53 protein-coding genes (2 of these 53 only partly in view) are annotated in these 56608 nt (G+C 68.8%); 25 read left to right on the top strand and 28 right to left on the bottom strand.

All coding sequences use genetic code 11. The features are described 5' to 3' along the window. The 3 genes in view from zwf to BST17_RS07100 are tightly spaced (at most 30 nt apart) and all read right to left on the bottom strand, a layout consistent with a single transcriptional unit that may run on beyond the window. Positions 1-548 carry the 5' end (the start) of a glucose-6-phosphate dehydrogenase gene (gene zwf / locus BST17_RS07110; RefSeq protein ID WP_234807566.1) on the bottom strand. Its footprint begins 832 nt before the window's first position, so 548 of the gene's 1380 nt are visible here — the first part of the coding sequence; its start codon is at positions 546-548; its stop codon lies off the left edge, out of view. A 30-nt stretch (positions 549-578) separates the two neighbouring features. Beyond that, positions 579-1982 carry an APC family permease gene (locus BST17_RS07105; protein WP_083056524.1) on the bottom strand — a complete coding sequence of 468 codons (1404 nt, stop codon included), beginning with the start codon at positions 1980-1982 and terminating at the stop codon, positions 579-581. After that, positions 1979-3037 carry a DmpA family aminopeptidase gene (locus BST17_RS07100; protein ID WP_083056522.1) on the bottom strand — a complete coding sequence of 353 codons (1059 nt, stop codon included), beginning with the start codon at positions 3035-3037 and terminating at the stop codon, positions 1979-1981. Before BST17_RS07100 ends, BST17_RS07105 begins: the two co-directional genes overlap by 4 nt. A gap of 122 nt (positions 3038-3159) precedes the next feature. On the opposite strand from BST17_RS07100, the gene BST17_RS07095 reads away from it, so the two are divergent. The 3 genes from BST17_RS07095 to BST17_RS07085 all read left to right on the top strand — a co-directional run bounded on the left by BST17_RS07095 (position 3160) and on the right by BST17_RS07085 (position 7007). Then, positions 3160-3771: a TetR/AcrR family transcriptional regulator gene (locus BST17_RS07095; protein ID WP_083056520.1), complete on the top strand. Its 612-nt coding sequence runs from the start codon at positions 3160-3162 to the stop codon at positions 3769-3771. 40 nt (positions 3772-3811) lie between these two features. Then, positions 3812-4729, top strand: coding sequence for a helix-turn-helix domain-containing protein (locus BST17_RS07090; RefSeq protein ID WP_083056518.1), 918 nt, complete (start codon positions 3812-3814; stop codon positions 4727-4729). Positions 4730-4790: 61 nt separating this feature from the next. Continuing rightward, entirely contained in the window at positions 4791-7007 is a 2217-nt protein-coding gene (locus BST17_RS07085; RefSeq protein WP_083056619.1) for a molybdopterin-dependent oxidoreductase, read from the top strand. On the opposite strand, the gene BST17_RS07080 is transcribed toward BST17_RS07085, so the two are convergent. Genes BST17_RS07080 through BST17_RS07065 form a run of 4 tightly spaced genes read right to left on the bottom strand, consistent with a single transcriptional unit; the run spans position 6986 to position 10581 of the window. After that, positions 6986-7642, bottom strand: coding sequence for a phosphodiesterase (locus tag BST17_RS07080; protein ID WP_083056516.1), 657 nt, complete (start codon positions 7640-7642; stop codon positions 6986-6988). The two genes, BST17_RS07085 and BST17_RS07080, sit on opposite strands and share 22 nt — an antisense overlap. After that, positions 7639-8511, bottom strand: coding sequence for a glycosyltransferase family 2 protein (locus BST17_RS07075; RefSeq protein ID WP_083056617.1), 873 nt, complete (start codon positions 8509-8511; stop codon positions 7639-7641). Before BST17_RS07075 ends, BST17_RS07080 begins: the two co-directional genes overlap by 4 nt. Next, on the bottom strand, positions 8508-9443 hold the full coding sequence (locus tag BST17_RS07070; RefSeq protein ID WP_234807565.1) for a glycosyltransferase: 936 nt from the start codon (positions 9441-9443) through the stop codon (positions 8508-8510). Before BST17_RS07070 ends, BST17_RS07075 begins: the two co-directional genes overlap by 4 nt. Next, positions 9343-10581: a glycosyltransferase gene (locus tag BST17_RS07065; protein ID WP_083056512.1), complete on the bottom strand. Its 1239-nt coding sequence runs from the start codon at positions 10579-10581 to the stop codon at positions 9343-9345. Before BST17_RS07065 ends, BST17_RS07070 begins: the two co-directional genes overlap by 101 nt. Before the next feature lie 358 nt (positions 10582-10939). On the opposite strand from BST17_RS07065, the gene BST17_RS07060 reads away from it, so the two are divergent. From BST17_RS07060 to BST17_RS07035, 6 genes are read left to right on the top strand one after another with little or no spacing between them, the layout of a single operon-like run. Then, entirely contained in the window at positions 10940-11344 is a 405-nt protein-coding gene (locus tag BST17_RS07060; RefSeq protein ID WP_083056615.1) for a phage holin family protein, read from the top strand. Next, a complete protein-coding gene (locus BST17_RS07055; RefSeq protein ID WP_083056510.1) occupies positions 11341-11598 on the top strand; it encodes a DUF3618 domain-containing protein in 258 nt (85 codons plus the stop codon). Before BST17_RS07060 ends, BST17_RS07055 begins: the two co-directional genes overlap by 4 nt. 15 nt (positions 11599-11613) lie before the next feature. Beyond that, a complete protein-coding gene (locus BST17_RS07050; protein WP_083056508.1) occupies positions 11614-11907 on the top strand; it encodes a DUF4235 domain-containing protein in 294 nt (97 codons plus the stop codon). Positions 11908-11911: 4 nt separating this feature from the next. After that, positions 11912-13246 (top strand): cytochrome P450, encoded by a 1335-nt coding sequence (locus tag BST17_RS07045; RefSeq protein ID WP_083056506.1) that lies wholly within the window; start codon positions 11912-11914, stop codon positions 13244-13246. Further along, positions 13239-14303: a M42 family metallopeptidase gene (locus BST17_RS07040; RefSeq protein ID WP_083056504.1), complete on the top strand. Its 1065-nt coding sequence runs from the start codon at positions 13239-13241 to the stop codon at positions 14301-14303. Before BST17_RS07045 ends, BST17_RS07040 begins: the two co-directional genes overlap by 8 nt. A 30-nt stretch (positions 14304-14333) precedes the next feature. Next, entirely contained in the window at positions 14334-15353 is a 1020-nt protein-coding gene (locus tag BST17_RS07035) for an iron-containing redox enzyme family protein (protein ID WP_083056502.1), read from the top strand. Positions 15354-15413: 60 nt separating this feature from the next. Here the strand turns inward: BST17_RS07035 and BST17_RS07030 are convergent, their stop codons facing one another. Further along, entirely contained in the window at positions 15414-15656 is a 243-nt protein-coding gene (locus BST17_RS07030) for a CDGSH iron-sulfur domain-containing protein (RefSeq protein WP_083056500.1), read from the bottom strand. Next, complete coding sequence (locus BST17_RS07025; protein ID WP_083056498.1) at positions 15653-16351, bottom strand: HemK2/MTQ2 family protein methyltransferase; 699 nt, start codon at positions 16349-16351, stop codon at positions 15653-15655. Before BST17_RS07025 ends, BST17_RS07030 begins: the two co-directional genes overlap by 4 nt. Before the next feature lie 192 nt (positions 16352-16543). Between BST17_RS07025 and BST17_RS07020 the strand changes: the two genes are divergently transcribed. From BST17_RS07020 to BST17_RS07010, 3 genes are all read left to right on the top strand, one after another. Next, positions 16544-17185, top strand: a complete 642-nt coding sequence (locus BST17_RS07020) for a GNAT family N-acetyltransferase (protein ID WP_165762227.1) — start codon at positions 16544-16546, stop codon at positions 17183-17185. 518 nt (positions 17186-17703) lie between these two features. Further along, complete coding sequence (locus BST17_RS07015) at positions 17704-19476, top strand: cellulase family glycosylhydrolase (RefSeq protein ID WP_165762226.1); 1773 nt, start codon at positions 17704-17706, stop codon at positions 19474-19476. A gap of 292 nt (positions 19477-19768) precedes the next feature. Then, a complete protein-coding gene (locus BST17_RS07010) occupies positions 19769-21682 on the top strand; it encodes a cellulase family glycosylhydrolase (RefSeq protein WP_083056494.1) in 1914 nt (637 codons plus the stop codon). A gap of 6 nt (positions 21683-21688) precedes the next feature. On the opposite strand, the gene BST17_RS07005 is transcribed toward BST17_RS07010, so the two are convergent. Then, the gene (locus tag BST17_RS07005) at positions 21689-22522 is read right to left on the bottom strand and encodes a glycoside hydrolase family 16 protein (protein WP_083056492.1); all 834 of its coding nucleotides are present in this window, start codon (positions 22520-22522) and stop codon (positions 21689-21691) included. Positions 22523-22718: 196 nt separating this feature from the next. Between BST17_RS07005 and BST17_RS07000 the strand changes: the two genes are divergently transcribed. Then, positions 22719-23948, top strand: a complete 1230-nt coding sequence (locus BST17_RS07000; protein ID WP_083056490.1) for a hypothetical protein — start codon at positions 22719-22721, stop codon at positions 23946-23948. Positions 23949-24022: 74 nt separating this feature from the next. On the opposite strand, the gene BST17_RS06995 is transcribed toward BST17_RS07000, so the two are convergent. Further along, positions 24023-24709, bottom strand: a complete 687-nt coding sequence (locus BST17_RS06995) for a VldE C-terminal domain-containing protein (RefSeq protein ID WP_083056488.1) — start codon at positions 24707-24709, stop codon at positions 24023-24025. Positions 24710-24868: 159 nt separating this feature from the next. Then, positions 24869-26689, bottom strand: a complete 1821-nt coding sequence (locus BST17_RS06990) for an Hsp70 family protein (RefSeq protein WP_083056486.1) — start codon at positions 26687-26689, stop codon at positions 24869-24871. Between the two features lie 92 nt (positions 26690-26781). Here BST17_RS06990 and BST17_RS06985 point away from each other — a divergent pair, with 92 nt between their 5' ends. Then, complete coding sequence (locus BST17_RS06985; protein ID WP_109750026.1) at positions 26782-27264, top strand: nuclear transport factor 2 family protein; 483 nt, start codon at positions 26782-26784, stop codon at positions 27262-27264. 17 nt (positions 27265-27281) lie between these two features. On the opposite strand, the gene BST17_RS06980 is transcribed toward BST17_RS06985, so the two are convergent. Further along, complete coding sequence (locus BST17_RS06980; RefSeq protein WP_083056482.1) at positions 27282-27944, bottom strand: L,D-transpeptidase family protein; 663 nt, start codon at positions 27942-27944, stop codon at positions 27282-27284. Between the two features lie 77 nt (positions 27945-28021). Between BST17_RS06980 and BST17_RS06975 the strand changes: the two genes are divergently transcribed. Continuing rightward, positions 28022-29473, top strand: coding sequence for a bifunctional phosphatase PAP2/diacylglycerol kinase family protein (locus BST17_RS06975; RefSeq protein ID WP_083056480.1), 1452 nt, complete (start codon positions 28022-28024; stop codon positions 29471-29473). Here the strand turns inward: BST17_RS06975 and BST17_RS06970 are convergent. Beyond that, complete coding sequence (locus BST17_RS06970) at positions 29418-30071, bottom strand: phosphatase PAP2 family protein (RefSeq protein WP_083056478.1); 654 nt, start codon at positions 30069-30071, stop codon at positions 29418-29420. The genes BST17_RS06975 and BST17_RS06970 overlap by 56 nt on opposite strands. Before the next feature lie 56 nt (positions 30072-30127). Here BST17_RS06970 and BST17_RS06965 point away from each other — a divergent pair, with 56 nt between their 5' ends. From BST17_RS06965 to cysC, 6 genes are all read left to right on the top strand, one after another. Further along, a complete protein-coding gene (locus tag BST17_RS06965; RefSeq protein WP_083056476.1) occupies positions 30128-30610 on the top strand; it encodes a hypothetical protein in 483 nt (160 codons plus the stop codon). Positions 30611-30619: 9 nt separating this feature from the next. Continuing rightward, positions 30620-31336, top strand: coding sequence for an NUDIX hydrolase (locus BST17_RS06960; RefSeq protein WP_083056474.1), 717 nt, complete (start codon positions 30620-30622; stop codon positions 31334-31336). 122 nt (positions 31337-31458) lie between these two features. After that, positions 31459-32829 carry a sulfatase family protein gene (locus BST17_RS06955; RefSeq protein ID WP_083056611.1) on the top strand — a complete coding sequence of 457 codons (1371 nt, stop codon included), beginning with the start codon at positions 31459-31461 and terminating at the stop codon, positions 32827-32829. Positions 32830-32894: 65 nt separating this feature from the next. Further along, positions 32895-33695 carry a trehalose 2-sulfotransferase gene (gene stf0, locus BST17_RS06950; RefSeq protein WP_083056472.1) on the top strand — a complete coding sequence of 267 codons (801 nt, stop codon included), beginning with the start codon at positions 32895-32897 and terminating at the stop codon, positions 33693-33695. Between the two features lie 31 nt (positions 33696-33726). Next, complete coding sequence (gene cysD / locus BST17_RS06945; protein WP_083056470.1) at positions 33727-34635, top strand: sulfate adenylyltransferase subunit CysD; 909 nt, start codon at positions 33727-33729, stop codon at positions 34633-34635. A gap of 75 nt (positions 34636-34710) precedes the next feature. Then, positions 34711-36561, top strand: coding sequence for a sulfate adenylyltransferase subunit CysN (gene cysC / locus BST17_RS06940; RefSeq protein WP_083056468.1), 1851 nt, complete (start codon positions 34711-34713; stop codon positions 36559-36561). Between the two features lie 51 nt (positions 36562-36612). On the opposite strand, the gene BST17_RS06935 is transcribed toward cysC, so the two are convergent. Continuing rightward, positions 36613-37377, bottom strand: coding sequence for a trans-aconitate 2-methyltransferase (locus tag BST17_RS06935; RefSeq protein WP_083056466.1), 765 nt, complete (start codon positions 37375-37377; stop codon positions 36613-36615). Positions 37378-37421: 44 nt separating this feature from the next. Between BST17_RS06935 and BST17_RS06930 the strand changes: the two genes are divergently transcribed. Together BST17_RS06930 and BST17_RS06925 are read left to right on the top strand one after the other, a co-directional pair. Beyond that, positions 37422-38309 (top strand): amidohydrolase family protein, encoded by an 888-nt coding sequence (locus BST17_RS06930; protein ID WP_083056464.1) that lies wholly within the window; start codon positions 37422-37424, stop codon positions 38307-38309. 64 nt (positions 38310-38373) lie between these two features. After that, the gene (locus tag BST17_RS06925; RefSeq protein WP_083056462.1) at positions 38374-39564 is read left to right on the top strand and encodes an alpha/beta hydrolase family protein; all 1191 of its coding nucleotides are present in this window, start codon (positions 38374-38376) and stop codon (positions 39562-39564) included. 8 nt (positions 39565-39572) lie between these two features. On the opposite strand, the gene eccE is transcribed toward BST17_RS06925, so the two are convergent. From eccE to BST17_RS06865, 12 genes are all read right to left on the bottom strand, one after another. Then, on the bottom strand, positions 39573-40457 hold the full coding sequence (gene eccE, locus BST17_RS06920) for a type VII secretion protein EccE (RefSeq protein WP_083056460.1): 885 nt from the start codon (positions 40455-40457) through the stop codon (positions 39573-39575). After that, positions 40454-41854 (bottom strand): type VII secretion-associated serine protease mycosin, encoded by a 1401-nt coding sequence (gene mycP / locus BST17_RS06915; protein ID WP_083056458.1) that lies wholly within the window; start codon positions 41852-41854, stop codon positions 40454-40456. The genes eccE and mycP overlap by 4 nt, the downstream gene beginning before the upstream one ends. A 29-nt stretch (positions 41855-41883) precedes the next feature. Next, on the bottom strand, positions 41884-43302 hold the full coding sequence (gene eccD / locus BST17_RS06910; protein WP_083056456.1) for a type VII secretion integral membrane protein EccD: 1419 nt from the start codon (positions 43300-43302) through the stop codon (positions 41884-41886). Further along, positions 43284-44144, bottom strand: a complete 861-nt coding sequence (locus BST17_RS06905; protein WP_083056454.1) for an ESX secretion-associated protein EspG — start codon at positions 44142-44144, stop codon at positions 43284-43286. Before BST17_RS06905 ends, eccD begins: the two co-directional genes overlap by 19 nt. After that, the gene (locus BST17_RS06900; RefSeq protein ID WP_083056452.1) at positions 44145-44432 is read right to left on the bottom strand and encodes a WXG100 family type VII secretion target; all 288 of its coding nucleotides are present in this window, start codon (positions 44430-44432) and stop codon (positions 44145-44147) included. 27 nt (positions 44433-44459) lie between these two features. After that, positions 44460-44753: a type VII secretion protein EsxS gene (locus BST17_RS06895; protein WP_083056450.1), complete on the bottom strand. Its 294-nt coding sequence runs from the start codon at positions 44751-44753 to the stop codon at positions 44460-44462. A gap of 71 nt (positions 44754-44824) precedes the next feature. Next, complete coding sequence (locus tag BST17_RS06890; protein ID WP_083056448.1) at positions 44825-46375, bottom strand: PPE family protein; 1551 nt, start codon at positions 46373-46375, stop codon at positions 44825-44827. Between the two features lies 1 nt (position 46376). Further along, complete coding sequence (locus BST17_RS06885; protein ID WP_083056446.1) at positions 46377-46688, bottom strand: PE family protein; 312 nt, start codon at positions 46686-46688, stop codon at positions 46377-46379. Continuing rightward, complete coding sequence (gene eccCa / locus BST17_RS06880) at positions 46688-50659, bottom strand: type VII secretion protein EccCa (RefSeq protein WP_083056444.1); 3972 nt, start codon at positions 50657-50659, stop codon at positions 46688-46690. Before eccCa ends, BST17_RS06885 begins: the two co-directional genes overlap by 1 nt. Before the next feature lie 2 nt (positions 50660-50661). After that, on the bottom strand, positions 50662-52206 hold the full coding sequence (gene eccB / locus BST17_RS06875; protein ID WP_083056442.1) for a type VII secretion protein EccB: 1545 nt from the start codon (positions 52204-52206) through the stop codon (positions 50662-50664). Next, entirely contained in the window at positions 52203-54053 is a 1851-nt protein-coding gene (gene eccA, locus BST17_RS06870) for a type VII secretion AAA-ATPase EccA (protein WP_083056440.1), read from the bottom strand. Before eccA ends, eccB begins: the two co-directional genes overlap by 4 nt. 229 nt (positions 54054-54282) lie before the next feature. Then, complete coding sequence (locus tag BST17_RS06865) at positions 54283-55173, bottom strand: oxygenase MpaB family protein (RefSeq protein ID WP_083056438.1); 891 nt, start codon at positions 55171-55173, stop codon at positions 54283-54285. Between the two features lie 89 nt (positions 55174-55262). On the opposite strand from BST17_RS06865, the gene BST17_RS06860 reads away from it, so the two are divergent. After that, entirely contained in the window at positions 55263-55868 is a 606-nt protein-coding gene (locus BST17_RS06860; RefSeq protein WP_083056436.1) for a TetR/AcrR family transcriptional regulator, read from the top strand. Here the strand turns inward: BST17_RS06860 and BST17_RS06855 are convergent. Beyond that, positions 55865-56440 carry a VOC family protein gene (locus BST17_RS06855; protein WP_083056434.1) on the bottom strand — a complete coding sequence of 192 codons (576 nt, stop codon included), beginning with the start codon at positions 56438-56440 and terminating at the stop codon, positions 55865-55867. The two genes, BST17_RS06860 and BST17_RS06855, sit on opposite strands and share 4 nt — an antisense overlap. A gap of 119 nt (positions 56441-56559) precedes the next feature. Between BST17_RS06855 and BST17_RS06850 the strand changes: the two genes are divergently transcribed. Further along, a protein-coding gene (locus tag BST17_RS06850; RefSeq protein ID WP_083056433.1) for a TetR/AcrR family transcriptional regulator crosses the window boundary here: on the top strand, positions 56560-56608 show its 5' end (the start). The gene runs 575 nt beyond the window's last position; 49 of the gene's 624 nt are visible here — the first part of the coding sequence; the start codon lies at positions 56560-56562; its stop codon lies off the right edge, out of view.

Genomic DNA, 56608 nt, shown 5'->3' with positions numbered 1-56608 from the left:
TGTACCGCCTCCTTGCCCAGGAAGTGGTCGACGCGGTAGACCTGCCGCTCATCGACGATCTCCTTGAGGGCGGCGTCGAGTTCGCGGGAGGATTGCAGATCGGTGCCGAACGGCTTCTCCACGACGATCCGGGCGTCTGCGGCCAGCCCCTCGCGGCCCAGCATGCCGATCATCGGCTGCATCGCCTCCGGCGGCACCGACAGGTAGATCAGGACCTGGGCGTCGGGTCCGAGGTCATCGCGCGCCCCGCGCACCGCTTCGGCCAGGTCGGAGCCATCGTCGGCGTCCGAGGGGACGAAGTCCAGCCGTGACACCAGATCCGACAGCACGTCGGCGTCGACATCGTCGACCGCGTCCCGCAGCGCCGTCGCGATCGTGTCGGCGAAGTCGTCCGGCGCGTGCCGGCCCGATCCGATGACGGCGTAGTCCGCGGGTAGCCGGCCCGAGGCGGCCAACTGGTAGAAGCCGGGAAAGAGCATTCGGGCGGCCAGGTCGCCGGTGGCGCCGAACACCACGAAGACATGTGGGCTCGGATCGGGGCGGGGCACCCAGGGGTAGTGCCCGTTGCAGGGTGGCTGCTAAACACCGCTGCGCGTCGGGCGCCACAGCAGCGCGCCGAGCACCAGACCGACGAACGGCACGGCGGCCAGGATGGTGCTGACGGTGACGCTGCCGCCGGTGACCAGGGTGAAGTTCGACAGCACCAGCCACAGGCTGGCCAGCAGGCCCAGGACGGCCAGTACCGGGGCCAACCGGGTCTGCCACAGTTTGCCGCCACCGAGGTCGCGGTGGCGCAGGAAGAACACCAGTACCGCCACCGAGGTGGTCAGCATCAGCAGCACCATGCCGACGGTGGCCACCCCGGCCATCGACCCGAACACACCGACCAGCGGATCGATTCCGAGCAGGGCCAGCACGGCCACGATGACGGCCGCGGTCACGGTCTGCACCACCGAGGAAAAGGCCGGCGACTCATGGTTGTCGTGCACCGTGCCCAGCCGCGCGGGCAGCAGTCCCTTGCGGGACAGCACGAACTGGTAACGGGCGATCACGTTGTGGAAGGACAGCACGCAGGCGAAAAGACTTGTCAGCAGCAGGATGTTGACGATATCGCGACCGATGCGACCTAGCGCGGCGTCGGTGGTGTCCAGCAGCATGTTCGCCTCGCCGTCGAGGGTCTGCTGCGCGGTGGCGGCCACCTGGTCGGGGCCGATCGCGACGACGAACGCCCACACCGTCAGCGTGTAGAAGGCGCCGATGAGGATCACCGCGGCGTAGGTGGCGCGCGGGATGGTGCGCTCGGGATCACGCGCCTCGTCACGGAACACCGCGGTGGCCTCGAAACCGATGAACCCGGTGAGCGCGAACAGGATCGCGATCCCGATGGCGCCTTGGGTGAACACGCCGGGGGTGAACGAGGCGAACGTGATACCGGCCGGGCCGGGATCGGTGACGATGGCCAGGTCCAGGATGACCACGATGCCGATCTCCAGGGCCAGCGCCACGCCGAGCACCTTCGCGCTCAGGTCGATGTGCCGGTAGCCGAGCACCGCGACGACCGCCAGGATCACGAAAGAGTAGACAGGCCAAGGGATCACCGGACCGTCGTAGAACGCAACGGTATCGCCGATCGCCCAGCCGATGTAGCCGTAGATGCCGACCTGGATGGCCGTGTAGGCGATCAGCGCGACCACGGCGATGCCCTTGCCCATCCGCTGCCCGAGACCCACCGTGACGTACGAGAAGAAGGCGCCGGCCTCGGGAACGTGCGGTGTCATGGTGACGAACCCGACGCTGAAGACCAGCAGCACCAGGGAGGCGATCAGGAATCCGACCGGTGCGCCGGCGCCGTTGCCCAGCCCCATCGCCAGCGGCATGTTGCCGCCGATGACGGTGAGCGGGGCCGCCGCGGCGACGACCATGAAGACGATGCCGATCGGGCCGAGCCTGCCGCTCAGCCGCCGACTTTCGGTGCTGGTCATGAGTTCTCCTTGAACGCCGAGATGAGCTGGTTGTGGTCGATGGCGTGAACGGTGTAGCCGCGGTATCCGGTCACCGTCTCGGCGGCCACCATGGCGTTGACGATGGCCTCTTCGGTGGCCTCGATGGTCAGGTCGAACAGCAGGTCCATCAGCTGGGGGCCGACCATCCGCAACGGGATCTCGGGCCGTACCGCGGCGGGGTCCTCGACCACGCCATACGGCGGAATGCCGCGGTTGCCGGTCGAGAACGCCAGCATCAGGTCACCGCTGTACTGTTCGCCGGTGCCACCGAGCCGGCCGACGGCCAGTGCGGCGCGTTGCGCGAGGCGCTGGCACTGGTGTGGCAGCAGCGGGGCATCGGTGGCGACGATGACGATGATCGATCCCGACCCTGGGGCGTAGCCCGGGGGCAGCGAAGGCAGTGGGACGTCGGGCTGGGTGATCGGCACCCCGTTGATCCGGAGGCGCTCGCGGCGGCCGTGATTGGCCTGCACCAGCACGCCGACGGTGTAGCCCTGTACCCGCGACGCCGTCCCGGTGCCGCCCTTGAACTGGTGGCAGATCATGCCGGTGCCGCCGCCGGTGTTGCCCTCGGCCACCGGCCCGTCCGACGCGGATTCCAGGGCCGCCCGCACGTGCTCGGCCCGGACGTGGAATCCATTGATGTCGTTGAGGAATCCGTCGTAGGTTTCCCCGACCACCGGCAGCGACCAGTAGACCCCGTCGCCGCGCACCCGGACCTGCTCGGCCACCAGCGCGTCACGGACGACCCCGACACTGTGGGTATTGGTCAGGCCGATGGCGGTGGTCAGCTCGCCGGACTCGCGGATCCACTCCAGCCCGGTCAGTTCGCCGCTGCCGTTGAGCACATGCGAGCCGGCGAACACCGGCTCGGTCCAGATGTCGTCATGCGGGATGACGACGGTGACGCCGGTGTTCACCCCGTCGCCCTGCAGGGTGGTTTGACCGACGCGCACTCCGGGGACATCGGTGATGGCGTTGTGCGGCCCGGTGGGGTGTTCCCCGATGACCACGCCGAGATCTCTGGCACGCATTCTTCCGGCCCCGTTCACGAGTTTTTTTCCTGTTTGGAAAAGAACTATGCGCCCGCCGTGTGCGCTGCGCAACACAAACGGCAAAATAGATGGCACCGACCTTCGTGAGGAGCACCGCGTCGATGGCCCGACCCAACCGGCAACAGGAGCGCCGCACCGAGATCCTGGACGCCGCGATCGCCGTCATCGAACGCCACGACCTGGCCTCCCTGCGACTCGCCGATGTGGCCGCCGAGCTGGACCTGACCACCAACGCGCTGCGCTACTACTTCAGGGACATGACCGACCTGCTCTCCCAGCTGGCCCTGCGCTCCGACGTCCGGTTCTACGAGGAGCGCCTGGAGATCGGGTCCCGTACCGAGGATCTGCGCACCCGACTGGCCCTGACCATCGCGGCCGGGTTGCCGTCCGGGCCCGAGGATGCGGAGTGGCGCGCGATCTGGCGGGCGGTGCTGGCCGCGGGTTTCGAACTCGACCAGCGCTCCGATGTGCAGGCCATCTACCACCGTCAGGTCGGTCTCTATGCCGACCTGTTGACGGTCGGTGCCGAGACCGGCGTGTTCACCCTGAGCTCCCCCGCCCGCGATATCGGCATGACGCTGATGTCGATGGAGGACTATTTCGGCTACCGCATCGTGGCCCGGGACCCCCAACTCGACCGGCAGGTGGCGTTGCGGTTGATGCGCGATTACGCCCGGCTGGCCACCGGGGTCACGCTCCCCCAGACGGTGTGATTCGCCGGTCCCCGACCGCCGAAGATGCGATGTTGAACCGATGGCCCGCCGCTCCCCACAGACCGAACGCCTGGTCGAGATCGTCGAGATCCTGGCCGCGGCGCCGCAGCGCGAATACCGACTGACCGAACTGGCCCGCCTCGTCGGACTCGACGCCGCGACCTGCCACCCCATGCTCACCGAACTGACCCGGGTCGGGTGGCTGATCAAAGATCGCTCCCGCAAGACCTACCGGCTCGGCCCCCGGTTGGTCGCCGTCGGCGCGGCCGCGCAGGCCGCCCTGCCCATCGCGTCCTATGCGCAGCCCGGTATGCACCAGCTGAGCCTGGACACCGGACTGCCGGCCTGCCTGTTCGTTCCGTCATCGAACGATCTGGTGATCGCCGAGCTCACCTACCCCGAAGGCGTTCACGCCCAACAACTCCCACTGCAGCCCGGTGACCACATCGAGTTCGGCCCGCCGCTGGGCACGGTCATGATGGCGTGGGCCAACCAGTACGCCGTCGACACCTGGCTGCACCGCGTCGACACCAGCACCGTCGAGCCGGGCTGGATCTGGCAGGTGCTGCGCACGATCCGTGAGCGACGGTTCTCCGTCGAGCTGTCCCCGCTACCGCAACACGAGATGCGACAGCTCACCGATTTCGCGATCGGTGAGGTACACGGCTCGCGCCGGGCCGAGCGGCTGATCGGCGGTCAGCAGCCGGTGATGACGCCCGAGCTCATGCTCGGCGATATCGATGCCGACGCCATCTACACGCCGCTGTCGGTCAGCGCGGCCTGCTTCGACGCCGGCGGCGCCGTCGTCGCCGCGCTATCAGTGCTGACGATGGCCGAACCCCGGACAGGACGGGAACTGACCGTGCTCGGCGGACAGGTCAGCACCGCCGCGGAGGCCCTCAGCGACCGGCTACGACCTGCCGGTTTTGCACTATGCAAACGCTTGCCGGATCGCTGAGACCGCGCCTACTGTGACGGCCACCACGTCGGAGCGACAGCCCGCGAACGAGGAGGACCGCGTGACCGCCGAACACAAAGTCACCTACTGCCGGATCTGCGAACCGCTGTGCGGCCTCATCGCCACTGTCGAGGACGGCCGACTGCTCGCCCTGCGCCCCGACAAGGACCATCCGCTCTCGCAGGGCCGCGCCTGCCCCAAGGGCATCGCGTTCAGCGATGTCCAGAACGATCCCGACCGGGTGCTGCACCCGTTGCGCCGCCGGCCCGACGGCAGCTTCGCCGAGGTCAGCTGGGACGAGGCGCTCGGGGACATCGCCGCCCGGCTGCGCGGTGTGCTCGACGAGCACGGCGGCGGTGCGGTCGGCGAGTACCTCGGCAATCCCTCCGCTTTCGGCTATGCCGCCAGCCTGTGGTCCGGACTGTTCATGAAGCGGATCGGGGCCGGGCATCTGTATTCGGCGGGCTCGCAGGACATCAACAGCCGCTACGTCGCCAGCAAGCTGCTCTACGGTGCGGCCACCCAGATCCCGTTCCCCGATCTTCCACGCACCGACTTCCTGTTCATGCTGGGCGCCAATCCCCTTGTCTCGCACGGCAGCGCACTGCGGGTGCCCCGCGTCAGGGACGACCTGGCCGGCATCGTCAAGCGCGGCGGCCGCGTCATCGTGGTCGACCCGCGCCGCACCGAGACGGCGGCCGCCTACGAACATGTGCCGGTACGTCCGGATTCGGATGCCTGGTTGATGCTGTCCCTGCTGCACGTGGTGTTCGCCGAGAACCTGGAGGACACCGCGGCGATCGCCGCAACCAGCACCGGTATCGACGATTTGCGGGCGATGTGCGCCGGGTTCCCGCCCGAGGAGACCGCCGCCCGCACCGGTGTCCCGGCGGCCACGGTCCGGGAACTGGCCCGCGATTTCGCCTCCGCCCGCACCGCGGTGGCCTACGGGCGCACCGGCGCCTGCCTGGGCCACCACGGCACCCTGGTCAGCTTCCTGATCGACGCGCTGAACACCGTGACCGGCAACCTGGACCGCCCCGGTGGCGCGCTGATGTCACATCAGGTGATTCCCGTGGAACAGTTCGGGGAGAAGTCGGGAGCGTTCAGCTACAACACCAAAAAGTCGCGCATCGGCGGCTTCCCGGACGTGTTCGGGTCGTTCCCCGCGGCGCTGATCGCCGAGGAGATCACCACCGGTGGGCCCGGGCAGCTGCGCGCCCTGTTCGTCTTCGCCGGCAACCCGGTGCTGTCGGTGCCCAATAGCGTGGCCCTGGAATCCGCTCTGGGACAACTGGATCTGTTGGTATCCCTGGATCTCTACGTCAACGAGACCAACCGGCACGCCGACTACATCCTGCCCGGCACCACGTTCCTGGAACGCGATGACCTACCGATGGCGTATGCGGCGTGCTGCCCGACGGTGTTCCTGCAAGCCGCCGAACCCGTGGTGCCCGCCTACGGTCAGGCCCGGCCCGAGTGGGAGGTGTTCGAGGAGCTGGCCGCGCGAATGGGGTTGTCGCTGTTCGCGACCGGCGCCCTGGCTCCGCTGAACCCGGTGCTGCGCCTGCTGGAGCGGCGCGGCCTGCGCATCACGCCGCAACGGATGATGCACGCGCTGTTGCGCATCGGGCCCTACGGCGACCGGTTCGGATTGCGCCGGGGCGGGCTCAACCCGGCGCGGCTGCGCGCGCACCCGCACGGCATCGTGCTGGCCGAACACGCCCCGCACGGCGTGCTGTCCGAGGTGGTCACCCACCCGGGTGGCAAAGTGGCGCTGGCACCGGCCGAGATCGTCGGCGAGGTGGCCCGGCTGGGACGGGCACCCGGCATCACCGATGATTTCCCGTTGCTGGCCATCGGGATCCGCGAGTTGCGCTCACAGAACAGCTGGATGCACAACAGCCCGATCCTGATGAAGGGCAACCGCACCCAGCGCGCCCGGGTCAACCCGTCGGATGCGGCCGCGGCCGGGCTGCTCGACGGGGCTGCCGTACGGGTTGTCTCGGCCACCGGTGCCATCGAGCTCGAGGTGCTGATCACCGACGAAGTGGGCCCTGGCACCGTGGCCATCCCGCAGGGGTGGGGCCATCGCGGTGGTGGCTGGCGACTGGCGAACGCCCACCCGGGCGCCAACGTCAACGAACTGACCTCCAGTCGTCCCGAGGACCTGGAGGCACTGGCCGGCATGTCGGTGCTCAACGGCGTCGCGGTGCGGTTGGAGGCCGTCCGCCGACCGTCGCAGAGTCCGGCCCGCTATTCCGCGTCGCGGCCCTGACGGCTGCCGCGATACGCGCGGCGGCGCAACGCGGTCAACCATTCGGGCAGCAGCTTCACCCCGTCGGCGTGGTTGAGCGTGGGGTCGAAGGCGATGTCCTCGGGCCAGGCGTCCTCGAGGTCACGGTCGAACTGCAGCACCGCCAGGGGCCCGAATCGCCCGGTCCCCTCGGCCTGTTCGATGCTGATCACGATGGGCTGGTCGTGCAGGCGCTCCCGGATCTGCCCGACGTCCAGGCCGGTGAAATCGGTCGGCGAGGTCAGCTCGGCGCGCAGCCAGTACACCTTGTCCCGGTAGCCGAAGGGCATCAGGGTGGAGAACTGGGCCGCCGACCAGGATGTGCTGGGCACCAACACGACCCGGGCGACCGATGACACCATCAGCACATCCCAGGGCCGGCCCTCCGAACGGGACCGAAAGGCCAGGCCGGCGAAATCCGGCAAACCATCCGGCGTACCGGCGCCCTTGGAGATGCGCCCGATCACCTGTCCGTCGCTGATCGGCAGGCCCTTCTCCGGGTCGGCGGTCCGGGTGATCCGCCCCTGACACAGCACCCCGACCGGGTGAAACAGCCGCGCGTCACGCAGCGCCGCGCCGGCCCGGAACGGCGCGGTGGTCAGCTCCGAAGCTCTCATGCCACCGGGGTGCCCGTCTCCGATCGACCCAAACGGGCGTCGTCGTCGATCAGCTGCGGCCGTCCCGCGGCGTCCCGGGTGATCAGGCCGCCGGCCTCGAACTCATCCAGCCACCCGGCCATCGGCACCCACCCCCAGCGGCGTTGGAAGATCCGGGCGTTGCGGACGATGTCGTGCAGGTGCTCGACGGGTGGGACGCTGACCGGGTGGTGCTGGTGGAACGCCTCGGCGCCGCCGACCCAGCGCAGCGGAATGCGCCGCTCGGCGGCGGTCTGCGCGAAGTCGGTGTCCTCCCCGCCATAGCCGACGTATTCCTCGCAGAAGCCGCCGATATCGCACCAGGTGAGCGGCGTGACCGCAAAGGAAAGCGACCAGAACAACTCGTAGTCACCGCCGGGCAGGACCACATCCGCCGGTGGTGCGGGCCGCGCCGGGTGTGGCTGCGCCAGCCGATCCAGCCCTTCGGAGGGATACCCCGTCGGCCCCGGAGGAGGCAGGTAGGACACCGGCCCGCAGAGCAGCGCACCGGTGTGCTCGGGTTGCCCGGCGACCACCCGGTACCGCTGCACCAGCGATGCGCCGGGGATGCAGTCCACGTCGAGGAAGATCAGCAGGCCGGCACCGTCGGCCAAAGCCGTTGCGGCACCGATGTTACGGGCCCGGGCCAGCGGAAGCGCGCCGGGCTCGGTCGGACATTCGACCACCGTGGTGGGCAGCGTGACATCTCCGAGGTCGGCGGATACATCCGGGTCATCCATGGCGACGATGACGTGCAGGTCAGGTCGCGCCGTCGCGCCGGCCAGTCCGGCCCGCTGCCGCCGCAGGTGCGCTCCCCGTCCGTGCACCGTGGTGATCACTGCGGTTCTCATGCGTCCACCCTGCCCCGGCACGACCGCGCCGTTTCCTCGATCGCGGTGGCCGCCCGGTCGGCCGCCCCGCGGACGCGCCAGCGCCGCCATCGGTCGGTGTCGATGTCCCGGGCGCGCCGCAGCAGTGCGGGCCAGCGATCTTCGGCCGGCCAGTCGGGTGCGACGACCGCCAGACCGTGGGCGTCCAGAACGGTTGCGGTGGTGCGCTGCTCGTCGTAGGGGCGGCGCTGTGGGATCACGATGGCCGGGCGTCGCGCGGCGGCGACATCGGCGATGCTGTTCTGCCCGGCATGGGTGATGACGACCTCGGCGTCGGCCAGCTGCGGCCACGGGTCCGCCGTCCACTGCCCGCGCCGTCCACCCAGCCAGGTCCACTCGGCCGATCCCGCGCCGCTCACCGCCACCTCGTCGGCACCGCCCGCCCCGGAGAGCACCACGACGTTTCCGGTCGCGCCGGGCGACGGTGCCGGGCGGCCGTCGAAGCGGCTGATGCCCCCGACGTAGACGGTCTTGTGGTCGTGCGGCCGTAGCCATTCCGGCTCCCGCAGCTCCCGGGGCCAGCCGGCGATGATGCGGTCGGCCAGGGTGTGCACGAGTTCGTGCGGGGCGTCGGTCCGGGTTCCGGGCAGCGCCACCACGACCACCGGTGTCCCGAGCAGACGCACGAAGGTCGCGACCTCGACCGACACGTCGACCACCATGACCTCCGGCCGGGCATCGCGCACCCAGTCAGCGATGGCCGCCATCCTCGCGGTGTAGCCGATATCGAAGTGCGGTGCCCAGTGCAGCGCCCCGTGGGCGGTGGGTTCGTGCACGGTCTCCGCATCGTCATCACGCGGAAGCGCGATCACATCCGTGAACGGGTTGGGCTCCGGCACCGGGCGACTGGTGAGCACCGTGACGGGCCTGGTCATGCGCTCGGTGATGCTCATCGCTCGGGCGAGGTGCCCGTAGCCGTGATGGTGCACGTAGTAGCCGATCATCGTCTGTGCCTCCGGCCTCGGTGATCATGTCGGTGTAGAGCGACAGGTAGGTCTGCACCATCGCCTCCTGGGAGCAGCACCGCAGTGCGTGTGCACGGACCTCATCCCTGGGCAGTGCGACGGCACCGGGGATCGCCGCCGCCATGGCGGCGACGTCACCGGGCGGTACCAGCCGGCCCGCGGCGGGATCGAGCATCTCGCCGATCCCGCCCCGGTCGAACGCGATGACGGGGGTGCCGCAGGACATCGACTCCGCGACCACCAGCCCGTATGGTTCGTCCCACATCGGGGTCACCAGCACCGCCGCCGCAGCGCCGACCAGGCGCGCCAGCCCGGCCCGATCCAGGTGCCCGACGTGGCGGATATCGCCGCCGAGCAGCGGGGCCACGGCGTGGGCGTAGTACTCCGGATCTGAAATCGGCCCGGCAATGGCCAACGGCAGATCGGCTTTTCGCGCGGCGGCAATGGCCAGATGGGTGCCCTTCTCCGGCGTGATGCGGCCGAACCAGACGAGGTCCTCACCCCCGGGTCCCAACCGCCATGCGGCGGTGTCCACCCCGTTGGGCACCACCTCGATATCGCCGACGACGTGCCGCCATGACGCGGCAGTGTGCCGGCTGACCGCCGCGATCCGGGTTCCGGCCCCCGCCCCGGCGGTCAGCGCGGATTCCAGCCACGGCGTCGGTGGCGTGTGCACGGTGGTCAGCATCGGGATGGGCAGCATCGGAGCCATGGCCACCGGCAGGTGATGCAGGCTGTGGTTGTGCACGACGTCGAAGTTCTCGGCGCCGTGGCGGGTGAGGTCGAGCATCAGCGACAGGTAGGCATGGTGATCATCCATGAAAGTTGTTGCGGGCATCGATATGTCGGACTGCGCCGCAGCTGACAGAGTGAGCTCGCGCACCTGTAGTGACCGACAGGCCAACCCGGCATCCGACCCGGTGCCCGCGAACAGCGACACGTGATGGCCGCGCTGCACCAAAGCTCGCGCGAGGTGCCACACGTGGGCCTCCAACCCGCCTGCGAACGGCTGCCGGATGGGATAGCGGTTGGACGCGATCAGCGCGACGCGCAACGCGTGGGTCATGCCGGCACCGCCCGGTACCCCCGCGCGTGCGCATCGGCGAGGTCGCCGTGCGCACGGCAGCGATCGGGGCGGGTATCACCAAGCCGGACAATGTAATCCGAGCCGCCCGGCTGCGGCATGTCACGCACGCACCCGTGCGACGTGAGCGCAGTGGCGACTTTCAGCATGGAACTCCTCGCAGGCGGGGATGGTCGGCAGGGCAGGCCGATGGGCCGCCGTCCCGTCTTCTTGAGGAGGGCTCGCAGCGAATACCCAATAGGCGATTTCCGAAACCAAGATCGATGTTTAGTGCCCCACCGCCTCGGTAATGCCTGCCGTGCCGAAGCGTTTTCGAAGTCGTTCGACGATGGGAAAGATGATGACGAACGTCGATACCAAACCCGGCTCTCAGGCGTCGGTGCCGGAGCTGGTCACCCAGTTGTCCGCACAGCTGTCCCGGCTGGTGCGTGACGAGATGAAGTTGGCGCAGTTGGAGTTTCGCCGCGGCGCAACCAAGGCCGGCATCGGGGCCGGTCTCTTCAGCACGGCCGGTCTGCTGGCGGCGACCGGGTGGCTGGCACTGGTCACCGCCGCCATCGCGGCGTTGGCCCTGGTGCTGCCGGTGTGGGCGGCCGCGGTGATCGTCGCCGCGGTGCTCTTCATCGCCGCCGCCGTCGCCGCGGTGCTCGGCAAGAAGCAGCTGGCGCAGGCGCCCGAGGCCGCCGACGAGGTGGCCTCCAGCGTCAGCGCCGACGTCGATGCGGTGCGGGGGTCTCTGAAGTGAGCGCGCCGGACTCTCAGCCCGAACCCGGCCCGGAGGCCGGTATCGAGGCGATCGAGCAGGACATCGAGCAGACCCGACGTGAGGTCGGGGACACCGTGGCGGCGCTCGGTGCCAAGCTCGATGTCAAGGAGCGGGTGACCGATGCCGTCACCGAACCGGACGGTTCGGTGAAGACCGCGATCCCGATCGCCGCCACCATCTTCGCCACCACCATCGTGCTGTTGGGCGTCGTCATCTGGCGTCGCCGCCGTTGATCCGAGGAGACCGATATGTCGGACGTCAAACCGACCATGACCGCCCGCATCATGTACCGGCCGGTGGGGCTGGCCAGTTCACTCATCGGCGGGCTGGTCGCCGGTGCCATCTTCAAACAGGTGTGGAAGCACGCTTCGCCGGGAGATCACGACGACCCGCCGAAGGCGTTGGAGCGCAGCTATCCGCTGCGTGAGGTGATTCTGGCCGCAGCCCTGCAGGGCGCCATCTTCTCGGTCGTCAAGACGGTGATCGACCGGCAGGGCGCGCGGGTGTTCGAGCGCTGGACCGGCGAGTGGCCGGGGAGTTGATCCGGTGACCGTTGCACGGTTGAGCGGAGTTCCGGCGCTGGCTGCCCTGGCCGATCTCGGCGGCGCCTCCTTTGCCGCCGGGGTGCTGGCGCGCCGGCGCCGGGTGGTCGGCGCTTTGGAGAAGCTGCAGGCTGACAGCCGGGCGTTGACCCGGGTCCGATCCCTGCGGAAGCAATTCGGCAGCGGCCCGGTCGAATTGGTCCTGCCGGGACGGCGGGTGGTCGTCGTGCTCGACCCCGCCGATGTGGGCCACGTCCTGGCCGGGTCACCGGACCCCTTCCAACCTGCGAGCTGGGAGAAACGTCGTGCGCTGGAGAAGTTCCAGCCGCATGCGGTGCTGGTCTCCCGCGGCGCCGACCGGGGCCGGCGGCGCGCCCTCAACGAGGAGGCGCTGGACACCGCGGCACCGATGCACCATCTCGCCGGGACGTTCGCGCGGGTCATCGACGAGGAGTTGCGACCGTGTGTCGAGGCCGCCGGCGCGGCCGGGGCGTTGGACGCGGCCGAGCTCACCACGGTCTGGTGGCGGATCGTGCGTCGGGTGGTGCTCGGGGACGCCGCCCGCGAGGACCACGCGGTCACCGACGACCTGTGGCGGCTGCGCAAGGCGGGCAACTGGTCCTTCGCCGGGCGGTCCCACGTCCGTGTCCGCGAACGCTTCTTCGAGCGGTTGTACGACCATGCCGATCGCAGCGACGCGGACAGTCTGATCGGCGCACTGGCCCGGACTCCGGCCGTCGGCTCGGTCGATCCGATCGGCCAGGTGCCGCACTGGCTGTTTGCCTTCGATGCCGCCGGCATGGCGCTGATCCGGGCCGCCGCGCTGCTGAGCACCCATCCGCACGTGCTCGACCGCTGCGAGGTGGCCGACCCGGCCGAGGTCGCGCTGCGGCCCGTACTGCGCGCGTGCATGCTCGAATCGGTGCGGCTGTGGCCGACCACACCGGCGGTCCTGCGCGAACTCACCGCCGACACGCAACTGGGCAGTGCGGGTCGCATGTTCCGGCGCGGGGCGTCGGTGCTGATCACCGCACCGGTGTTCCACCGTGACCCGGATCTGCCGTTCGCGCACACCTTCGCTCCCGACATCTGGCTCAACGGGATCGCCCAGCAGTATCCACAACTCGTGCCGTTCAGCGCGGGCCCGGCCGAGTGCCCGGGCCGTAACCTGGTGCTGCTGACCACCAGTACGGCACTGGCCCAACTGTTCTCGGCGGCCCGGCTGGAGCTGCGATCGTCGCCCGATCTCGATCCGGGGCAGCCGTTGCCGCTGACACTCAACCAGTTCGGCATCCGCTTCGGCGTCACCCCGGTCCGGGCTGCCGTCACCCATGGCTGATCTGCTGCAGGAGTTGGTCGGGGCGTATGGTCCCGTCGGCCAGGAGGATGCCGTCAGGGAGATCTGTCTGCGCGAGGCCGCGGCCGTGGCCGACGAGGTCTGGGTCGACGGCGCGGGAAACGTGGTCGCCTTGCTCAAGTCCGAACGGCGTGATGCCCCGGTGGTCCGGGTGATGGCCCATATGGACGAGCTGTCGATGATCGTCAAACGGGTCGAACCGGACGGCACCCTGCGACTTTCCCCGCTGGGCACCATGTACCCGGGGAACTTCGGGCTGGGCCCGGTCGCCGTGCTGGGCAGGCAGAAGGAGCTGACCGCGGTGTTGACGCTCGGATCCGAACACACCACCAAGGAGAGCCAACGGATCTGGGAGACCAAGCCCGATCAGGGCGACAAGGCGCTCGACTGGCTACACGTGTACGCGTTCACCGGACGCAGCACCGACGAACTCGCCGACGCCGGGGTGACGGCCGGTACCCGGGTCTGCGTTCACCGCAGCAAGCGCGAGCTGGTGCGGTTCGGCGGTTACGTGGGCAGCTATTTCCTGGATGATCGCGCGGCAATCGTCGTGCTGCTGGAGACCGCGCGGCGGCTGCGGGCGCACGGCTCACTGCCGGTGGACGTCTACCTGGTGTTCACCACGGGCGAGGAAGTCGGCGCGAACGGGGGGATGTACGCGGCCCGGGCGTTGCCCGACGGTGTCACGATCGCGGTCGAGGTCGGTCCGACCGAACAGGAGTACGGCACCTCGGTGCACGGCGGCCCGATCATCGCCTACAGCGACGCCTTGACCGTCTACGACAAGCCGACTGCGGATCGCCTGATGGACGTCGCTGCGCGCTCGGGCCTGTCGCCCCAGCCGGCGGTGCTCGGGGCCTTCGAGTCCGATGCCTCCCACAGCAAAGCGTCCGGCGTGTGCCCGCGGGCGGCCCTGCTGTGCCTGCCCACCCTGAGCACTCACGGCTACGAGGTCATGGCCGCGGATGCCGTAGTCGACGCTGCCACCGTCCTGGAAGGCTTCCTGGCCAGCGAAGATGTGCGCCAACTGGACGATTGACAGTCGCGCCTGGGCGGGTATCCCCCCGACGTGACACTCGCTTCCCCCCGCATCGAACCCCTGCTGCCGTTGCCCCGTGGCCCGCTCTCACTGGCGGTCATCGAGTTGCTCAACGAACGGGCACCGGTCAATCACCTGTCCCGAGTCGAGGCGTCACTGGGCGATGCCGACCCCTACGGGTTGGACCTGCACCTGGCGTTGTACGTGTGCTACGAACTGCACTACCGCGGATTCGCCGGCGTCGACCCCGGTTGGGAATGGGATGCCGGTCTGCTGCACCTGCGCGGCCGCCTGGAAAGCCTGTTCCTGGCCGAGGTACAGCGCGAGGTCGGCCCCATCGGGCCCGATGAGACCGCACTGGCCGAGATGGACGCGCTCTCGGTCGAACCCGTTGACGGTGAAGGTCTTTCGTATCACCTGCGGGACAAGGGCACCTGGGAGCAGATGCGCGAGTACTTCGTGCACCGCTCGCTCTACCACCTCAAAGAGGGCGACCCGCACGCGTGGGCCATCCCCCGTCTGATCGGGCAGGCCAAGGCGGCCTTCGTCGCCGTCGAGTTCGACGAGTTCGGCGCCGGCAACGGAACGCGGCTGCACCAGCGGCTGTTCGCCGACCTGATGGATGCGGCCGACCTGGATTCGGACTATCTGGGCTACATCGACATCGTTCCCGCCGAGGCGCTGGCCGCGGTGAACCTGATGTCGTTGTTCGGACTGCACCGCCGCCACCGCGGCGCGGCGGTCGGCCACTTCGCATCCACCGAGATCACCTCGCCGCCGGGTTCGCGCCGCCTGGTGGAGGCGCTGCAACGGCTGGGCGCTCCGCAGGAGTGCGTGACGTTCTATGCCGAGCATGTCGAGGCCGACGCGGTGCACGAGCAGGTGGTGCGCACCGATGTGGTGGGCGATCTGCTGGCCCGCGAACCACACCTGGACCGCGACGTCGTCTTCGGGATCCGGGCGCATGCCTTCGTCGAGGACCGACTTGCCGATCACATGCTCCGGTCCTGGGATCGCAACGAAAGCTCACTGCGTCGTCCGCTGGAGTGACCGAGGATCAGACAGACGAAGCGGGCCGGATGCAAATCCGGCCCGCTTCGTCGTGTATCGCTAGCTGTTGTCGGTTGCGGCTTCCGGTGCGGTGACCTTCTTGGTCCCGGACGTGCGGCAACGGCGCCGATGGCTGGTATCACACAACGGATAGTTCTTGCTGCGCCCGCAGGCGCATATCGCCACCATGAACCGGTCCGACTCGATCGTGGAGCCATCCGGCCGTTCGACCGAAACCGGCCCCTGCACCAGGACCGGACCGCCGCGCACCACCCGAACGGTGCGAAACTCTGCGTCGCTCATGGCTTGTCGGCCCGAATCACCAGCAGTTCCTCCTCGCGCCGGCCCGGCTGCAGCCGTCCGGTGTCCTCGAGCCACTGCGCACGGGCGGTCAGTACCGGACCGAACGGGATCCATTCCCAGGCCACGACGTCGGCGTCCAGACCGGCAGCGGAGAGCGCCTCCAATGTCTTACGTGGCTCGGCGAACTCGGACTGCACGATCAGCGCGCTGCCCCCGTCGGCCAGCAGATCGGGGATCGCCGCACACAACGGGTCCAACACCATTCGGCCGTCCCACCCGGCATCCCAGGCGCGGGCCGGCCCGACCGAGGCCGGCAACGAGTCCAGCGCCGGATCATGCGGCACGTAGGGCGGATTACAGACCAGCAGATCGAACGGACCGAACTCGGCCGCCCGGGCCCACGATCCCAGATGCACCTCGACTGATGCGCCGGCGATTTCGGCATTGACGCGGGCACACCGCACCGCCCGCGGGCAGATGTCGAAGGCCGAGACGCTCGACGCGCCCTGCGCCGCGGCATTGATCGCCGCGACTCCGCTGCCTGTACACAGATCGGCCACCCTGCTTCCCAGGGCGAGCCCGCTCTTGTCCATGGTTTCGACCAACAGTCGGGAATCCTCCTGCGGCGCGTACACACCGTCAGGAACCATGGTCACAAGTCGGGAGTCGCTGTCATACGGGTAAGCGGTAGTCATCTTTGCCTCTCGCGGTTCAACGGGCCAGCACTGCCGGGCTTTCATGCCCCGCGCTGTCCCAGGTCAAACGCCGTTTTCTTCAGCGCCTCGCGGTGTGGATACCCGTTCGTAACGCGGATGAACGCCGCCAAGCGCCGTTCCCGGGCCGAAATGCGATTGCGGGCGCGGCCGCCGGTGCGGTGCCATGTGACGATGAACGCGATCTGGCCGCTGTTCGACCTACGGGTGTCGACACCGCGGCTGACGCTGCGCTACGTCACCGACGAACTCGGTTTTCAGCTTGCCGATCTCGCCGTCGCCGGCATCCACGATCCCGACACGATGCCGTTCTCGGAACCGTGGACGGATGCTCCGCCACCGCTGCTGCGGCGCAACGCGATGCAGTATTACTGGCGTTGCAGAGCCGAGACCGGTGCCCAGCGCTGGGATCTGGTGCTGGCCGCCACCGATCCCGACGACCGGGTGGTCGGGATGTGCACGCTGAGCGCGACGCAGTTCCCCGCGCGACGCACGGCGAGCACCGGATCGTGGCTGGGTCGCGAGTTCCAGGGATCGGGGCTGGGCAGCGAGATGCGCTGCGCGGCACTGCACCTGCTGTTCGCCGGCCTGGATGGCCGACAGGCGACCACGCGGGCCTGGCACGACAATGCCGCGTCACTCGGCGTTACCGGGTCGCTGCCCTACACCTATGCCGGTGCCGCGCTCGAACTCCGCCGCGGCCGACCGGACACCATGGTGGCGTTCACCATGAGCCGGGAGCAATGGGCCACCCGGCGGCGCGCCGACATCCGGCTCGCCGGCATTGCCGCAGTGCGCCGACAACTGGGCCTGTGAACGGCCCGTCCCGCCAACTGTCCCAGGCTGCCAATTTCGCGAAGGTGTTCGACCGCCTCCGTATCGGAGTTAACTGGCACTTTCGCGTAGCGTTGCGACCCTGGCAAATTGCGATCTTGAAATAGCGGTGCGCAAACAATTGTTCACCCACTCGAATTTGCAATCTTGATAATTTCGTTATTCGTAGCTACCTACGCAAATTGTCCTATTGAGTTCGCATTACCTGTTCCACGTCGACCATTCGCGAACATCTGATCGAATTGACATCAGGGACATATACTTGACACCTCTGAGCTGCACCTATTCTGTTTGCAAGCCTTGCTAACCATTCTTTGCGCAATCAATCCCGCGTTGCTGGATTAAATAAAAATGGCTCGGGTACTTCTCGAGTTGTCAGCGGGACGAACCGCATCACAACTACTAGTCCGGAATTCCGGAGGTTTGGGGAAGGCACTATGTGGGGGCCATGGCAGCGAACAGCAAAACCAATTTGCTCAGTAGCAGCGCCACTGTTTGCGATGACACTCGTGGGAGCGACGGTGCAGGTCGGTGCCCCGCCGACGCCGGCGGACGCGACGCGACAAGTGTCCGCGCAAGTCGCCCTGGCCGCAGTCATCGACACCTCCCCCAACGCGGTCGGGATCGCCGAGTCCGAGCTCTATTTCATGACCCCGGAGGAAGTCGACGTCGCCCTGGACACCATGCAGTCACTCGGCGTCACGCAGGTCCGGATCTTCGTACCCTGGCGGGCTGTCGAACCCGCACCCGGCGTGTACAACTGGACCGAGGTGGACAAGGTGGTCGATGCCGCCTACGAGCGCGGCATCGCCGTGCTCGGCGCGGTCACCAGCACCCCGACCTGGGCGTCGGACGTCCAAGACTCCGCATATGGCGCCCCGCGCAACCCGGAGGACTTCGGAAACTTCATGGGCGCGCTGGCCGAGCGGTACGGCGCCGGTGAGGGTGATCCGGAGACCGCGCGCATCTCGGCGTACGAAATCTGGAACGAGCCACAGAGTTTCGTGTTCTGGAACCCCCGCCCCGATCCCGCCGCCTACACCGAGTTGCTGAAGGCCGGCTACACCGCCGTCAAGGAGGTCGACCCCACCGGTACCGTCGTCGGCGGCGTGGTCACCGCCGGACTCAGCTGGGGTGGCGTGAACATCAACCCCGTGGAGTTCGTGCAGACGATGTACGAAAGCGGTGCGGCGGGCTACTTCGACGCGCTGTCCTATCACCCGTACAACTACGACTGGAAGTTCGGCGACGGGTTCGGCAACGAGATCTCCGCCGTCGGTCAGTTGCAGGCCATGCAGGCGCTCATGGAACAGTACGGTGACGGCGACAAAGAGGTGTGGACCAGCGAATACGGGCTGCCCACCTCCTACGTCTCCGAGGCCCAGCAGGCCGAGTTCATCGGCGACTTCCTGGACACCTGGTCCGAATTGGACGGTGTCGGACCGCAATTCATCTACTCGCTGGTCGACCGCAACTCCGCGTCAACCGAGGTCGAGGACACCTGGGGACTGTTCCGCGACGATTACACGCCCAAGCAGGCCGCCGCGGTGGTCCAGGCGTGGATTGCCGAGAACGGCCCGGTTCCCGACGGCGGAATCCCGGTCGACGAACTGCCGACCCTCGATGAGTTGCCGACCGTCGAAGTACCGACCGATCCGGTGACCGAGGAGCCGACGGCACCGGTGGATCCGGTGGCCGAGGCTGTGGCGAACTGGCAGGCCGCGTTGGCCGAAGCCGCGGCCAACTGGGCGGCGGCCTGGGGCCAGACGACCACTCCCACCGCCACGACGCAGCCGGTCTCGGCGACCACCGAGCCCACCACCGCGTTGCGGACCGCCACCGCGCCGACCGAGGAGGTCGCCCCGGTCGACGAGGCCGAACTGGCGCAGGTGGTGGCCGAAGCGACCGCCGCCACCGAGCAGGCTGCCGCCGATGAGACCACCGTGGAGGTCGATGTACCCTCCAGCGCAACAGATCCCGCGCTGGAAAGCACCGATTCTTCCCGCGCGGCGGTCATCGAGGCCACCCAGGCCGAGCCGGAGGACGCCACCGCCGCGATCGAGTCGGATGCCGCGGACACGGCGGTGACCGACGACACCGCGGATGCCGCCGCCACGGAGAGCTCGCAAGGGTCGGCGGACAGCAGCACCGACGCTGGTTCGGCTGACGCCACGTCGGAATCGAGTTCGGAGAGCTCGACGGATTCGTCGACCACCGGCACCAGCGGTTCGGGCAGCACCTCCAGTGACTCGGGGAGCAGCTCGACCGAGTGATCACAGCGAAACCGGCCGGGTCAGGGTTCACACCCGCTCCGGCCGGTTTCGTTTTTCGGCTAACTCCTTGATTCGGAAATCAAGATCAAGACGTTGTAGATCCGTTGATCTCACCCCCTCCGGCAAATCGTATTCCGCAAACTTCCGTCGGCCACCGCGCGTTCCGTTGATCTGATCCCGAGAAACTCGCTCCGATGCATGTCAAAGCTGTTTTGGTCAGGTATCTGAAGGGCTAGTGTCTGAGCTGGCTGAGCCGCCGCCAGCCAACTTTTCGGCTTATCGGGGAGTCGTCATGGACAGGGCAGGTCTGCGGACCCTTCAACAGCGCACCACGGTCACCGTCGCCTCGGCGGCGGCATTGGCCACCATCTGCGCCGGCGCCGACCTGCGCCCCGCGATCACGCTGCACGCCGCGTCACAACCGGTGGATCTGGTTGCCACCATTGACGAGACACCCACCACGATCGGGCTGGCCGACTCCAACCTGGTGCGGCTGAGCGACCGGGCGCTGATAGACAAGCAACTCGACATGATGCAGGCCCTCGGCGTGCAGAACGTCCGCATCGGCATCTCCTGGATCAGCACCCAGTTCACCGAGAACGGCAATTACTTCTGGGGCACCACGGACTACGTCATCAACGAAGCGCATCGCCGCGGCATGGGCGTGCTCGGGGTTCTTCACGAGACCCCGAACTGGGCCAAGGCCGATCCCGACGCCCTGCCGCTGTCCGGCATGCCGCGGGCAGATGCGTTCGCCAAATTCGCGGGGGCGGTGGCCGAGAAATACGAGGGCAAGATCTCGGCGCTGGAGGTGTGGAACGAGCCCAATGGTCGCTTCTTCCTGAACCCGGTCGATCCGGCGGGTTACACCGAACTGGTGAAGGCTGCCTACACCGCCATCAAGGCTCATGATGATCCGCTGGATCCCGATGACGACATCACCGTTGTTGCAGGTGTTTTGGGATCCGGGCGTACGCTGGGCAACGGCTTCACCATGAATCCCGTCGATTTCCTACAGGGGATGTACGACGCCGGCGCGCACGGATTCTTCGATGCGTTCTCGTTCCACCCGTATCACTACGACATCCCCTTCTCCGAGGGTGCGACGCAATCGGATTCACCCATCCTGCAACTGCGCGACATCCGCGCCCTGATGGAGCAATACGGCGACGGTGCGTTGAAGGTATGGGCCAGCGAATACGGCTTGCCGACAACGCCGCGCAACCCGTCCGCGCCATGGCTCTACAACTCGCCCGACAAACAGGCGCAGTTCTTGGAGGACTTCCTGAAGAGCTGGCAGCGCGAGGCCGGCACCGGGCCGATCTTCATTTACTCGACCCGGGATCTGAACAGCGGAAGTCCCAGCGATCAGGACAATTTCGGCATCTGGTACACCGACTGGGCCGAGAAGCCGGCCGTCAAGGTCATCCGCGATTTCCTCGACAGCCTCGATCCCAGCTATCCCATCCTCGAGGCGATCAGGAACGCGGTGAACTGGATCGTCGACACCACCGGACGGATCATCACCGGCATCGTCGACATCGGACTGACGGTGGCCGAGGCGTTCATCGACGCCACCGTGTGGGTGGTGAAGACCATCGCCCAGGTCACCGTCAATGTGATCGACGGGATCGTCGACCTGACCTCCAGGGTCGTGCACGGTATCGCCGAGGCCATCGGCAACACCGTCACCTGGGTGGTCGACAAGGTGAAGAGTTGCCTCGGCATCGACGACCCGGAACCGCCCGCCTCCGAGACCGGCCCGACCTCGACAGCGTTCCTGCGCAACGAAACTCAGCTGCTGTCCGTCGACGTCTCGGACCAGACGGTCGAGCCCGATACCCAACACAGCGACACCGATGGTGCGACCGAATCCGTCGACCCCGAGGCGCCCACGCCCGGCGTCGGCGAAGCCGAGGTGGTGCCGCCGGAGACCGTCGAACCCGAGAACGTCACGGACGAACTGACCGAGATCGAACCCGACGCCGCCGAAGCGGAATCCATCGAAGACGAGACCGTCGAGGACGAGAGTCGACCCGAAACCGACGAGAACGCAATCGACGAGGAGGTGGCCGATGGGGACGAAGCGGTCACCGAGCCCGACACCGACACTGCAGAGGCAGCGGCTGCGGACTCCACCACCCCGGCAGCGCGGAGCGCACGGACCGCGGAGACGACGGGTCCGCGGTCCGCCGGACCGAACTGATCGACCCTAGAAGACCCGGATCCAGTCGACCAGCATCTCCGCCGGGTAGCTGCCGCCGGCGGGCTCGCGACCGCCGGATCCGCCGATCGCGATGTTGAACACCGGTGCCATCGTGAAGCCGGGGTCGTTGAACGGCCACTCCGGCAGGGAGTTCGCGCGCACCGTCCAGAACGGTTCCATCCCGGGCTGGTAGTCGCGCCAGAAGTACATGCCTTCGGGCTTCCAGGTCATCCGCCAGGTGTGCCAGTCCGAGTCGACCGGATGCTTGAACGTCTGGAACTGGGTGCCGTCGAGGCGGGCGTGCACGGTGGTGCCCGACGGCCAGTCCTGATTGCCGTACCACTCGAACAGATCGACCTCACCGCCGCGCACCGGGTTGTCGTTGATCAACCAGAACGCGGGCCACGCACCGTTGGTGAGACAGTTCAGCTTGACCCGGGCCTCCCACGTCGTCCCCACCCCGCCACGCCAGTTGCCGATGATCTTGGCACTGGCGAACTTCTCCTGGATGTTGGCGCCGGGACCTTCGGTCGCGCGGATCACCAGGTTGCCGTTGCCATCCTGGAAGACGTGTTCCTGATCGGTGACATAACGGCCCATGTTGAACGGCTTGTCCCATTCGACCGGGTTCCGGATGGTCTCGCGCTGCGGGACGATGAACCACGACGCCGGGTCCGGAGGCGAACCCGCCGGACCATTGAACTCGTCCTGCCACAGGATCGGCGGTGACGCCGCCTCGGGCACCGGGGCACCCGGTCCAGGGGCCAGATCACCGGGCACCGGCTCGGCATGGGCGGTCGGGCCGGGCAGTGCGGCGGCGGCCGCACCGAGTCCGAGCATCAGAATCGCACTACGTCGATCAAATTCAGGCACAGGCGAACCATATCCAGCCGCGACGGGTTTCGTGCAGAACCCGGCCAACCCCCGCGTCGCTGAGGGCGCTCTCAGCGACCAGAAGGGAGCCCCCACCAGGGACGGATCCTGGACTACCGTGTGCCGCGTCCCGTACCCGCCCAGCTCAGGAGTCGGCAACAGCATGGCCAACAAGGTGTTTCGGCAGACCCTCTCCACCGGCGTGGCCCTCGCCGGTGCCGGTGCCATCGCGTTGACTCCGATCACGGTTTCACCCGAGGCCACCGCCGTCCTCGAAGCACCGCGAGTGCTCAGCGCCGAGGTGGTGCCGGCCGGCCTTGTTCAGGATCTGCAGCTCGTGGCCGCCGGCGCCCAGGCCGCACTGGGTCAGAGCTATGACGCGCTGACCCGCAAGATCCCCGAGCTGTGGTGGACGGTGCACGAGCAGTGGCCTGATGCAGATCTGCTGCACTGGAACTACGCGCTGGTCAGCGACATCTTCCTGGCCCCCATCACGCCCCTGGTCATCGGACCGCTCAACGATGCGGTCGCCGAGGCCGTCGCCCGCAACTTCCCTGTACTCGGTGAGCAGATCCGTCAGATTCCCGAGCTCGTCGAATACGCCTTCGTCCGACTCGTCGGTCCCTTGCTGAGCGCGATCGGTGGCGCCGGTGTCGCGCACTCCGAGATCTTCTACTCGATGACCACGCTGCGCATCGAGCCGTTCATCGAGGCCATCGTGCGGGCGCCCTTCCACGTCATCGACGGTCTGCTGTTCGGCGGCTACGGGGACCTCGGGCCGATCCTGCCGGGTCGCGAGGGTGAGTACATCCCGGCGCCCGGTCTGCTCACGCCCTGGGGTCAGCCACCTGCGGTGCGCGATATCAAGACCCCGAACGACATCGCGGACAGCACCGTCCCGGACGCCAGTGCGACGGTGGTCAGCCTGGTCACCGACACCGGCGAGCAGGCCCAGGATCTTCACGCCGCCCCCGCCGCCGTCCCGGCCCCCGAGGTCGTCGACGAACCCGAGGTCGTCGAGGCTGACGTCGCCGACGACGAGGTCGTCGAGGCTGATGTCGCCGACGACGAGGTCGTCGAGGACGAGATCGCCGAGGAGAAGGCGGTCGAGACCGAGGTTGTCGAAGAAAAGACCACCGAGTCCGAGACTGCCGAGGAGAAGGCGGCCGAGATGACGTCCACCGAGAGTGCGGCGGACCCCGAGGCCGTGACCAAGCCTGCCAAGAAGGATCCTGCTGCCGGAATCCGGCAGGGTTTCAAGGACTTCCGCGACAACGTGGGCCGGACGGTGCAGAAGCTCACCGGCGGTGGTGCACCGGCGCGGTCCGACGCGCGGGACTCCGGTGCGGACAGCCGGAGCAGCCAGTCCGGCCAGAAGCAGTCCGGGGAGTAGCTGCGCGCCCCGAGGGTGCACACAGATCGAAGAAACCGCCGACAGCTCGGTCTGAGTGCACCGTCGGCGCGCAGCTAGCGGTAGTAGACCTCGTCACCGGTCGGGTAACCGCCACCGGTGGTGGTGACGTGCACGTGGTCGTAGTGGCCGTAGCCACCGGACCCGGATGCCCCGGTGGGTGTGTAGTAGGTGCCGCGCCAGATGGCGTCCTGCATGCCGAAGCGGGCGGCGTTCTTCATCACGTAGGCGACGATCTGGTTGCCCAGCGCGATGCCCTGGGCGCTCCCCGGGTTGGGGATCATCACGTCGAGGGCCAGACCGTTGGGGTGCCAGCGCAGCGCATCCGGTCGGACACCGCCGATGCTGCGGATCTCCGGGAAGACCGCGCTGATGGCGCGCGCGGCGAGGATGGTCTTGACCTGCAGGCCGTGCTCCGGGGCCACCCCGGGCGGCAGCAGCAGCGGCCGATTGTCGGGCCGCCAGCGCGAGGCGGACACCAGCTGTGCCGTGGGCAGCGCCTGAGCGGCCGATGCGACCGGCACCACGGCCGCGGGATTGAACGCGAACGCCGACGGAGCAGCGACGACCTCGACGCCGGGCGCGATCGGATCGGCGGCCGGCGCGGCCACCGGCACCGGGCGCTCGGGCGTCGGCGGGCGGACCTCGGAGCCCACGGAGAACAGGATGGCGGCCGGCGCCACGATCGCGGCAAGGGCCACCGTCGGCCGACGTGGGCCGCTCGGCGTTGCATGTCGCGCCATTCACCGCACCTTACGAAACTGGTTCAGCAACCACCGAGACCGTGGCGTTTGCTTCCCGTTACATATTCGTGACTTTGACTCCGGGACTATAACCCGGCGTGTCGCGGCGGCTCAACTCTTCGCGAAATTCATCCCCGCTGGTAGGGCGCTTTCCAGTGGTCAGGGGCTGCCCGGGACGGCCTGATTGGGCACCTGGATCGGTATCGGCGGCAGCAAAGGGATCTCGAGATAGGTGGTGGTCATCGCGGGTTGCGTGGTGGTCACCGCCGGCGTCGTCGTGACCGGCGGGACCGTGGTGGTCGTCGTCGGGGGCGTCGTGGTCGTGACCGTCGTGGTGGTGGTCGACGGGGTCGTGGTCGTGGTGGTGGTCGTGGTCGTCGTGGTGGTCGTCGTGGTGGTCGTCGTCGTGGTCGGCTGCGTCGTCGTGGTGGTGGACGTCGTGGGAACCACCGGCGCGACCGGTTCGGGGCGCGGGGCGACGGGTTCGGGCGGCGGCGGGGGCGCCTGGGTGACGGTGACGACGCCGGGCGGCGGTTCGGCAGGCGCCGGCGGCTCGGCCGGAGCCGGAGTCAGCACCCCGGTCACCGGCGCGGTCGACGGTGTGGGTGCCGGACTTTCCGAGGTTCCGGTCAACGCGATCGCGACCCCGCCGAGGGCGACCAGCGAGATGAGGCCGACCGCGGCGAACACCGCCATCGGCACCCGCGGCAAGCCACGCTGCTCGTCGTCGTACGCTGACGGAACCTGTTGTGAGACAACGCGGGTGGTGTCATCGGCCAGGTACGGGTTGGGGCTCGGGTACTCCTCGGGGCCCGTATAAGGCACCGGTTCGGCGCCGCCGTCGTCATCCTGCGACCAGGCCAGCGCCCGGAACGTCGACGATCCGGACGGGTCGTGGCTGATCGCCGAGGCCGGGGCCAGGCTGGTCGGGGCGTCCCCGCCGACCGCCGGCGCCATTCCGGTCTGCGTGCCGGTGTCGGTGCCGTAGGCCGCGCGCAACGCCGCGCCGAGCGCCGCGTCCAGCGCGGGCTGCGGGGTGTTCACCACCGGGGTGCGAGTGTGTTCGGAGAGCTTCTGGGTGACCATCGGGATGCTCGCGCCACCGCCGACGGTCGCGATCACCGACACATCGGCCCAACCGATGCGGTTGCGCTGTAGCAGGTTGTCCAGCTCGGTGAGGACCAGGGCGAACGGTTCGGCCAGCAGGGCCTCCAGCTCGGCGCGGGTCACCCGCACCACCGAGCGCGTCCCGGGTAGATCGACGGCCACCTCGGTCGCCGTCGTCGCCGACAACCGCTCCTTGGCCTGGCGGCATTGCTCGCGCAGCACCCCGAGCCGGCCGACCGCGGCGGTCGCGGCCGGGTCGGCGTCGTTCACCCCGGCGAGCACATGCCCCAGCAGCGCCTGATCGATGAGGTCGCCGGAGAAATCGGCCACCCGCACCGTTTCGTCCAGCGGTTCGAAGCCGGCATCCGCATCGGCCAGCGTGATGCTGGTCCCGCCGCCACCGAGGTCGAGCAGCAGTACCGCCCGGCTCGCGTTCAGCCCCGGATTGGTGTTCAGCGCGGTCAGCGAGGTGACGGCGTCGGAGACCAGCCGGGGCGCCGTTCCGCCCGGGGAGAGCACCGGGTTCGCCCGCAACGCGGCCCGCAGCGTGCGCATGGTGGCCGCGGTCCAGTGCGCGGGCACCGCGATCACCGTCTGCGTCGACCCGGCCGGACCCACCAATGCCTCCAGCGCCTCGACCAGCAGGTCGTCGGCCAGATAGGACGATCCGTCGGCGGCCACCAGGGGCACCGGATCGCCTACGCGCTCAACGAATCCGGTGAGCACCTGACCGGAGCGCCCGGACGGGACGCCGACCTCCGGCGCGCCGTCGGTGGGCAAGGTCAGCACCGCGCGCCGTGTCACAGGTTGATCGCCGACCCGGGCCGCGACCAGATTGGTCGTGCCGATCGACAACCCCAACGGGTCGCTCATCGGGCCCACCCTAATCGCCACGACGGCCATCGGCCGAACGGACACCACGGGGATGACCGGACTTCGGGACACCGGCGCGCGGCTGTGTTGTGATGCTTGGCATGGCAGACACCGCGAGCGATATCGCAGAAATCAAGCAGGTCAAGTACCGATACCTGCGCGCCCTGGACACCAAGCACTGGGATGACTTCGCCCAGACGCTGGCCGAGGACGTCAAGGGTGACTACGGACCGTCGCTGGGCAACGAACTGCATTTCACCGACCGCGATGCGCTGGTGGACTTCATGCGGACCTCGCTGGGTCCGTCGATCATCACCGAACACCGCGTCGACCACCCCGAGATCACCATCGACGGGCCCGATGAGGCCTCGGCCACCTGGTACCTACAGGATCGGGTCATCGCGCCGGACTTCAACTTCATGCTCATCGGCGCCGCCTTCTATCACGACAGCTACCGGCGCACAACGGACGGCTGGAAGATCAGCGCGACCTCCTACGACCGCACCTACGATGCGACGATGTCGCTGGAGGGCTTGAACTTCAATCTCAAACCCGGTCGCGCACTGAACATCTGATCACGCCGATGGCGGGGTCACTTCGACACCGCGATCACCGCGCCCGGCCGTAACCACCGGATGATCTTCACCAGCATCGCGTCATCGATCGCGATGCAGCCCGCGGTCGGGCCGCCGTCGGTGCTGTGCAGGAAGAAGGCGCTGCCCGCTCCGGGCACCCGCGCCTTGTTGACCCCCATCACCACCGCATGTGCGTACTGCGGGATCTGCAGATTCTCGGTCCCGGTGCCGCCGATCCCGAACGGGCACTCCTCGCGCTTGCAGACCTGCATGGTGTTGTAGGTGGGGCTGTCCACGTCACCGTCCCACCAGTGGTCGGGACCGACCTGCACGTGCGGTAAGCCGCCGCCGGGATTGGGCTCGGTACCGAATGCATAGTCGAGAGTGAAGATGCCCATCGGCGTCTTCATCGAGCCCTCGTGGATGTCCTGGGCCATCCCGGCCGAACCGATCTGCGCCGGGATGCCGACGCCGACCGGCTGCCAGCCCGCCGTCGTACGTTCCCAGACATCCATCTTCGCCGTCGAAGACCCTACGCCGACAACCGAAATGACCTGGGTTGCGGCGCCGACCGAATTCACGAACCAGGGCGTCTCGGCCGCGTGCGCCGGTCCCGGCACCGCAGCGGCGGTGCCCAGCGCCAGCCAGAGCGCACCCAGCAGGACCAGCAGTCGGCGCATCGCTCCATCGTCGGCAGCGCCCGGACTGTGGGTCAAGTCAAGTTTCGGACACGATCGGGTTGGCTAGGTTGGAGGTCATGGGACTGGGAACGCTGGACCGCCGCATATTCGACGCCGTCGCCGAGTCCGACAGTCCCCTGCTGGACACCGTGATGCCGCGGCTGACGTCGGCCGCCGATCATTCCAAACTGTGGTTCGCCATCGCCGCCGCGCTGACCGCGACCGGCTCGCCGTCCATGCGGCGCGGCGCGGCGCGCGGGGTGCTGACGCTGGCCGTCACCAGCCTGCTGACCAATCAGGGCGCCAAGCGGATCTGGAAGCGGCCCCGGCCGAACCACACCGGGGTGCCGTTGATCCGCCGCTCGCGGCGGATGCCGACGTCGAACTCGTTGCCGTCGGGGCATTCGGCCAGCGCGGCGGCCTTCGCCGTCGGGGTCGGACTGGAGAATCGCTCGTTGGGTGTGGGTCTGGGTGTGCTGGCCGGACTGGTCGGGCTGTCCCGGGTCGCCACCGGTGCGCACTACCCCGGCGATGTGCTGGCCGGCTGCGGGATCGGGACGGCGATCGCCCTGGTCGGCACCGCCGTGGTGCCCACGGTGGTGGAGCCGCCGATCACCTCCGGCGAACCGCACCGCTATCAGACCGAACCGCGCCCGGAGGGTGCGGGAGTCATCCTGGTGGTGAATCCGAACTCCGGTAGCGGCACCGGCGCCCGCATCCTCGACGAGGTCCGTCAGGCGCTGCCCAAGGCCGAGATCGTCGAGGTCGGTGACGACGAGGACATCGCCGAGAAGCTGCGGGAGGCGGCACAGCGCGCCGAGGTGCTCGCCGTCGGCGGCGGTGATGGCACCGTGTCGTGTGCCGCCGGTATCGCGTTGCAGGCCGGCGTCCCGCTCGCGGTGTTCCCCGGCGGCACCTTCAACCATTTCGCCAAGGACATCGGATGTGACACCGTCGCCGCGACGGTGCACGCGCTGCGCAACGGGTCGGCCGCCTACGTCGACACCATCGCCTTCAACGACGCCGACACGGTGGTCAACACCGCCAGCATCGGCGCGTACCCGAAGTTCGTCCGGATCCGCGAGAAGCTGGAAAAGCGGATGGGTAAGCCGCTGGCCGGTGTGTACGCGCTGTACCGCACGCTGCGCTCGGACGCTACCGTGCGCATCCGCTACGACGACAAGACCGTGCAGACCTCACTGTTCTTCCTCGGCAATTCGCTGTACTCACCGTCGGGGTTCGCCCCCGCGCGCCGGGTGCGGATGGACGACGGGCTGATCGATGTCCGCATCCTGGAGACCGGCGGCAGGTTCGCCACCCCGCGCATCCTGGCGGCGCTGGCAACCGGCCGGCTGGTGCACAGCCCGCTCTACCACGAACTGCGGGTGCCGGAGTTCAGCTTCACCGCGGTCGACGGGCCCACCCGGATCGCCCACGACGGGGAGGTGGAGATCATCTGCCAGGAGGCGACGTTCAAGAACCGCTATCGCTCGCTGCCAGTGTTTCGTCCGCTACCCCGGCGCGCCTGAGTACCGGCAGGCAGGCCATCACCCACAGGTAACCGAGCGCCCAGCCGGCCAGCACGTCGGAGGGGTGGTGCACATTGAGCACCACCCGGCCGATGCCCACCGCGAGCACGCACAGCACCGCGATCACCACAGCCGTTGTGCGCCAACGCCCCAGCCGATCCCACCCGGCGATGAGCAGGGCGGTCGCCGCGACGGCGGCCCCCAACGCGTGGCCGGACGGAAACGACGACGACATCTCGTCCACCAGGGCGGTGGCCGGGCGGGGCCGGTCCACCAACACCTTGGCCAGCAGCACCACCAGCGCCGACGCTTCGATGGTGAGGGTCAGAAACAGCGCGACGTGGTACTGACCACGCAGCAGCGCGTAGCCGATCCAGATCAGTGCGAGCACCCGGAACACCGCCGGGTGCAGGACATTGCACAGCAGGTTCCAGCCGTCCACCCAACCCGGGTGCGCGGCTCCGATGTCATACAGCGGGTCGAGCACCGCCCAGTCCGCTGCCGACATCCACGACCAGTTCAGCAGCACCCCGGCCAGCGCGATCAGGAACACCGCGGCGGCCGTTGCGGATGCGGCCAGGTGCAACGGTCGGTGCATCTCACCGAGCCTAGCGACGATGACCGGGGCTTCGCCGGAGGCGTAGGGTGCGCCTCATGGCTGTGTTCCTGCGCAAGTTGCTGCGGATCGGCAAACTGCCCGACGAACTGCGCGCCGAGGTGGAGGCCGAGGGCATCATCCATCTGGCCGAATACGTGGCGGTCACCCGGCGGTTCTCCGGTCAAGTGCCCGGCAAACGCGCCGCGGGCAGTGTCGCCAGTTTCACCGGTTCGCTGGTGATCACCCATCGACGGGTGCTGGCCACCATGTCCACCGTGCCCAAGCTGGCCGGACGCACCATCGACCAGCGCTGGGATGCACCGCAATCCGGCACCGTGACCGCGGACATCTCGTCGGCGGGCCTGGTGCTCGACGTCGATATCGCCAAGGTGGACCCGCGCTGCTCGGGAACCCTGTCGCTGCACTACAAGGAGCCGCTTTCGGACGACCTGCTGGCACGCCTACCCCGGCGGTCGCTGGCCTATGACGTACCCCCCGAGTTCGTCTTCCGGGCGGTCGGGGTGCCCTATCACCCGTAGGGTCGGCCCATGACCGTCCCGTACGACGCGACCCTGCGTGACCGGATCCGCGACAATCTGGCCGCCCATCATCGCCGCACCGTCACCGATCCGTCCAAGCGGCACGCCGCCGTCGCCGTCACCCTGGTCGACTCCCATGTGGGTGAGGACCGCGTCGACCCGGCGCCCGTCGAGGCCTGGATCGCCGGCCGGCCGATGCCGGAGGACCTCGACGGCCGGATGGTGGATGTGTCGGGCGGGGCGTCGTTCCTGCTGTGCCGCAGGGCATCGCGACTGAACTCGCACGCCGCGCAGTGGGCGCTGCCGGGCGGCCGGCTCGATCCGGGCGAAACGGTCATCGACGCGGCGCTGCGCGAACTGCACGAGGAGGTCGGTGTCGAACTCGGCGGCGACGCGGTGCTCGGACTGCTCGACGACTATCCGACCCGGTCCGGCTATGTCATCACCCCGGTGGTGTTGTGGGGTGGCGGTCGACTCGAGCTCGATCCCTCCCCCGATGAGGTGGTGGCGGTCTACCGGGTCGGCCTGCACCAGCTGCAACGTCCGGATTCACCGCGGTTCATCACCATCCCGGAGAGCCCCCGGCCCGTGGTACAGATCCCGTTGGGCGGTGACCTGATCCACGCCCCGACCGGTGCGGTGCTGCTGCAGTTGCGCTGGCTCGGCCTGGAGGGCCGCGCCGACGCGGTCGACGAACTCGAACAGCCGGTGTTCGCCTGGAAATAGCGGCGGCACTAGCACATTCGGCACGTAACCGACAGTACGGCGATCGGGCTGCGGGTAAACCACTCTGCACGGGGGGCGGGCACTGTGGAATATTGCGAACGGACGAACAGGAGGTGGCGCGCGTGACCGAGGCGCGACGCGAGAACGTGTTGATCGTGCACTGGCATGACCTGGGCCGCTACCTCGGGGTGTACGGCCACCCCGATGTGCACAGCCCGCGTCTGGACCGGTTCGCCGCCGACGCCATCCTGCTCACCCGCGCGCACGCCACCGCCCCGCTGTGCTCACCGTCGCGGGGTTCGTTGTTCACCGGGCGCTATCCGCAGACCAACGGACTGGTCGGTCTGGCCCACCACGGCTGGGAGTACCGCGCCGGCGTTCAGACGTTGCCTGCCATCCTGTCCGGTTCCGGTTGGCACACCGCCCTGTTCGGCATGCAGCACGAGACGTCGTATCCGTCGCGGCTCGGTTTCGACGAGTTCGACGTGTCCAACTCCTACTGCGAATACGTCGTCGAACAGGCCACCGCGTGGCTGCGGCGGCCACCGGCCGAACCCTTCCTGCTGACGGCCGGCTTCTTCGAGACCCACCGGCCCTACCCGCACGATAGGTACGAACCGGCCGATCCCGCCGCCGTCGATCTGCCGGGGTATCTGCCCGACACCCCCGCCGTGCGACAGGACCTGGCGGACTTCTATGGCTCCATCACCGTCGCCGACGCCGCGGTCGGCGAACTGCTCGACACGCTGGCCGACACCGGCCTGGACCGCAGCACCTGGGTGGTGTTCATGACCGATCACGGTCCGGCGTTGCCGCGCGCGAAGTCCACGCTGTACGAGGCGGGGACCGGCATCGCAATGATCGTCCGGCCGCCGACCGGGTCCGGTGTACCGCCGCGGGTGTATGACGAACTGTTCAGCGGCGTCGACCTGGTGCCTACTCTGCTCGATCTGCTGGGCGTGGATGTCCCGGCGGAGGTGGACGGCATCTCGCATGCCCGGGCGCTTGTCGGCGACACCGAATCGGCGCGCACCGAGGTGTATTCGACAAAGACCTATCACGATTCTTTCGATCCGATTCGCGCAATTCGGACCAAGGAATTCTCCTATATCGAGAATTACGCCGCGCGACCGCTTTTGGATCTGCCCTGGGATATCGCCGACAGCGCACCCGGGGCGGCGGTCGGGCCACATGTGCGCAGCCCCCGGCCCGAACGCGAACTCTATGATCTGCGGGTCGACCCCGGCGAGGCGAAAAATCTGTTCGATGCCCCGCTCACTGCGGAAATGGAGGGTGTGGCGCGCGAACTCGCGCTGCTGCTCAACGACTGGCGGCTCAAGACCAACGATGTGATCCCGTCGGAATTCGCGGGCACCAGAATTTCGGAACGCTACACCCAGACGTACCGGACCATTTTGGAATGGCCCGCCCTGAGCAGGTCCGCCAAAGCCGCCGAACGCGGAATCGAAGACCAGCCGAAATCGCCGCAATAGTTAAACTCACGATGACGTGAAAACCCTGTCTGCGGGCCAAAACAATAGCCGTTAGAGTCTCGCCCATGGCCCACCCGAAGGCGTATCTCGTCCTCGCATCCCAACGCAGCGGAAGCACCTTGTTGGTGGAGTCGCTGCGGGCGACGGGCGTGGCCGGCGAGCCGCAGGAGTTCTTCCAGTACCTGCCCACCACCAGCCAGTCACCGCAGCCGCGTCAGTGGTTCGCCGGCGTCGAGGACGAATCGATCCTGCGCCTGCTCGACCCACTCGACGAGGGCAAGCCCGACCTGGCGCCGCCGGCGATCTGGCGTGACTACATCCAGACGGTCGGCCGCACCCCCAATGGGATCTGGGGCGGCAAACTGATGTGGAACCAGACCCCGTTGCTGCTCGACCGTGCCGCCGGGCTGCCGGACCGCTCCGGGGAGGGTCTGCTGTCGGCGATCCGCGATGTGGTGGGCAGTGACCCCGTGCTGGTGCACGTGTACCGCCCGGATGTCGTGTCGCAGGCCGTGTCCTTCTGGCGGGCGGTGCAGACCCGGGTGTGGCGCGGCCGCCCGGACCCGGTGCGCGATGCCCGCGCCGAGTACCACGCCGGCGCCATCGCGCACGTGATCACGATGCTGCGCGCACAGGAGGAGGGCTGGCGGAACTGGTTCGCCGAAGAGGGCGTCGAGCCGCTCGACGTGTCCTATCCCTACCTGTGGCGCAACCTCACCACCGTCGTCGCCGACATCCTGGAGCGGCTGGGGCTCGATCCCCGGCTGGCACCGGAGCCCGTCCTGGAACGACAGGCCGACCAGCGCTCCGACGACTGGGTGGACCGATATCGCGTTGACGCACACCGGGAAGGGCTGCCGACATGAATTCTCAGATGCGCCTGCGTGGGGAGCCGAGATGACCGACATCGAGCACGTCGACGAGCTCAGGCTGCTGGAAGCCGAGGCCGTGCACATCATCCGCGAGGTGGTCGCCGAGCTGCAGCGCCCGGTGCTGCTGTTCTCCGCGGGCAAAGACTCGATTGTGCTGTTGCGGTTGGCGGAGAAGGCCTTTCGCCCGCTGCCGCTGCCGTTCCCGGTGCTGCACGTGGACACCGGGCACAACTTCGACGAGGTCATCGAGTTCCGCGACCGGCGCACCACGGGTGTCGGGCACAAGCTGATCATCGGATCGGTGCAGGAAACCATCGACAGTGGCCGGGTTGCCGATCCGGGTCCCGGTGCCTCGCGCAACCGGCAGCAGACCCGCACCCTGCTCGACGCGCTGGAGGCCGGCGGGTTCGACGCCGCGTTCGGCGGTGCGCGCCGCGACGAGGAGCGGGCCCGCGCCAAGGAACGCATCCTGAGCTTCCGCGACGAGTTCGGGCAGTGGGACCCGCGGGCGCAGCGTCCCGAACCGTGGTCGCTCTACAACGGGCGGATCCGCAAGGGCGAACAGGTGCGTGTCTTTCCGCTGTCGAACTGGACCGAGATCGACATCTGGCGCTATATCCAGCTGGAAAACCTTGAGCTGCCGTCGATCTACTTCGCCCACGAACGCGAGGTGTTCGAGCGCGACGGCATCCTGCTGGCGGTCTCGGAGTACGCCCGGCCCGCCGCCGGGGAGTCGGCCGCGGTGGAGTGGGTGCGCTACCGCACCGTCGGTGACCTGACCATCACCGGAGCCGTGCGGTCGCAGGCCACCACCATCGACCGGGTCATCGCCGAGATCTCGGCGGCCACCGTGTCCGAACGCGGGGAGACCCGCGCCGATGACCGCACATCCGTTGCGGCGATGGAAGACCGCAAGCGGGAGGGGTACTTCTGATGAGCGCCAGCGAAGCAGAACAAAGGGGCCTGAGCTGATGAGCGCCAGCGAAGCAGAACAAAGGGGCCTGAGCTGATGAGCACCAGGCAGCTTTTGCGCATCACCACCGCCGGGTCGGTCGACGACGGGAAGAGCACGCTGATCGGCCGGCTGCTGCACGACACCGACAGTCTGCCGCTGGATCACCTGGAGGCCGTCACCGATGCCGAGGGGGTGGCCGACCTAGCCGCCCTGTCCGACGGCTTGCGCGCCGAACGCGAACAGGGCATCACCATCGATGTGGCCTACCGGTTCTTCTCGACCGAAACCCGCAGCTACATCCTGGCCGATACCCCCGGACACGAGCGCTACACCCGCAACATGTTCACCGGGGCATCCAATGCGCACGTGGCCATCCTGCTGGTCGACGCGCGTGCCGGTGTGCTGCGGCAGACCCGCAGGCATGCCCGGATCGCAAAGCTGCTGGGCATCAAGCACTTCGTCGCCGCGGTCAACAAGATCGATCTGGTCGACTTCGACGAGAAGCGCTTCGGCGAGGTGGAGCACGAACTGCAGCAGGTCGCCGACCGGCTCGGCGGGGCCGACCTGTCGGTCATCCCGATCGCGGCCAAACTCGGCGATAACGTCGTGCACCGCTCGGACAACACCCCCTGGTTCGACGGACCCACCCTGCTGGAATACCTGGAGGCGGTGGAACTGACGGCCCCGCAACCGGACCCGGCGAGCCTGCGGCTGCCGGTGCAGTGGGTGTCGCGCCCCACCGCCGAGCAACGCCGCCGCTACACCGGCCGGCTGTCGGCGGGCACCCTGAAGGTCGGTGATCCGGTCGTGAGCCTGCCCGCCGGCACCCGATCGACGGTGACGGTGCTGGATACCCTCGACGACGACCGCACCACCGCCGTTGCCCCACTGTCGATCTCGATCGAGCTCGCCGACGATATCGACGTCGGTCGCGGCGATGTGTTCGTCAGCGCCGCCGAGAACGCATCGCTGCCCGTGCTGGCCCGCGAACTCGATGCCACGGTCTGCTGGTTCCTCGACGAGCCGCTGCGCGCGGGTGATCGGCTCGCACTCAAGCAGGGCACCCGGACCGTCCGGGCCACCGTGCAGGAACTGCACACCAAGCTCGACCCCGAGACCCTCGACGAGGTCGATGCCCCGGTCGAGTTGGCGCTCAACGACATCGGCTCGATCACGCTGCGCACCAGCTCGCTGGTGGTGGCCGACGCGTACGCCGACAACCGCGACAGCGGTGCCTTCATCCTGATCGACGAGGTCTCCAACGACACCGTCGGCGCGGGCATCATCCTCGAGCCCCGCGAGGTCAAGCCGAGCGGCCACAACCGGTCCGACATCAAATGGCACCCGTCTTCACTGGATCGCGAATACCGCTGGGGCAAGACCGGCCAGCGCGGGGCCACCATCTGGTTCACCGGCCTACCGGCCTCCGGCAAGTCGACACTGGCCGTCGCCGTGGAACGCGCACTCGTCGAATCCGGCCGGGTGGCCTATCTGCTCGACGGCGACAATCTGCGTCATGGTCTGTCCGACGATCTGGGCTTCTCGGCCGGTGACCGGGCCGAGAACATCCGCCGGGTCGGGCATCTGACACGGTTGCTCGCCGACGCCGGTGTGGTGGCGCTGGCGTCGCTGGTGTCCCCGTTGAAATCCGACCGCGAACTGGCCCGCACCCTCAACGATGCGGCGAAGCTGCCGTTCCTTGAAGTGCACGTGGCCACTCCGGTCGCCGAGTGCGAGCGCCGTGACCCCAAGGGGCTCTACGCCCGCGCCCGAGCGGGCGAACTGAAGGGGCTCACCGGGATCGACGCACCCTACGAGGCCCCGGAAAACCCGGATCTGGTGGTCGACACCACCGGCGCCGATATCGACGACCTGGTCGCCAGGGTGATCGCCCTGCTCGACTGACCGTGGTTTGCGGAGTCTCAGCCGTAGCCAGTACGGCTGAGACTCCACAAGTCACCGCCGCTGGGCCACCACGAACACCCGGCGGAACGGGAAGAACGTCGTTCCGTCGGGGCGCACCGGGTAGGCCTGGGCCAGCAGCGGGATGATCGCCGCCCGGTAGCGCTGCCAGTCGTCCTCGGTGAGTCGCTCACGCACCTGGGTCAGCGCCGTGCCGGTAATCCAGTCCAGAACCGGTGTCTCGCCGCGCAACTCGTGCAGATAGGTGGTCTCCCAGGCGTCGACCGTCCACCCGGCGTCGGTCAGCAGGTCGGCGTAGTCGGTGGGGGTGCCCACCACCTCGGCATCGCGGAAGGGCATATCGCGCAGCGCATCGGCGAACGGGGCGCTACGCGCCACCGTGCGCACCGCCTCGTGCGACGGTGCGTGGAAGTTGCCGGGCACCTGGAAGGCGATCCACGATCCGGGCGCCAACTGCCCGGACCAGCGCACCAGTAACTCGCGGTGCTCGGGGACCCACTGCAGCGCGGCATTGGAGATCACCACATCGGTATCGGGTTCCGGTGTCCAGTCCGCGATCCCGCCCAGGTGCACATCCAGCCCGCGCTCGGTCGCCGCGGCCACCATCTCCGGTGAAGAATCCCAGCCCTGGATCAGCGCCTCCGGCCAGCGCCGGTGCAGCGTCTCGGTCAGGTTGCCCGGGCCGCAGCCCAGGTCGACCACCCGGCGCGGCGCCGTGGCTGCAACGCGGTTCACCAGGTCGAAGAACGGGCGGCCGCGGTGATCGGCGAAGGTGAGGTAGACATCGGGGTTCCACATACCGCAAGTCTGCCCTCCCGACGCCTTTGACAGGATGGCTGCCGATGGACGACACGGCCGAGGTGCGCGGGATCTGGGAGGCGCTGGGACTGCCCGGCATCGTCGACGTGCACACCCACTTCATGCCCAAGAACGTGATGGACAAGGTGTGGCGGTACTTCGACGATGCGGGTCCGCTGATCGGGCGCCCCTGGCCCATCACCTATCGCTCCGACGAGAGTGACCGGCTCGCCACCCTGCGGGGGTTCGGGGTGCGGGCGTTCACCTCGCTGATCTACCCGCACAAACCGGACATGGCGGCCTGGTTGAACCAGTGGGCGGCGCAGTTCGCCGCCGACACCCCGGACTGCCTGTCCACGGCGACCTTCTACCCCGAACCCGGCGCCGTCCGGTACGTGACCTCGGCCATCGACCACGGCGCCCGGGTGTTCAAGGCGCACGTGCAGGTCGGCGGATACGACCCCACCGACGTCCTGCTCGACGAGGTCTGGGGCGTGCTCGCCGAATCCGGCACGCCGGTCATCACCCATTGCGGGTCCGGGCCCACCCCGGGTGCCCACACCGGTCCCGGCCCGATCCGGGCGGTGTTGGCCCGGCATCCACGCCTGCGGCTCATCGTGGCGCACATGGGCGGGCCGGAGTACACCGACTTCCTGGACATCGCCGCGGCCCACGACGGGGTACACCTCGACACCACCATGGCGTTCACCGAGTTCATGGAGCAGACGATGCCGTTCCCACCCGCCGACCATCCCCGGCTGCGCGACCTCGGCCATCGCATCCTGTGGGGCAGCGACTTCCCGAACATCCCGTACCCCTACGCCGAGGCGATGCGCGCGGTGTGCGACCTGCCGGGCGTCGACGACGACTGGTTGCGCGGGGTGTTCCACGACAACGCCGCGGCCCTGTTCGGTTTACATATCCGGGACTGACTGACACGTTTCGCCGCGCCGGGCTACCATCGGCAGGCCTGCGAACTCCCCGAGAGAGGCCGCCGTGACCGACGCGCAACCGCTCGATCCGCCGATCCCCGTCCCCGATGTCCCGGGCGCGGACGCGACCGCGCGCGGACTACCCCGCCGCATCGACCTGACCCGTCAGCAGCGCCTCGTCGTCGACGCCTCCGCCGTCGCCGATCTGGCCCTGCGGACCACGGTGGCCTCGATCGTCGGCACCGCCATGTTGCCGAAACTGGTCGGCGCCGCCCTGCGGCCCGGCTCGGTGCGCGACGAGGACGCCGCCTTGCAGTTCTACATCGACCTGGCCGCCGAACACGATGCGCGCCTGTCGTTCCCCGCACCGACCGAGCCGCCCCGGGTCTCCTCGCGGCCGGCGAACCTGCTGGCATCGGCGGTCGCCCACGGCGCCGTGTACAACCTGCGGTTCCGCAGCAGCTTCCAGGCGATCAACCCGGCACTGCGGGATCAGCGCGCCGGGTACGCCCGCAACAATGTGGTGCACGCCCAGCACTGGGTGCACGGTGACGGGCCACGGCCCACGCTGTGCCTGATCCACGGCTTCATGGGATCGGCGTATCTGTTCAACGGGTTGTTCTTCTCGCTGCCGTGGTTCTTCCGTTCGGGCTACGACGTGCTGCTCTACACGCTGCCCTTCCACGGTATGCGCGCCGAATCCAATTCGCCCTACAGCGGATACGGCTACTTCGCCGATGGCATGCCGGGTTTCGCCGAGGCGATGGCCCAGGCCGTGCACGACTTCCGTTCGGTCATCGACTATCTGGAGTACACCGGCGTCGACCGGATTGCCCTGACCGGGATGTCGCTCGGTGGCTATACCTCGGCACTGATCGCGTCGGTCGACGACCGCATCCAGGCCGTCATCCCGAATGTCCCGGTGGTGACGCCGGAAGCCGCCTTCGACGACTGGTTCCCGGCCAACATGCTGGTGCGCCTGGGCAACCGGTTGACCCATATCGACAAGGCGCGCTCCGATGCCGCGACGATGTTCCACTCACCGCTGAACTACGCACCGCAGATCCCCACGGAGCGCAGGCTCATCATCGCCGGTCTCGGTGACAAGCTGGCACCGCCGCAACAGGCCGAACTGCTGTGGCGGCACTGGGACCGGTGCGCGTTCCACTGGTTTCCCGGCAACCACGTGCTGCACGTCAGCCAACCGGACTATCTGCGCAGGATGACGCGGTTCCTGCGGCCGTTCATGTTCTGAGGGCGCCATCACACGACCGAGGGCCAGCGCACCTGATCAGCGAGCGTCCCGGCGGGTTGATGGCCGGGCAACCGGTGCGCCGAGAACGGATCCAGTGCATCCAGTGTCGAGCGCTGGCGCCCGCCGAGCGTGGCCAGCCCGGCGACCGGGGGCGCGCCCGCCGGCCGCTCGGCTGTGCGCAGTGCCGCCACCGCGGTGACCGTATCGCAGCCGAATTCGACTGCCGTCCAACGCTCCTCGCAGGGGTGTGCCCGCACCGCGGCCAGCGTCGCGGGCAGGGCATCGACGGGAATGCGGTACGCGGTCAGATGACCGGACTCGTCGGCCAACGCCCGCCAGGTCTCCTTGGCCGTTTCGGACACCGGTCGCGGCGCCTGCTGCACGGCCATCACCGTCCAGCCACCCTCCCGAAGGTGGTCGGCGAGCCGGCGGCCGACGGTCTCGGCGGTCTCCTGCACCGGGATCGACGCCGAACGTGCCTGCAGCGCAGGCAGATTCTGCGCAGCGTCCAGGGTCAGGCTGATCCAGTGGCTGCTCTGGCCGGTCGTCTCGCGGCTGGTGATACGCACCTTGTCCAACCGCAACCCGTACCGGTCGGCGTACCCGGCGATCAGCGCCACCGGCAGTTCGTCGTCCAATGGGTCCTCGACGGCCAGCACGACGGTGGCGGTGTCACCGGACGATGATCGCCGCGTGCCGCCGTGGTTGCCACGCCAGATGGCCCACCGACGGGCCAACTTGGTGGTCGCGAATTCACCGCGCCACCAGGCGAACAGCGCAATCACCACGGCGATCGAGACGCCGAGCACCCACTGCCGGGTGGTGTCCTGGTACGGGTAGGCCAGCGCAGCGGCCACGATGAACAGCAGCGCCAGGGCCAGTCGGGTCGTCATGCGGCGGTGTCCTTCCGTCGTTGGGTGGCGGTCACGGCGGTCACCGCGGCGACCAGCGCCAGCAGGCCCGCACCGATATAGGCGATATTGCGGCCGGTGTGGTCCACCGCGGGCGGATCCGGCGGAGCGGCAACATCTCTGGTCGTCTCGGGGGCACTGCCGGGGCCGGGCACATCCCAGGTCAGCGCGGCGACCGGGTCGATGGTGCCGGCACCGACCAGCGAGGACGGCGACCGGTCGGCGCCGCGCGCGGTCACGCTCAGCCTGCGCACCACCTGGGTGGCCGAGAGTTCGGGGAATCGGCTGCGTACCAGCGCCGCCACGCCCGACACGTAGGCGGCGGCATAGCTGGTCCCGGCCACCGGGGTGAGTTCACCCTTCTCGTTCGGTTGGCCGTTGGCCAGTCCGCCGTCGGGACTGTTGCTGACCGAGGTGATGTTCTCGCCGGGTGCGGCCAGGCCCACCCACGGTCCGGACATGGAGAACGGTGCCGGGGCGCCGGCCGGATTCAGCGCGCCCACCGAGAGCACGTAGGGCTGCCACCAGGACGGGGTCGACACCGACGTGACGCCGGCCCAGTTGCGTGGATCGTCGGGGCGGCTCGGATCGGTCGGCGGATTCGCCGCGCACGCGCTGCCACCGGCGATGCCACCGCCGGTGTTGCCGGCGGCCGCCACGATGACGATGTCCTTGTCGACCGCCGCGTACCGCAATGCGGCACCGAGCGCGCTCTGGTCGATGGTGGTGGTGGCCGGCACACAGGCCACCGAGGAGATGTTGATGACCTGGGCACCCAGGTCGGCGGCGCGCACCACCGCACGCGCCAGCGTCGCGATGTCGTTGCTGGCCTCGACGAGCACCGGGTCCTCGCCGGGCTGATTCGGCGAGTATTTGGCCGAGGTCTGCCGGATGGACAGCAGCCGGGCACCCGGTGCGACACCGGAGAACCCATCGGCGCCCGGTTGGCCGGCGATCAACCCGGCCACCATGGTGCCGTGCCCGTCGCAGTCGGTCAGCCCGTCGGTCGCGGCGACGAAGTCACCGCCGGCCTCGACGTTGGGCAGCCGGGGTCCGGGCTGCACGCCGGTGTCGATGACCGCGACGGTCTGCCCGTCGCCACGGCTGTGCCGCCACGCCTCGTTCAGGTTGAGCGACAGTTGGTTCGGGCTCACCACCGCGGGATCGGTGCCCGCGATCGCGCCGGTGACCGAGCAGGCGCTGCGCTGCGCCATGGGCTGCAGCGGGCCCGCGGCACCCGGCGGGGGCGGCACCGCCGGGTCCACCTCGGGCGGGGTGACGGCACCGGCCGCCGGGCAGCCGATCATCGCCACCACAAGCACGGCGGCCAGCGCGGCGGCTCCCCTCCTCCTGCGATTTCGGTGAGGAATCGTGCGCATGGCGCATGTTTCCTCACCGAAATCACACGTCATCGGTTCAGGACCCATTCGAACAGCCCCAGCAGGTAGGCGGCCACCGGGATCACCGATGCGTCCAGCGCAGCGGCTGCGAAGCCGAACAACCGGCGCACCGGCAGCGAGTAGGTGTCCGGCGCGGCCACCCGCGGGTTCAGCGCGGCGACGATCCAGAACGCCACCACGGCCACCAGCGCACCCAGTGCCCACCACGCCGCCGCGTAGCGGTCGGTCGCGACGAACACCACCAGCAGCCCGGCGGGCAGCAGGAACGACTGGCTCAGCAGCCACGCCTTGCACGGCGTGGAATCCCACACCCGGGCCCGCAGCGTGGTACCCAGCGCGGCAACCACCACCAGCACCCACGCCCACGGCGACACCGACTCCGCGCCGGCCAGGATCAGCGATCCGGTCACCGACAGCAGCACACCCGCGGCCAGGAAACCGGTCTGATGTGCGTCGGTGACCCGGATGCGGCGCGGCAGGTCCTCCAGGACGCGCACCGGTTGGGCCGACGGGGTGGGATCGCCGGGTGCCGGGATGACGGGCACGGGCAGCCGGGCCCACAATGCCGAGAGCCGCGCGGCCTGCACGGTGATCAGCAGGGCGAAGATGATCAGGCCGGTGCCGGTCCGCACCCCGGTCATGTCCCAGACGGTGGCCAGCACCGCGAAGAGCAGCACTCCGACGCCCAACACGGTGGCCGCGGTGAAGGCCGCGATGGCGCGTTCGAACACCACGATGCTGATCACCGACCAGGCGGCGACACCGGCGGCGGCCAGCAGCACCTGGGCGGCACCGGTATCACCGGGCACCGCCAGCCCGAAGGCCGCGGCGATGGGGGCCAGCGCGGTCAGGGCCAGCGCCGTGCCGAGTCCGGGGTGGCGCACGCGTGCGGCGAACGACGCGACCACCGTGACGGCGGCCAGCCCGGCGACGGCGAACAGCCCGGCCGATCCTCCGGTGACCAACCGCACCGTGGCGGCCAGCGCGGTGCCCAGCAGCACGAGCGCGATCCCGGCGATGGCGGCGGCGCGCTGGATGTGGGTGTGCCCCCAGGGCCGTTCCCGCGCGGCCGAGAAGATCACCGCGGCGTCGGCGATGTCCTCGATGATGCGCGGCGCGGCGGGGCCGGCCGGAATCTCCTGCAACGCCAGCAGATCGCCGTCGACGACGCCGACCGTGTCCAGGGTGGCGTCCAGACTGAACGGTGCGCCCCCGATCGGAGCGAGGCTGAGCCGGGTCGGCGTGGCATCGGCGGAGTCGCCGACGCGCAGCACGGTGCGCTGGACCGCCGGGATGATCTCGCGCAGCGGCAACTCGGCCGGGAGGGCCAGCTCGGTGAGTCGCCCCGGCGAGTCGGAGCCGCCGGCTCCGCCCGTGGCGGCCAGCACGGCCACCCGCACGATCGGCATCACAGTGTTGTCGGGCATCGGTTTTCCGTTCTCTGGTCGAAATCTCGGTTGTGCGTGCGGGGGGTGAACCACGAACCCGCCGGCAGGGTGGCCAGCAGGCTGTCGACGGCACCGGCGATGGCCGCCGCGGTTCCGGGGGCGAAGGTGGACACCCACTCCCCGTCGAAGGCCTTCGAGGGGCTGATCAGGATGCGGCCGGCCGCGCAGTCCAGCACGCTGAGGCCGACCTCGGTGCTGACCCGGTGGCCATCGCGGTGCTCGCCGGCCACGATCTCGACGTAACTACGCCGGCCCGTGAACACGGCCTCGACCACCGGCCGAGCCGAGGACGGAATCCCCAGGTACTCAAGCACTTCGGTCACGTCGGCGCCGGCTCTCAGTTTCTCGTCGGCGCGGACGCCGGCTCGGACGGGTACGGTGAAATCGTCGAAGTCGGCCGGTCGCCGGCCCGCCAGGCCGGCGACCAGGACCGGCACCAGGTCACGCGCGGCCGGGATGTCCATCGCGGTGAAGGTCACCAGTCCGCCGCTGCGCAACGCGACCACGGTGCTGCCGTCCCGGCGGGCGACGACACCGCGCAGCATGTCACCGCCCGCGGACACGATGCGCATCTCCAGCCATTGCCGCGCCTGGCAGCTCTGCCGGATCCATTGCACGACAGCGGGATCGAGCGCACCCGCACCGGACATCACCCCCAGCGCGGTCAGCTCGGCAACCCGCTCGGCCGCGAAGGGTCCGGCCGCCGCCGGCTCGCTGTAGGGCGGCGTGATCGCCAGCACCCACGGGAACGAGCCGCTGCCGACAGCGTCCGCGATGAACCAGGCCTGCTCGACGGTCAGCTCGACCGCATTAGCAGCCATCTATCCCCATTTGGCGCCTTCTGCCCGGTCCCGGGCGTTCATTGCAATGGTGTTGCTCTCGTGCGTGCTGGCCATCGCCTGGTAGGCGCGCACCAACTCCGCCAGACTGGCGTTCCACTGAGCTTGCCAGGCCTGATAGGTCATGCCGGTGTCACCCTGCCAGGCACCGGCCAGAGCGGCCTGCTCGGCGGCGATGTCCGCACCGACGGTGTTCAAGGCTCCCGCGTAGCCGTTCATCTCGGCGGACAGACCCAGCATGGCCGGGTAGTTGTACATGATCTGAGACATTCGGATTCTCCTTGTCGGCTGCGGTGATCAGATGCCGGTGTAGGTACCGGCGGCGGCCGCGTCCTGCGCGACGTAGGTTCCGGCGGCGTCGGCCAGGTTGGCCTGGGCGATGTCCAGCAGCGCGTTGACCCGTGCCGACACCTCGATGAAACGGGCGTGCGCAGCCTGGAACGCCGCGGCGGACTCACCCATGTGGAATGCCTGCGAGGCCTGCGCGGCGCCCTCGGCCTGAGTGATGGTGCTGCGCATCAGGGCGGCCTTGGCGGCGAACGCCGACTCCGAGGCGACCAGCTGCGGGATGTGCGCGTCGAGCATGCTCATGAAAAGTTCCTCCGGATCTGTGGATCTCAAAAGTTGTCGTGTCGTCGGTCAGTCGGTGCGGGCGGGGGCTCTCAGCGCGGTGTGCCCCCTTCCGGTGTGGGCGGATTATCCGGACTCCAGGATCCGGGCAGCATCGGATTGGTGGGGCCGCCGCCGAAGGAGTTCTCGGCCAGTTCGGTGAGGCCGGCGGCGGTGCGCTGCTCGCCGGTCACCGCACCGGTGAAGCCCATCGGGCCGGCGCCGCGCTCGGACGCGCGCGTCGTCGGCTCGGGCCGCGGCTGCGGCGGTTCGGGGCCCTCGTCGTAGTCCATGAACTCGTCGGCGTACGCCCGGTCCTTGATCTCCCCGCCCTTCTTGCGCCGCCTTTTTCGTCGCTCGGCGGCCGACAGCGCGGCGGCCGACCCGACCGCGGCAGCCGAGCCCGAGGCGGGCGCCTTGGCCTGGGTGCCGTCGCGCACCGTCGGACTGAAACCGCCCCCGGGGTGCCCGCCCGCCACCGCGTAGGCGATCGCCGGGGCGGCCGCGGCCGGGGCAGCCGCCGGTGCGGTCGCGGGCGCGGTGGCCGGGGCGGCCGGTGCCGCGGGCGCTGCCGTCGGGGTGCCGGCCGGCGCGATGCTCGCCAGCGGCAGACTCGGCTCCCGTTGTGCAGCAGGGGCGACCGGATCGCTGAGCACCAGCGGAGGTAGATCGGTGAACTTCGGGATCAGCGCCAGGAAGGCCAGTGCCACCAGGCCGAGGGACAGCAGCGGCAGCAGGAACGGCGCCAGTGCCGCACCGATCCAGGTGCCCCAGCCGACCGGTTGCAGGATCGCCTGGTACGCCAGCGCGAACAGCATCGGACCCCAGGTGACCAGCGCCGCGGACGGGTTGGTGAGGAAGTCGATGAACATCTGGCGCAGGATGCCGACCGGGTCGGAGAAGAACTCCAGGATCAGATCACCACCGGGCAGTGACTTGATGTACTGCTCCAGGAACTGCGTGATGATGTTCGAATTGGTCAGCGCCGAAGCAGAATTCGTCGCCTGCGCCTGGGCGGCCAGCTGCGTGCCGTTGGCCGCGAGGGCACCGGCCTCGCCGACACCGGGCGCCAGCAACAGCGGTGCGGGCGAGGTGGCCGGCGTGGCGGCCACCGTTGCCGCCGACACCGCCTGATAGGTGCTCATCACGGTGGCGGCCTGAATCCACATCCGGACGTAGTCGGCCTCGTTGACCGCGATCGGAATGGTGTTGATACCGAAGAAGTTCGTTGCCAGCAGCACGCCGTGCATGACGTGGTTGGCGGCCAGTTCGGCCAGTGTCGGCATGGTGGCCAGCGCGGTGGTGTAGGCAGCCGCCGCGGTCTGATGCTGGGCACCGGCCACCGCGCTGTTGACGCTGGCCTGCGCCAGCCAGGCCAGGTAGGGCTGGTGGGTGGCCACGTACTGCTCGGCACTCGGACCCTCCCACACCCCGGCGGCCACGGCACCCAGGGTCGCGGTCAGTTCGGCGGCGGCGGCGGCGTACTCGGTGCTCAGCGACTGCCAGGCTCCCGCGGCGGCCAGCAGCGACCCGGGGCCCGGGCCGCCGCTGAGCAGCGCCGAATGCACCTCGGGTGGCAGGGCCATCCAGATGGGAGCGGTCATCTCAGCCGCCGCGGGCGATCAGGTAGCTCGACGCGGCCAGCGCGTCACCGGCCGCATAGCTGGCACCGGACTGCGCGACACCCAGGCCGGCGCGGCCCAACTCCTCGATCGCCAGCGCCGCCACGGCACTGTGCTCGTTGCCGTGCGCGCTGAAACCGGCGGCGGTCTGCAACGAGACCGGGTCGGCGGCCGGCGGCACCACGGCGTTGACCAGTGGCGCGGCCGCGGCGTGCGCGGCGGCCAACCGCGCGGTCAGCGATTCCACCGCCGCACCCGCGGCGGTCAGTCCTTCGGGAACCACACGCAGCGTCATCAGCTGTATTCCTTTCCGTTCGAACCTGCCGGTGCGATCCGTTCGGGGACGAGCGGATTCACCAATTGCACGTATGTCGCCTCTTCGCTGTCACCGAGCAGCATGGCCCGGCCCGCGGGCAGCCTGCTGAACCGCACACCGCGGAGTTTCCCGCCGTCGGTCGGACTGCCCGACAGCATCACGGTAGTCGCCTGCAGGTCGTTGAGTCGGCGCAGCAAGGGCGCCGTCATCACGGCGTGCGCCGAGCCACTGGCCCTGGCGGTGACGATGACCCGCAGCCCCAGATCGCCTGCCTCGGCCAGCAGACCGAGCAGCGGTGTCCAGGGCCGCTGCCCGGCGTACGGGCCGCTGACGGCCGGGCCGTCCGGGATCTGGTCGACGTCGTCGATGATCAGGTAGTGCGCCTGGCCGCCCCCACCGGCGCGGAAGGACCACCGCCGCAACTCCTCGGCACCCAAACCAGCCGGCGGGCGCCGCTTTTCGAGCAGTCCCGACAGGCCCAGCATGGCCGGGGTGACGCGGTCGATGTTCGGGGTGTACTCGTTGTCCGGGAACAGCGGTTCGTCCACCAGATGCAACCGCCGGTCGATGACCGTGAACGCGACGTCCTGCTCGTTCGAGTTGTCCCGGATGGTGCGGATCAGATGCCGCAGCAGCGTCGTCTTACCGGACCGGGAATCACCGAAGACCATCATCAGCGGGTGGCGCGCGAAGTCGATGGCGACCGGACGCAGATCCTCCTCGCGCTGACCGATGACCACCTGCTCGGCCCCGAGGTACAGGGTCCCTAGTGCCGTCGGCGGCAGCTGCGTGGGCAACAACCGTACGGCCGGGGCATGCAGGCCCGCGTGGCGCGCGTTCAGCACGGCGATGTCACGCAGATCCGGTGCGGCGAACAGGAAGTGCTCGGCGGCCATGGTGAGGCCGCGGCCGGGCTGGTCGGCAGGCACCCCGTCGGCCGGCCGGTGCAGTGCACCGACCACCCGGACGTTGCTGTCGTGCGAGTCGCTGAGCTTGAGCTCCAACCGCAGACCCAGACCGTCCCGCATGGCCAGCGGAACCTCCAGCCAGTTCGGCGTGGTGATCACGACGTGGATGCCGTACGCCAGACCGGCATTGGCCAGTTCGGTGACCCGGGCCAGCAGCGGATTGCGGGTGTTGAAGGTGTCGGTGTTGTCCCGGCTGAACGCATAGAGGTTGTCGATCACCAGGAAGACCTCGCCGTAACCGTCGCTGTACCGACCGGCGCCACCTGCCGCCGAGCCGCGCTCCTGTCGGGACCGCAGCAGCTGCTCGAGCTCGGCGAAGGTGCGCCGGATCAGGTCGGGTTGCAGTGCGGTGGCGACCGTCCCGACGTGGGCCAGCTCGGCCATCGGTGCCAACTGGCCGCCGCCGTAGTCCAGGCAGTAGAAGCTGACGTCACCGGGTGCGTGCAGTGCGGCGGCCGACAGCATGAATGTCTGCAGCGCCGTCGACTTGCCTGAACGTGGACCGCCGTGGATCAGCAGATTGCCTGCGGCGCCGGCGGCGTCGAAGACCAGTGGGTCGCGACGCATCTCGAAAGGCTTGTCGATCTCGCCCAGCGGCCACTGCCATCGGCCGTCTGCGATCTCGGTGCGCGCCAGCAGATCCGCCAGCGGAATGGCCTCCTCCAGCGGCGGCAGCCACAGCTGCGGCGCCTTGGGGCCATAGTTGGCCAGCTGCTCGCCGATCGTGGTGATGAGCTTGCGCGGCGGGGGGACATCGTCGACCGCACCGCTGACGATGACGGTGTCGGGCGCCGGCTCCACCCAGCCCGCGGTGAACAGCTGCGGTTCGGGCACCGAGTGCACCACCACGGAGTGGCTGCTGCGCGGTGGATCGTAGATGCCGTCGACGTAGGTGCTGCGGAACTTGATCGGGTTTGCACCGGGTGCGGGCACCAGGAAGCCCTCGCCCTTGTGTTCGCGGCCGGACTCGATCTGGAAGGCGTCCTCGGAGCCGATGATCTGCCGGCTGATCGACGGGCTGGCGACCTTCAGGCCGATCCGGTAGGAGGTGTTCTTGTCGATGTCCTTGATGCGGCCCACATCCAGCGTCTGCGAGGCGAACAGGATGTGGATCCGGAACGAACGACCCTTACGCGCCACGTAGTCGAACAGTTCGGCGTACTCGGGATGGTCGGCCAGCATCAGGGTGAACTCGTCGGCCACCACGAACAGCGTCGGGATCGGCGGCAGGTCATGGCCCGCGGCGATCGCGGCCTCGTACTCGGTGACCGAGTTGAACGCACTGTTCTGGACGCGGCGGCCGGCTTCGAGCAGCAGTTGCTCACGACGGGCGACCTCGCCGCGCAGCGTGTCGGCGAAACGGTCTGCCAACGAACGCTTCTCGGCCATGTTGGAGATGACGGCCACCACCTGCGGGAAATTGCGGAAGATGTCCGCCCCCGCCTCACCCTTGAAGTCGGCGTAGATGACGATCAACCGGTCCGCCGAATGGGTGGTCAGCAGCGACAGCAGGATCGACATCAGGGTCTGCGACTTGCCGGACCCGGTCATACCGATCATCAGCCCGTGCGGCCCCATACCGCCCTCGGCCTCGTCCTTGAGATCGAAGATCAGCGGTTCGCCGGTGGCGGTCACACCGATGGGGACCCGCAGTTCCTCGTCGCGGTGCCGGGGTGCCCACAGGCTCGCGACATCGAGTGCCGAAGCGTCCGAGATGCCGAACAGTGTGGTGAACGTGGAGGATCCGGTGGCAGCCGTGCGCGATTGTTCGGGGTTGGTGTCCCAGCGGGCCAGGCGGCGGGCCAGGTGGGCCGCCTGCCCGGCCGAGAAGGTGTCCGCGGTGTCGACATAGGGCTGCCAGCCGCCGGTCTGCCAGCGCTCGATGCGGCCACCGGCGACCTTGAGGATGGGGCGTTCGGGATCGGAATACTGTTCGCGGTGCGGTTCTTTGGCGGACCGGACGATCACCGTCACGCCCGCGACACCGGCCCGGCCCACCACGGCGTCGGCATCGACGTCGTCATCGTCGACGAGCACCAGCAGGTGCTTGCCCGCCTCCAGCGCGCTGCCGCCGAAGGCGTCGCGCTCATCGAGCACCGGGTTGAGCAGCGCACGCAGTCCGTCGACACTCGTGGCCAGGTAGCGGGCGGGCCCGACGCCGTCGACGCGGCCCGGTACATCGGTGTGCGGCAGCCACTTCAGCCAGGACCAGTCCGCCGCTTCCAGATCGGGGGTCGCCAGCGCCACTCCCAGCACCGCCGGATCGTGCCAGGTGACGGCCTGCGCGACCCAGGCGCGCACGGCATCGCGCACCTCGTCGGGTGCACCGAACACCGTCACGCGCGAGACCTTGCCGAGGTCGATTCCGGTCGGTGCGTTGCGCACCGTGCGGTGTACGTCGAGCAGTCCGCGCAGGGTGGTGTGCGCCACCGGTTCCAGGTCGATCTCGTCGGCGGCGTCCTTGACCCGAAGCGCGGTGTTCAGCGGTACATCGGCCAGGCCGGTGCGCACCACCAGGAAGTCGGGGTCGTGCGGGTCGCGCTCCCATTGCCTGCGGGTACCGGGTACCGCGGAAAGCGAATCCGGTTCGGGGTGTGACCATTCCAGCGCGGCACGCTGGTCGGCGGCCTGCGCGCGGACGTTGTCCCGGACCACCGACAGGTAGCGCAGGTAGTCGGCGCGCTCGGCGTCGACCTCCTCGGTACGCAGCTTGTTGTCCGAACCGCGGTACAGCGCGGTCGCGGCCAGCAGCAGGACGAACGGGAAGAACAGCATGGTCGGCGAGATCATCCGCATACCGGTGGCGAACAGCGCGACGATCATCCCGACGATCAGGATGACGATCAGATAGGGCAGGACCCGGCGCAGCAGCGACGGCGGCACCAGTCGGGGCAGCGACGGTGGCGCCTCGATGGTGATGGTGCCCTTGCGGGCCTCCGGGATGGGCAGCCGGCGGCGAGCCTCGAAGATCAAGCGGCTCATGACTAGTTGCCTCCCTCGGTGCCGGCGGCCACGGATCCCACGGCGTCGTGCGCCACCAGCGCATCGGCCCGCGACAGCGTCGGACCGGGAGCGAACTGGGTGAGCACCGACCACGGAATGGCCAGCGGGGGCGGTGTCAGGCCCAGCGCATCAACGGCTTTGGTATCGGTGGCGGTGTCGACCCCGTACCGCACGCCGGTGTCGCTGACCCAGAAGGCCGAACCGGCCGGTGGTGCGCCGGCATCGGAGCCGACGGACTGGACGAAGTACCCGCTGCCCGGGGTGAGTGCGACCCGCTCGGCGGTCGCGGCCCCGCCGGACCCGACCAGGTCCACGGTGCGCAGTCCCTCGGGAAGCGGCAGCGCGGCGCCGGAGAGCAGGCTCAACCGGCCCGCGGTGGCGTCGGCGGGCTTGGACCAGTAGGCGCAGGCGACCGGCGCCGCGGCGGCATCGACCAGCGTCACCTCATCGACCGGGTAGGCGGCGGTGTCGATTCCGCCCGCAACCGGCAGTCTGGCGATCTCGTCGGCACCGAGGCGCGGGGGCTGCTGCAGCCCGAACGAGTTGGTGTTGCGCATGATCGACGCCAGCACCGGTGACACCGGTTGCAGACCGTCGATCTGCACGACGTAGTAGCGGATGGTGTTGTCGGCCTCGAACGCCGCGACGACCGCTCCGACCGGTGCGGGCACCGGCAGCTCGAATTGCGGTGGCGCTCCGGCACCGGGCAGGGCCGGTGCGACCAGCGGCGCAGATTCCGGGATGGCGTTGAACAGGCCCGGGGCGATCACGCGGGGTGCCGCGATGTCGGTGCCCAGGCCTAGCGCGGCGGTGACGGCGCGGTTGCCCAGATCGATGGGGCTGCGCTTGCCGTCCCACAGCAGCCAGGTCCCCGAGTGCACGCCGCCGACGTTCTGCACCAGCACGGCACGGTCGGCCGGCAGTGCCGCCGCCCGTTCGCCCTGCTGATCGGGCGTGCCCGCGATCAGCGTGACACCGGCTGTGTCGCCGGACACCGCGTCGCAGACGGTCCAGTTCGCGTCCCGAGAAGTGTTCTGCACCATGCGTTCCGGAGCACCCGGGATACCGATGAGGTTGCCACGGGCGAATCGGTCGATCTCGCTGCTCTTGACCGTGGTCGGGTTCTCGGCCTGTCCGGCGATCAGTCGCGCGGAGGTGAGGTTCAGCGCCGGGTGCACGACGTCACCGATACGGACGTAGAGTGCCGAGGTCTCGCGGTCGGCGAGGATGGTGGCGCTGCCGGCGTCGCCACCGGGCCGGATCAGGGAGAAGACGAAGCAGCCGGCGACCACGGTGATCGAGACCAGGGCGCCGACGAGGACCGCCCGGTTCTGGGTCCGTAGTGGGTCCACCAGCATCCGCGTGTCGTGCAGAGCCACCCCGGAGGCGATGCGCCGCATCATGAACCGCCAGCCCGACACCTGATGGCGGGTCACGAAACCGCGACGGTACGCGACCCGGTCGGGGTTCTCGTTGACCGGTGTGCGCGAGGCGAATTCGCGGCGCTCTTCGGGCTGCTCGCTCATGCGGACGCCTGCGGCACCGTGAGACCGAGGCCACGCAGCAGCGGGCCTGCCGATCGGCTGACGTCCTCGGCCGTGATCGCCATCAGTTCTTCATCGGTGAAATCGTCGGAATCGGAGTGGTCCAATCGGTATTCGCGTTCCTCCTCGGAACGCTCGACTAGGTTGCGGACGAATCGGCCGTTGCCGGCGATGTCCAGGCTGCGCCGGGCAGTGCCGGTGGCATCCGGGGTGGAACTGGCGGCCAGGTGCGCGAACAGCGCCTCCATCTCGTCATGGGCCGCCGTCTCGAAGAGGCTGTCCCGCTTCTCTGCCATCCGGGTCGCCATCTCGACGAGTTCCGGTGCGCTGTAGGAGGGGAAGTCGATGCTGCGGGTGAATCGGGACCGCAGGCCCTCGTTGGTGTCCAGGAAGCGATCCAGGTCCGCGCGGTATCCGGCGACGATGACGACCAACCGGTCGCGGTCGTTCTCCATCCGGGCCAGCAGGGTGTCGATGGCGACCAACCCGAAGTCGTTCTTGGCGCCGGTGGACACCAGGGCGTAGGCCTCGTCGAGGAACAGCACGCCGTCCAGGGCGCTGTCGATGATGGCGTTGGTCTTGGCCTCGGTCTCGCCGATGTGCTGTCCGATCAGGTCGGCACGGTGCACCTCGCGGACGGTCTCCTTCTTCAGAAGTCCCAGGCCGCAGTAGATCTTTGCCACCACCCGGGCAATCGTGGTCTTACCGGTTCCGGGTGGGCCGGCGAAGACCAGGTGGTTGGTGCGCTGGGCGACGGCCAGCCCACGCTCCTGACGCCGGATCGACATGGCGACCGAGCTCTTCAGCCGGGCCACCTGGTATTTGACCTCTTCCAGCCCGATGAACTCGGCGAGTTCGGCTTCGGCCTCGATCAGCAGGTGGGCCTTGCGCTCCTTGGCTCCGGGATCGACGAAGTCGGATTCTCCGGGTTCGGTGTCCGGATCCCACGGGTTGCTGCGCGCCTCGATGCGCGCGGCAGTGGTGGTTTCCAGTCCGAAAGACTTGTCCAGCAACGCTTCTTCGATACCGGCGTGCTCCGGGTTGGCCGCGTAGAGTTCGGCGAGCACGTCCTCGGACTCGTCGTCCTCGCCCTGCGCGCGCAGGCACAGCCCCTTGACGAGGCCGCCGTCGACGGCGGCCACCGGGACCGGCCCGGCGGGATTCTCCAGGTGCGACAGCGCCGGGGCGTACATGCCCAGGTGGGCCAGAGCGACACCGAGGGTGACCCGGGAGGCGTGGGCGTAGTGCTCGTCGAGCTTGGGATCGTTGACGATCGGGGTCAGCAGGCGGACGACATCCGACCAGCGTCGGCTGCGGTGATACAGCGCGACCCGCAGCCAGCGGGCCTGCAGCCAGGCGGGCCGGCGGGTGATCAGATCCTCGACCAGCCGGTCGGCGGCGGCGAAGTCGCCGTTGTCGCCGAGCGTGGCGGCATAGGCCAGCGCGATATCGTCGCGGCCGGTGGCACGGAACTGCAGGTACAGCCCGGTGTCGTAGACGAACCCCAGATCATCGGGGCCGAGGTCGACCTCGCGGGCCAGAGTGCCGAAGGTGCCCAGGGTGCCCCAGATCGTCCCGATGACCCGGCCGGCGTTGTCGCCGGTGCCCTCGCCTGCGGCGGCGAGCCCGATCCAGGCGTCGCACTGCTCTCGGGCGATACGGGTCAGTTCGGTGAATCCCGAGCGGGCCGCGGCGAGGTCGGCGGGACGCCGTCGGTCGTTGACCGACAAGCCCAGCGAGCGGCAACAGGTGGCGAACCTGTTCACGACGTCGCGGTCGACGCGTATCCCCCCGGCGCTCGAGACGAGCGAGTTACTGACCGTATCCATATGTTCGTCGCAACGGAGCTGCTCGCCCCCCTGCCGTCTCCTTAAGTATGCCTAGGCTAACTCCGCAGAAGTTAGCATTGCATTAACTAACCTGTCGAGACGTCCGCCCCCGCCTTCGCGGTGAGGACGATCACCACTGCGCGGAAGGGCGACAGCGAAGAGTCGCAGCGTACGGCGAGATAGCTGTACTGGGCCGATGCCGACGGCAGCAAACGGCGCGAACGGTAACTCAGACCAGCGGTCGACCGGTGCGAATGCGCCAGTCCAGATCCTTGAGCAACACATTGAACGGGAATTGCCGCACCGCGCTGGGCGCGATGTTGTTGGCCAGCCGCAGCACACCCATCAGACGGTCGAACCGGCGCTGACGCTGCGGATCCCATGGCAGGCGCATCTCGTCGCGGAAGCGCTGGGGCAGGAAGCCGGTGGTGATCAGCCCCGCCCAGTCCTCGGCCAACTGTTGCAGCCGGCCCGGCAGCCGCACGCCGCGCAGCCGGCCCACCGCGATCGGGTAGAGGAATTCGCGCGCGGTGTCGTCGATGTGGATCTGGTCCAGCTGCTCTTCCCAGTATTTGTCGAACGCGGCCCGGTCGGCCGGCCACATCTCGGGGGTGACCTGCAGGGTGGTGGCCAGCGTGATGCCGTCGCGGTAGTGCTGGTCGGCGGTCTCGTCGTCGATCTCGCCGACGAAGATCCGTCGGATGTCGACCGATCCCTTGTACAGGCAGGCCGCCACCCAGAGCTGCAGGTCCTTGTCGAAGGCGTTGTACTTGACCGGACTCTGCTCGGTCGAGTGCACCTGGGCGTGTGCCTTGTTGACCGCCCGCCGGAAGGCGGCCTTCTGTTCGTCGGTTCCCCGCCCGGCGACCGCCAGGTAGGTGAACGTGGTGCGGGCGCGCTTGACCGGGTGGCGGTCGATGCGGCCGCTTTCGACCTTGCTCTCGATGACGCCGTAGGCGACCCCGGGGCGGCCGAGCTGCATCACCACATTGGCCGGCCCGGCGAGCAGTGCCACGCCCATCAGACCGTCGGCAACGGAGGCGCCCCGGCGGCGCCGACGCCGTTGCGCAGGCACCGGTGCACAGGTGGTGTCGTTGATGGCCCGTTCGACGATCGCCATTGATTGCCCCTAGGAAAGTGAGAACAACTGTTTCCTGATATTGGTGGTCAATATTGCACCGCGGTTTCGACGGGTGTCAAGATGGGCCCATGTCCCAGGTCCGGCCCTATCGAGGCGTCGCGGCACCACAGCGGCAGGCCGATCGTCGCCGTCGGTTCCTGGCCGCCGGATTGGACCTGCTCGGCGGCGACGACGACCTGACGGTCCGGGCGATCTGCCGGCAGGCGGGGGTCGCGACCCGGCACTTCTACGAGGCCTTCGCCGACAAGGACCAGTTCGTGGCGGATGTATTCGACTCGGTGGTCGGCGAGATAGCCGCCACCACCCAGGCCGCGGTGGCCGCCGTGGCACCCGCCGCGCAGAACCGGGCCGGTATCACCAATCTGGTCCAGATCATCGGCGAGGACGCCCGCGTCGGCAGGTTGTTGTTCGACGCCACGCTGACCAATGCCGTGCTGATCCGCAAGCGCGCCGAACTGGGTGGCTTTTTCGCCGTGCTGGCCGCACAGCACGCCCACGAGGTGTTGCCGGACGCCGGCACCGAACAGGTCGCCGCCATCGCGCACTTCGTGGTCGGCGGGGTGAGCCAGACCATCAACGCCTGGCTGGGCGGGGCGATCGACCTGTCGCGCACGGACCTGATCGATCTGCTGACGCTGATGCTGGACAGCTTCCCCGACCCGCGCCGGGGCTAGACTGCCGCGCGCGGCTTCCTGTCGGCCGCCGTCCTGGGCACCGTGGTGGTATCCGCGTCGGTGAATTCCTTGATCCAGCAAGCGAATTCGAGTGTGATGCCATCGGGATCCTGGAAATAGAAGGACCGCACATAGACGCCGGGATGCAGGGTTTTGGAGGCCTGCCATTCACTGTCGTCGTGGTTGAGCACCGGTCCGACCCGCACTCCCTTGGCCTTGAGCTTCTCGCGGTACTCGTCGAACTTCTCGGCGGGCACGTGGAAGGCCAGGTGGTTCATGGTGGACACCGCGCTGGTGATCTCCCCGAGACCCGGAAGGGCGATGGGCGCGGAGACACCGGGGACGCCGTCGGGGGCATCGGTGAACCAGAAGAACGCCACACAGTCACCGTTGCCGGCGTCGAAGAAGAAATGCTGCCCCATCCCACCGGGCAGGTCCAGCGATTTGATCAACGGCATACCGAGTACGCCGGAGTAGAAGTCCACCGTGCGCTGCATGTCCGAACACACCAGCGCGACATGGTTGATACCGCCCAGGGTGAACTCCGAATTCGGATTGTCGGGCTTGATCATGTGGCCCTCCCGGGGTGAGCGCGACGACGGGGACGAAACCTGCACCGCTGGCGCAGACTCGAATCTGAATCTAACATCAGATTCAGATTCGATCAACGAGACGCAGAGGGGCGGGCCGCGTGACCGCACGAGTCGAGCTACCCACCGTGCGTGGTCGCCAGACCCAGG

The sequence above is a fragment of the Mycolicibacterium bacteremicum genome (assembly GCF_002086115.1).
Taxonomy (GTDB): Bacteria; Actinomycetota; Actinomycetes; order Mycobacteriales; family Mycobacteriaceae; genus Mycobacterium; species Mycobacterium bacteremicum.
Note: the sequence above shows the minus strand (reverse complement) of the source record. Positions and strands in the feature narration are given on the sequence as shown.

Bases quoted from the DNA above. Each gene is read 5' to 3' on its own strand.
- BST17_RS07050 (WP_083056508.1), top strand. From the start codon at position 11,614: ATGTCGGACGTCAAACCGACCATGACCGCCCGCATCATGTACCGGCCG.
- BST17_RS06930 (WP_083056464.1), top strand. From the start codon at position 37,422: ATGGACGACACGGCCGAGGTGCGCGGGATCTGGGAGGCGCTGGGACTG.
- BST17_RS07030 (WP_083056500.1), bottom strand. From the start codon at position 15,656: ATGAGCGACGCAGAGTTTCGCACCGTTCGGGTGGTGCGCGGCGGTCCG.
- BST17_RS06960 (WP_083056474.1), top strand. From the start codon at position 30,620: ATGACCGTCCCGTACGACGCGACCCTGCGTGACCGGATCCGCGACAAT.
- BST17_RS07075 (WP_083056617.1), bottom strand. From the start codon at position 8,511: ATGAGAACCGCAGTGATCACCACGGTGCACGGACGGGGAGCGCACCTG.
- stf0 (WP_083056472.1), top strand. From the start codon at position 32,895: ATGGCCCACCCGAAGGCGTATCTCGTCCTCGCATCCCAACGCAGCGGA.
- BST17_RS07005 (WP_083056492.1), bottom strand. From the start codon at position 22,522: ATGCTCGGACTCGGTGCGGCCGCCGCCGCACTGCCCGGCCCGACCGCC.
- BST17_RS07065 (WP_083056512.1), bottom strand. From the start codon at position 10,581: ATGACCCACGCGTTGCGCGTCGCGCTGATCGCGTCCAACCGCTATCCC.
- BST17_RS07090 (WP_083056518.1), top strand. From the start codon at position 3,812: ATGGCCCGCCGCTCCCCACAGACCGAACGCCTGGTCGAGATCGTCGAG.
- BST17_RS07100 (WP_083056522.1), bottom strand. From the start codon at position 3,037: ATGCGTGCCAGAGATCTCGGCGTGGTCATCGGGGAACACCCCACCGGG.
- BST17_RS06965 (WP_083056476.1), top strand. From the start codon at position 30,128: ATGGCTGTGTTCCTGCGCAAGTTGCTGCGGATCGGCAAACTGCCCGAC.
- BST17_RS07080 (WP_083056516.1), bottom strand. From the start codon at position 7,642: ATGAGAGCTTCGGAGCTGACCACCGCGCCGTTCCGGGCCGGCGCGGCG.
- BST17_RS06860 (WP_083056436.1), top strand. From the start codon at position 55,263: ATGTCCCAGGTCCGGCCCTATCGAGGCGTCGCGGCACCACAGCGGCAG.
- BST17_RS07015 (WP_165762226.1), top strand. From the start codon at position 17,704: ATGACACTCGTGGGAGCGACGGTGCAGGTCGGTGCCCCGCCGACGCCG.
- BST17_RS06890 (WP_083056448.1), bottom strand. From the start codon at position 46,375: ATGACCGCTCCCATCTGGATGGCCCTGCCACCCGAGGTGCATTCGGCG.
- BST17_RS06855 (WP_083056434.1), bottom strand. From the start codon at position 56,440: ATGATCAAGCCCGACAATCCGAATTCGGAGTTCACCCTGGGCGGTATC.
- BST17_RS06985 (WP_109750026.1), top strand. From the start codon at position 26,782: ATGCTTGGCATGGCAGACACCGCGAGCGATATCGCAGAAATCAAGCAG.
- eccCa (WP_083056444.1), bottom strand. From the start codon at position 50,659: ATGAGCCGCTTGATCTTCGAGGCTCGCCGCCGGCTGCCCATCCCGGAG.
- BST17_RS06990 (WP_083056486.1), bottom strand. From the start codon at position 26,689: ATGAGCGACCCGTTGGGGTTGTCGATCGGCACGACCAATCTGGTCGCG.
- cysC (WP_083056468.1), top strand. From the start codon at position 34,711: ATGAGCACCAGGCAGCTTTTGCGCATCACCACCGCCGGGTCGGTCGAC.
- BST17_RS06995 (WP_083056488.1), bottom strand. From the start codon at position 24,709: ATGGCGCGACATGCAACGCCGAGCGGCCCACGTCGGCCGACGGTGGCC.
- eccB (WP_083056442.1), bottom strand. From the start codon at position 52,206: ATGAGCGAGCAGCCCGAAGAGCGCCGCGAATTCGCCTCGCGCACACCG.
- BST17_RS07020 (WP_165762227.1), top strand. From the start codon at position 16,544: ATGAACGCGATCTGGCCGCTGTTCGACCTACGGGTGTCGACACCGCGG.
- BST17_RS06895 (WP_083056450.1), bottom strand. From the start codon at position 44,753: ATGAGCATGCTCGACGCGCACATCCCGCAGCTGGTCGCCTCGGAGTCG.
- BST17_RS06905 (WP_083056454.1), bottom strand. From the start codon at position 44,144: ATGGCTGCTAATGCGGTCGAGCTGACCGTCGAGCAGGCCTGGTTCATC.
- cysD (WP_083056470.1), top strand. From the start codon at position 33,727: ATGACCGACATCGAGCACGTCGACGAGCTCAGGCTGCTGGAAGCCGAG.
- BST17_RS07040 (WP_083056504.1), top strand. From the start codon at position 13,239: ATGGCTGATCTGCTGCAGGAGTTGGTCGGGGCGTATGGTCCCGTCGGC.
- eccD (WP_083056456.1), bottom strand. From the start codon at position 43,302: ATGCCCGACAACACTGTGATGCCGATCGTGCGGGTGGCCGTGCTGGCC.
- BST17_RS07060 (WP_083056615.1), top strand. From the start codon at position 10,940: ATGACGAACGTCGATACCAAACCCGGCTCTCAGGCGTCGGTGCCGGAG.
- BST17_RS06980 (WP_083056482.1), bottom strand. From the start codon at position 27,944: ATGCGCCGACTGCTGGTCCTGCTGGGTGCGCTCTGGCTGGCGCTGGGC.
- BST17_RS06970 (WP_083056478.1), bottom strand. From the start codon at position 30,071: ATGCACCGACCGTTGCACCTGGCCGCATCCGCAACGGCCGCCGCGGTG.
- BST17_RS06900 (WP_083056452.1), bottom strand. From the start codon at position 44,432: ATGTCTCAGATCATGTACAACTACCCGGCCATGCTGGGTCTGTCCGCC.
- eccE (WP_083056460.1), bottom strand. From the start codon at position 40,457: ATGACGACCCGACTGGCCCTGGCGCTGCTGTTCATCGTGGCCGCTGCG.
- BST17_RS06935 (WP_083056466.1), bottom strand. From the start codon at position 37,377: ATGTGGAACCCCGATGTCTACCTCACCTTCGCCGATCACCGCGGCCGC.
- BST17_RS07095 (WP_083056520.1), top strand. From the start codon at position 3,160: ATGGCCCGACCCAACCGGCAACAGGAGCGCCGCACCGAGATCCTGGAC.
- BST17_RS06975 (WP_083056480.1), top strand. From the start codon at position 28,022: ATGGGACTGGGAACGCTGGACCGCCGCATATTCGACGCCGTCGCCGAG.
- BST17_RS07000 (WP_083056490.1), top strand. From the start codon at position 22,719: ATGGCCAACAAGGTGTTTCGGCAGACCCTCTCCACCGGCGTGGCCCTC.
- BST17_RS07010 (WP_083056494.1), top strand. From the start codon at position 19,769: ATGGACAGGGCAGGTCTGCGGACCCTTCAACAGCGCACCACGGTCACC.
- BST17_RS07025 (WP_083056498.1), bottom strand. From the start codon at position 16,351: ATGACTACCGCTTACCCGTATGACAGCGACTCCCGACTTGTGACCATG.
- BST17_RS06885 (WP_083056446.1), bottom strand. From the start codon at position 46,688: ATGACGCTGCGTGTGGTTCCCGAAGGACTGACCGCCGCGGGTGCGGCG.
- mycP (WP_083056458.1), bottom strand. From the start codon at position 41,854: ATGCGCACGATTCCTCACCGAAATCGCAGGAGGAGGGGAGCCGCCGCG.
- BST17_RS06865 (WP_083056438.1), bottom strand. From the start codon at position 55,173: ATGGCGATCGTCGAACGGGCCATCAACGACACCACCTGTGCACCGGTG.
- BST17_RS07105 (WP_083056524.1), bottom strand. From the start codon at position 1,982: ATGACCAGCACCGAAAGTCGGCGGCTGAGCGGCAGGCTCGGCCCGATC.
- eccA (WP_083056440.1), bottom strand. From the start codon at position 54,053: ATGGATACGGTCAGTAACTCGCTCGTCTCGAGCGCCGGGGGGATACGC.
- BST17_RS07070 (WP_234807565.1), bottom strand. From the start codon at position 9,443: ATGAGCATCACCGAGCGCATGACCAGGCCCGTCACGGTGCTCACCAGT.